The organism is Streptococcus hongkongensis, assembly GCF_053206145.1.
The window spans coordinates 1-57671 of sequence record NZ_JBRUGD010000011.1; the positions used below are offsets into that span (position 1 = coordinate 1).

Below are 57671 nucleotides of genomic sequence, written 5' to 3' on the forward strand. Positions count from 1 at the left end.
TTTTTAGGATAAAGGTGTAAGATAATTCTAGTAATCAAAAGTAAGCACCCTTAGCTCAACTGGATAGAGTACCTGACTACGAATCAGGCGGTTAGAGGTTCGACTCCTCTAGGGTGCATCTTTTTATATGAATGAGTCTGGGAGAAATATTCTCAGACTCTATTTTTTTATAGATTTATATAGTAGCGCAGTTGTTGAGTGGGCTCTAATACCTTGAAAATCAACTGTTACAGTCCTACTCAACTTTGCAGTGGTGGGATGATAAAATCAAATTTCTGTGAAAATTCCGATTTTTGTCCCACTCTCATTTTTTGTTTTGAGTAGTGATTACTATCTATTGATACTAATATATTTTTGGTTTTGTTTAGATATCAAAGTTCGTTTCTACAAAAAAACATGTCTTCAATTGGACATGTTTCGTTATAATTAGTTTATTATTCAAAAAATGCATGGTAAAGAGCTTTTATTGCTTTTTTTTCATCTTTAGTATTGACAACAAACATTACAGAGAACTCACTTGAACCTTGTGAAATCATAGCTAAGTTAATTTTACTTTCAGATAAGGCTTTAGTCGCAGTTGCAGTTACACCAACATGACTTTTCATTTGCTCACCAACAATCATAATGATAGATAACTCTTTAGTGATTGAAACTTCGTCAACTTCTAATTTATGAACAAGGTAGTTGATAATTTCTTGTTCTTTGATAGGTGTTAATTCTCTTTCTCTAATGACAATTGATAGATCATCAATACCAGTAGGCATGTGTTCCCATCTTATGTTTAAGTCTTCAAGGATTTGAAGGACTTTGCGACCAAAACCGACTTCTCTATTCATCAAATATTTTGTCATATTAATGGAAACAAATTTATCATCTCCAGAAATACCGACAACAGGTGAGTGTTCAGCTTTGTGTTCTAAAACGATTTGGGTACCTGGGTGTTCTGGGTTATTTGTATTTTTGATGACGAGTGGTATTTTTCCTCTGTATACTGGAATCAATGCTTCATCATGTAAGACTGAAAATCCAGCGTAAGCCAATTCTCGCATTTCTTTAAAAGTTAATGCTTTGATTGATTTTGGGTTGTCAATTATACCTGGGTGAGCTGCAAATATACCATTGACATCTGTAAAGTTTTCATAGAGATAAGCACCGACACCAGCAGCTATTAATGAGCCGGTAATGTCTGATCCACCTCTAGAAAAAGTACAGATATTGTTTTCTTCAGTGACACCAAAAAATCCTGGAATGACAAGAACACCTTCAAATTCAGTGAGTGCTTCAATTTTATTATAACTTGAAGGTAATATTCTGGCATTTTGAGGTTCGTCTGATACTATAAGTCCTGCTTTTTTGGGATGTATATATCTTGCTTTAATCCCATTACTTCTGAAAAATGCAGCAATAAGTTTTGCATTATTGTTTTCACCAGCAGCTAAAAAGGTATCGTAGAGATAAGGGTTGTTTTCAATCGGTAAGTTGGCTAAATTGTTTATTGATTCTTGAATATCTTCAGCAATTTTTGATTCTAACTCTAAGTCTTGACAAATTGTATTAAAACGGTCAAATATCCATTCTTGATGTTTACTTAGATCATCATTAGTAACGTAGGCATCATGGTAAGCTATCAAGGCATCTGTGATTTTTGTATCATCAGCATCACGTTTACCGGGTGCTGAAACGATGACAAATTTTCTATCATTATCAGATTTTACAATGTTCAATACTTTTTTAAGTTGTTGAGCAGAGGCTAATGAACTACCGCCGAATTTAGTAACTTTCATATCTTTATCCTTTTTTTATATTAGGAATAATTATAACAAAATACTAGGTTCTTGTCAGTAAGTTTGGTAAATATGTTCAATTGCTTTCCTTGCAATTCTGTATGGGGACAGGTTTTAAAAAAATAGAAGTTACATTTGCTTGAAAGATGATAGAATAGAGCCATGACGAGATATAAAGCTATTATTTCTTATGATGGAACAAATTTTTCTGGCTTCCAAAGGCAAAGCCAGATGCGTTCTGTACAAGAAGAAATTGAAAAAACATTTTGTAAATTATACAAAGGACATGAAATAAAAATTCATGGAGCTGGTAGAACGGATTCTGGAGTCCATGCTTATGGACAGGTCATTCATTTTGATTTACCTATAGAACGCGACGTAGAAAAACTAAGGTTTGCATTTGATACACAAACCCCAGATGATATTGATTTTATTAAAGTTGAAAAAGTATCAGATGACTATCATTGTAGGTATTTAAATCATCAAAAAACATATGAATTTTTAGTTGATATTGGCCGACCAAAAAATCCCATGATGCGAAACTATGCAACGCATTTTCCTTATCCAATAGAAATTGGCAGAATTGAAGAAGCTATCAAAGACTTGGTAGGAACTCATGATTTTACAGGTTTTACTGCAGCTGGAACTTCTATTGAAAATAAGGTTAGAACTATCTATGAAGCCAAACTCTCATTTGATGCACAAAGAAATTTTATTGTTTTTACTTTCACTGGAAATGGTTTTTTATACAAACAAGTAAGAAATATGGTTGGGACTTTATTAAAAATTGGCAATAACAGGATGCCAATAGACCAAGTTCAACATATTTTGGAAAAAAAGGATCGTCAATTGGCTGGTCCGACTGCTGCAGGTAATGGCTTATACTTAAAGGAGATTAGATATGAGGACTAATCTACTTGCAATTGCTGGCAATGATATTTTAAGTGGGGGGGGCTTACAAATTGACATTCTCACTAGCCATCAATTAGGTGCTTTCCCATTTCTGGCTCCTACGTGTTTGACAACAATTAGTGAGGAAAAATTTAACATTTATCCCACTGAACTCACAATCTTTAAGGAGCAACTCAGCTCATTAAATGATGTTCCTTTTTCTGCTATTAAAATTGGGCTTTTGCCAACACCAGAAATTGTGAAAGCTACTGCTGATTTTATAAAGGGAAAAGAAGCAACCAAAATTGTCTTGGATCCTGTTCTAGTTTTTAAGGAGAATCAAGATGAAACAGTTGTGGAAATGGCAGAGCAACTTAAAGCGATGTTTAGCTTAGTTGATATTATTACGCCTAATTTAAAAGAAGCAGAGTTGTTATCAGGAGTAACCATTACAGACGAGAAATCAATGATAATGGCATCGAATCACTTGTTAGAATTAGGGGCTAATTGTGTCGTGATAAAAGGAGGCAATCGATTAGTTAGTGATCGAGCCCTAGATTTATATCGGGATAAAAATAAGTGGTTTATTTTAGAAAAACCGATTATCAATAAAAATAATAATGGTGCGGGATGTACCTTTGCAACAGCTATTGCTACTTATTTATCAAAAGGTATTGAAAAAGAAAAAGCTGTTGAACTGTCTAAAGATTTTGTTTATCGAGCCATTAACAATTCAAATGAATACGGAGTAAGTATCACATGAAAAAATTATCTACAAAAGAAATGACATTATTATCAATTTTAACTGCATTAACAATTATCCTAGGGAAGTTTGTTAGTATTGGGACTCCAACAGGCTTTTTAACTTTGTTAGATGCAGGGATTTATTTTACAGCCTTTTATTTGGGTGCTAAGGAGGGAATGATTGTTGGAGGGATATCTGGATTCCTCATTGATTTGATTTCTGGCTACCCCAATTGGATGTTGTTTAGTTTACTTGCTCATGGTTCTCAAGGCTATTTTGCAGGATTGCAAGGCAAGAAGAAAGTACTTGGTTTAATTCTTGCATCGGTTTCTATGGTTGGTATATACTTTCTTGTTGCCATTCCGATGTATGGACTTGGAGCTGCCTTAGGTGGCGTATTGGGGAATGTTGGACAGAACTTCTTAGGAATGGTTGTTGGTTATATCATCTTTATCGTATTTTCAAAGATACAAGCAAAATAAGTATTATTTAGGGGAATTAAGATGGAACTGGATCAATTAGAAAAAGAAACGAAATCAATTGTATTAGATATCGTAGAACGAAGTGCTATCAAAAAGGGTCAAGTCTTTGTACTTGGTCTTTCCTCAAGTGAAGTACTTGGTGGACGAATCGGAAAAAATTCCAGTTTAGAAATTGGTGAGTGTATTGTAAGAGTTATTTTGGATGTTTTGAGTTCAAGAGGGATATATCTGGCTGTTCAAGGCTGTGAGCATGTGAATCGAGCACTTGTTGTGGAAGAAGCTGTGGCTGAAGAAAAACAATATGAAATTGTTAATGTCATTCCAACTTTACATGCAGGTGGAAGTGGGCAATTGGCAGCTTTTAAATGGATGTCCTTACCAGTTGAGGTGGAAGAAGTAGTGGCTCATGCAGGTCTTGATATTGGGGATACATTTATTGGAATGCATGTAAAAAGGGTACAAGTGCCATTAATTCCAATTCAACGTGAATTAGGTGGGGCTCACGTCACAGCACTTGCAAGCCGTCCTAAATTAATAGGCGGTGCAAGAGCTGAATATAAGACAGACAAGATTCGTAAAAATTGATATCTAAAAAAGGTAATTTGAAATGGAATTACCTTTTTTAACTTATTTTTGAAAGCCTGGATAAGATTGTGAAGTTGGCAGCGAAATGCCTTTAGCTAATAATGCTTCTTGGTAAAGTTTGTAGAAGGTTGAATAAATCATAAATTGTTGCCCATTTTCAGTAAAAATTGCCACCCGGTAGATAAATTGTCCATTTGCATTGATTTGAGGACCTAAAATATTTGGTTGGTTAATGATTTGTGGGTAATTTTTAACTTCAGAGTTATTGACAGCTGTTATGATTTGATTAACTTCTTCTAGATTACTTGTAGAATATAAGGGAATTTCAATTAATGCTCTCATATTTCCACGCGACTTGTTACTAACTACAACGATACTGCGATTAGGTACAAAATGTAGTGTGCCATCAAAGCCTCTAATTTGAGTTGTTCTAATCCCTACACTTGCTATTGTTCCTTCCACGGTTGCAATAGATACAGAGTCACCAACTTCAAATTGATTTTCAAAAAGAATGAAAAAGCCATTTACGACATCCGATAAAAAGCCTTGAGCTCCTAAACCGATTGCTACTCCGGCAATTCCAGCACCTGCTAGAAGACTAGACACGGGGATATCTAATAAACTTAAGACCCAATAAATAAGCAAAAAATAGAGGGCGTAATTTAAAAGATTATGCATCAGTTTAGACAGTGTCCTCTTACGTGCTTCACTTTGTCTTGGGAATGAGAATGATTTATTAGCAACTTTCTCAAACAAGCGATTAGCAATTTCTTTAAAAATGAAAAAGAAAACCAGTAATAAAATGAGTGAGATTGTCTTAGTTAATAAAGTAAAGAGTAACTCTTCAAGGTGAAGGTGTTCAATATATTTGAGAATAAGTGTCATTAGAAATCCTTTCTGTCCTTGTTAGTTTATCAAAAAATCATAAAAAAAAAAACTAAGGGGGAAAATATTTAAGAATGCGTAAAAGTATCTCTTCTTCCTGCACAAAAAACTTTAAAATAGAGGTAATTTGTGATAGAATGAACTGTATCTAAATTATTTTAAGGAGAAATGACTTAATGTCTACATCATTTGAAAACAAAGCTACTAACCGTGGCGTTATTACATTTACAATTGGTCAAGATCAAATCAAACCAGCTCTTGATCAAGCATTTAATAAAATTAAAAAAGATTTAAATGTACCAGGTTTCCGTAAAGGTCATATGCCTCGTCCACTATTCAACCAAAAATTTGGTGAAGAAGTACTTTACGAAGATGCATTAAACATAGTTTTACCATCAGCTTACGAAGCAGCTGTAGCTGAATTAGGACTTGAAGTTGTTGCTCAACCAAAAATTGATGTTGTTTCAATGGAAAAAGGTCAAGATTGGACAATTAATGCTGAAGTTGTAACAAAACCAGAAGTTAAACTTGGTGATTACAAAGATTTAGCTGTAGCAGTTGAAGCTTCAAAAGAAGTGACTGACGAAGAAGTTGACGAAAAAATCGAACGTGAACGTAAAAACCTTGCTGAGCTTGTTGTTAAAGAAGATGTAGCTGCAGAAGGGGACACTGTTGTGATTGACTTCCTTGGTTCAGTTGACGGTGTTGAATTTGACGGCGGAAAAGGTGATAACTTCTCACTTGAACTTGGTTCAGGTCAATTTATCCCAGGATTTGAAGAGCAATTAGTTGGTGTTAAAGCCGGTGAAACTGTTGATGTGAATGTTACGTTCCCAGAAGAATACCAAGCAGAAGATTTAGCTGGTAAAGATGCTAAATTCGTAACAACTGTTCACGAAGTTAAAGCTAAAGAAGTTCCAGAATTAGATGATGAATTAGCTAAAGACATTGATGAAGAAGTTGAAACACTTGCCGAATTAAAAGCTAAATATCGTAAAGAACTTGAAGCAGCTAAAGAAATTGCTTATGATGATGCTGTTGAAGGTGCAGCAATTGAATTAGCAGTTGAAAACGCTGAAATTGTTGAATTACCAGAAGAAATGATTCATGACGAAGTACACCGTGCAATGAACGAATTTATGGGTAACATGCAACGTCAAGGTATCTCACCTGAAATGTACTACCAATTAACAGGTACATCTGAAGATGATTTACATAAACAATATGAAGCAGAAGCTGATAAACGTGTTAAAACTAACCTTGTTATTGAAGCAATTGCTAAAGCAGAAGGTTTTGAAGCAAGCGACGAAGAAATCGAAAAAGAAATTACTGATCTTGCAGCTGAGTACAACATGCCAGTTGAGCAAGTTCGTTCACTTCTTTCAGCTGATATGTTAAAACATGATATTGCAATGAAAAAAGCAGTTGAAGTTATTACAGATTCAGCTAAAGTAAAATAATTAGTATTAGATTGTATAGCAATCAATTGACAATTGGACTGAAATTTATTTCAGTCCTTTTTCATTGGAGGATAAGAAGATGATTTCAGCGATTGTTTTTGATATGGATGGTGTCATTGTCGATACGGAGTATTTGGACTTTCAATTACAAAGTGATTACATTTTATCCATTTCTAATAACCCTACCCCCCTGACTAAAGAAGATTTTTCCTCACTAGTTGGGCGTTCAGGAGTTGATTTGCACAGAAGGATTAATCAGCTAGCTTGTACAACTCTAGGGCCAGAAGACTTTAACGCAATCTTTCAACAAATTGATCGCCAAAAATATCACCCAGAGACAATTTCTCCAATTTTTAGAAAAGAAATGGTTCAGATATTAGATTGGGCAAAATCTCAGGGGATCAAACTAGCGGTAGCATCATCTAGCCCATTGACGGCCATTCTGACGGTACTAGATACCTGTAAGATTCGACACTATTTCGATATGGTCACTTCAGGAGAGTCGTTTAAAGAGAGTAAACCAAATCCTGAGATTTATTTACACACCTTGCGTAGCCTATCTGTAAATGCAAATGAAGCTCTTGCGATTGAAGATTCTCCTTCTGGAATTGCTGCCGCTAAGGCAGCTGGCATGAGGGTCTTAGCTTATAAGGAAGAGCGGATGCTGATTGACCAGTCTGGAGCAGACGTCATTTTGGATGGTATGTCAGAAATTTATAGTTGGTTAAAAAAAGAGGCTAAGAAAGCATAGATTAACTGACAAAAGCTTTGACGAATGGCGAAAATTAGCGTAAAATGGTAAGGAATGATAAAATAAGGAGAACTGCCTTGAAATTAGACGTATTTGCGGGACAAGAAAAAAGCGAACTCTCAATGATTGAAGTTGCACGTGCCATCTTAGAAGAGCGTGGTCGCGATAATGAAATGTATTTTAGTGATCTTGTAAATGATATCCAAACTTACTTAGAAAAATCTGATGCTGATATCCGTGAAGCTTTACCATTTTTCTACACAGACTTAAATATTGATGGATCTTTTATTCCATTAGGTGAAAACAAATGGGGACTTCGCTCATGGTATGCTATCGATGAAATTGATGAAGAAATTATCACCCTAGAAGATGAAGAAGATGGTGCACCAAAACGTAAGAAAAAACGCGTTAATGCCTTTATGGATGGTGATGAAGATGCTATCGACTATAGTGATGATGATCCTGAAGATGAAGACTTCGAAGAAGAATCAGATGATGTTGAATATGATGAAGAGGATCCAGATGATGAAAAATCAGAAGTGGAATCTTATGATTCAGAATTAAACGAAATTATTCCTGAAGAAGATATTGAAGAAGTAGAAATTAACGAAGAGGATGAAGAAGACGAAGACGAAGAATAAGTCTTGAAAACAAAATCTTACCTTTTTATAAGAAAATCTATTTGACAAACGATATGATATAGTTTATATTATTATTCGGGCACCTCTTTATGAGGTCGGTTAAAGCTCCCTAATTATTAGGGGGCTATTTTTATTTTTCAAAAGTCAATTGTTCTTATTGATAAAGAGTATAAGTGCCATAGTACCCAAGAAGACTGATAGCAGAGCTGTCGCGAAAAAAGGAGTTTTTTTATTATGACAAAGTACATTTTTGTTACAGGTGGAGTTGTATCATCCATTGGTAAAGGTATCGTTGCAGCTAGTTTAGGCCGATTACTAAAAAATCGTGGGTTAAAGGTGACCATTCAAAAATTTGACCCATACATTAATATTGATCCAGGGACAATGAGTCCTTACCAGCATGGTGAGGTCTATGTAACAGATGATGGTGCAGAAACCGATTTGGACCTTGGTCACTATGAACGGTTCATTGATATTAATTTAAATAAATATTCAAATGTTACGACTGGTAAAATTTATAGTGAAGTGCTTCGTAAAGAGCGTAAAGGTGAGTATTTAGGCGCTACTGTTCAGGTTATTCCTCACATTACAGATGCGCTCAAGGATAAAATTAAACGTGCAGCTCGCACAACTGATTCTGATGTTATTATTACTGAGGTTGGTGGTACGGTAGGTGATATTGAAAGTCTGCCTTTCTTAGAAGCTTTACGCCAAATGAAGGCTGATGTTGGTTCAGATAATGTTATGTATATCCACACCACATTGTTACCCTATTTAAAAGCTGCTGGTGAGATGAAAACAAAACCTACTCAACATTCAGTTAAGGAATTACGTGGTTTAGGTATTCAGCCGAATATGTTGGTTATTCGAACTGAACAACCTGTGGAACAAGGTATTAAAAATAAATTGGCACAATTTTGTGATGTTGAGCCAGAAGCAGTTATTGAATCAATGGATGTTGAACATTTATATCAAATTCCATTAAACATGCAAGCTCAAGGTATGGATCAGATTGTCTGTGATCACTTGAAACTTGATTTACCTCAAGCAGATATGACTGAGTGGACGCAAATGGTTGATAGAGTAATGACTCTTAAGAAAACCACTAAAATTGCTCTTGTTGGGAAATACGTTGAGTTACCGGATGCTTATTTATCAGTTGTTGAAGCCTTGAAACATTCAGGTTATGTTAATGATACATCAATTGATTTAGACTGGGTAAATGCCAATGATTTAACTGCAGAAAATGCTCAGGAATTACTTGGGCAAGCTGATGGTATTATTGTACCAGGAGGATTCGGTCACCGTGGTACTGAAGGTAAGATTGAAGCGATACGTTTTGCTCGTGAAAATGATGTGCCTATGTTAGGCATCTGTCTTGGTATGCAGTTAACTTGTGTGGAATTTGCTCGTAATGTGTTACATATGGAGGGAGCTAATTCAGCTGAATTAAATCCTGATACTGATTTCCCAATTATTGATATTATGCGTGATCAAATTGATGTTGAGGATATGGGTGGCACACTTCGTTTAGGCCTTTATCCATGTAAATTAAAAGCAGGCTCACACGCAGCAACTGCATATAATAACCAAGAGGTTATACAACGTCGTCACCGTCACCGTTATGAATTTAATACAAAATTCCGTAAAGAGTTTGAAGCAGCTGGATTTGTCTTCTCTGGGGTTTCTCCTGATAATCGTTTAATGGAAATTGTGGAGTTACCAGACAAGAAATTCTTTGTCGCTGCTCAATACCACCCAGAATATCAAAGTCGTCCAAATAAAGCAGAGGAGCTTTACACTGCTTTTATTACGGCTGCGGTTAAAAATCATCTCTAAGGCTTTGCTGATGAGATAAAGAAGGACATTTGTCCAAGTGTTTAGCAACATGTTATAATGAACTAACGAGGTTATGATATGCTATCACTATTTTTACCACTCCTTGAGCGAGTTGGACTAATTATATTGTTGGCTAATCTATTAATGATTAGCCCTTTTTATAAGAAAATGATGTATGAACGAGACAAGCCTCAGGTTCGCTGGGTTTTGATAGTCACTTTCAGCATCTTTGCTATTATCAGTAATTTCACTGGTGTCTTGGTCTCTTCATCTGCTAATAGTGGCGTTGGTGGATTTGTAGCTTTGCCTGCACATAACTCGATTGCGAATACCAGAACCCTAACAATCGGTATGTCTGGCTTAGTAGGTGGCCCATTTGTCGGGATTTTTGTTGGCCTAATCTCAGGTACAGTTCGACTCCTGCAAGGTGGGACAGCCCCTCATACTTATTTCATCTCATCTTTGCTTATAGGTCTTTTTTCTGGCATAGTTGGTCGGCAATCCTTGAAGAAAAAATCTTATCCAGGTATCTGGCAAGGTAGTTTGTGCGGAGCCTTGATGGAAGTGGTGCAGATGTTATGTATCTTTATCTTCCATCCAGATAAAGCACAAGCACTGGCCTTGATTCAGACAATTGCCTTGCCTATGTTAGTGGTTAATGCCTTAGGAACGGGGATATTCCTCTCAATCATCTTAGGAACCCTCAAGCAAGAAGAAAGCATGAAAGCTATCCAAACCCATGATGTTTTGAAACTCGCCAACACTACCCTCCCTTTTTTCCGTCAAGGGTTGACTTTGGAATCGGCAGAGCAGGCAGCTAAAGTTATCATGAAATACATGCGCGTGTCAGCTGTTAGTATTACTAATCGACAGTCAATTTTAGCCCATGTTGGATTGGCTAGTGACCATCATATTCCCACAAAGAAGATTATCACTGATCTCTCTAAAGAAGTGATAGAAACTGGGAAAATCCATATTGTTCGCAGTAAGAATGAAATTGGTTGTCATTACCCTGACTGCCCCTTAGCGGCAGCCATTGTTGTCCCCCTATATGTAAAAGGCAAAGTGGCTGGGACATTTAAATTATACTTTTCAGACCCAGATGACTTAACTTATGTTGAGGAACAATTAGCAAATGGGTTAGGAGATATTTTCTCCTCTCAATTAGAATTAGGTCAAATGGCTTTGGAACAAGGCTTGCTTAAGGATGCTGAAATCAAGTCATTACAGGCGCAAGTTAATCCTCATTTTCTCTTTAATGCCATTAATACCATTTCAGCCTTGATGCGGATTGATAGTGAAAAGGCTCGTTATTTATTGCTTCAATTAGGGCAATATTTCAGATCAAATATTAATTCAACACGTAAAAATGTTATTACAGTTGAAGAAGAACTAAATCATTTGAATGCTTATTTAACAATTGAACAAGCTCGCTTTCCAAATCGTTATCAGGTTGACATTAATATGCCCGATTCTTTGAAGAAAGCAAGTATACCGCCGTTTATTATTCAAATCTTAGTTGAAAATGCCTTGAAACATGCCTTCCCAGGACGGAAATCCGATAATAGGGTTTGGGTTAATTTGTCACAAATAGCAGATAATATTTTGGAACTCGAAGTTAAAGATAATGGTGAAGGGATTGCTAAGGAATTATTAGGCAAGCTTGGTCGGGAGATTGTCCCTTCAAATCGTGGGACAGGCTCAGCACTTGAAAATCTAAATCGTCGTTTAATTAGTCTTTTTGGGACTAGTGCCCATTTACAAATTGATTCAAGTCAAGAGGGAGCTTCTTTTAAAGTGTTTATCCCTCTTAAACTAATAGAAGAGGAGCAAGAATGAAGGTAGCAATAATTGATGATGAGCCTTTGGCGCGTATGGAACTTGCTTATCTTTTAGAGCAAACCAACCAAGTAGCTGATATTTATCAAGGGGAATCTATTGAAGAAGCTTTTCAAATTCTTTTAACCCATCAACCGGATCTCTTGTTTTTAGATATTCACTTGACGGATGAAAGTGGTATTGATTTAGCCAGAAAATTAACAAAGGTTCCCAATCCTCCATTAATTATTTTTGCGACAGCTTATGATAATCATGCTTTAGAGGCGTTCGAAGTCAATGCCTTAGACTATATTTTGAAGCCCTTCGAAGAAGAGCGTGTCCGCAAAGCGATTGATAAGGCCAAAGATGCTTTAATGGCTAAGGAGATTAAGGTTAACGGGGTTAGTCAAGAAAAGAATGTGTCGCGTTTGACGGTTGAAACAGATGAGCGCATTTATTTGGTGGATTTTGAGGATATCTATTACTGTGAGGTTCAGGGTAAGGAAACTACGATTTATACATGTAAAGGAACTTATACCAGTCATACGACACTTGCTGCTATCGAACGGTCCTTAAACGTGGAGCAATTTATTAAGGTACATCGGAGTTATATCATTAATGTGACTGCAATTAAGGAAATTCAGCCTTGGTTTAATCAGACTTATCAAGTTACGATGGAAAATGGTGGTAAGGTTCCGGTCAGTCGCTCATACATTAAAACGTTTAAACAGCAAGTGGGACTTTAATTTAGTATTTCAAGACCTCCTGACTGTATTTCATACCAAATAGAAAGCGTTTTACTCCAAAAAGGACCCAAGGGTTCTTTTTTTTTCTATAATTAAACCATAAAACAAGTCAAAAAAATAAAAAGGGAGTTGCTAAAATGAAAAAAACATACTCAACTATGTATCAAAGTGTATTAATTGGAACTATCGTCTTAATCTCAAAATTAATTGAGTCTTCCTTACCTTTTGTAATGCCAGCTTCAGTGATTGGTTTAGTTCTTATGTTTTTAGCCTTAACCTTTAAAATCATCAAGTTAGAACAAGTTGAAAAAATAGGTGATGGTTTAGTTAATAACATTGGTTTATTCTTTGTTCCAGCTGGTGTATCAGTAATTAATTCCTTGGGCCTATTACAAAAACATTTTGTAGCAGATATTTTTCTTATCTTTGCTTCAACTTTAATATTACTCGTTTCAACAGGTTGGATGACACAATTGGTCATGCAGCTAGAGCCTGATAAACTATTTAACTCTGGTCATGCCTATCTAAAACAAAATAACCAGTCAACAGATGCCAATTCAATGGCGAGTCAAAAAGCCTACGCTAAATAAGAAGGAGTTCAATCATGTTAGATATCATTAATTTGTTTAAAAATACCCCAATATTTGGTGTCTTGTTATCAGTTGGAACTTTCTTTTTAGGTCAAATTTTATTTAAAAAATCAAAAGGCTTCTTCTTATTTGCCCCTTTGTTCGTTGCCATGGTTTTAGGAATTGCTACCTTGAAAGCCACTGGCATTACTTTTGAGCAATATAATAAAGGGGGACAAATTATCAGTTTTTTCCTTGAACCAGCAACCATCTGCTTTGCGATTCCTTTATATAAGAAACGTGAGGTATTAAAAAAATATTGGTTACAAATTCTAGGTGGATTGTCATTGGGTAGTGTAGTTGCAGTGTATGGTATTTACTTCATATCTAGTCTTCTTCAATTAGGTAAAGTGGTTACTGCTTCAATGTTACCTCAGGCTGCTACAACAGCTATTGCTATGCCAACATCTGTGGCGCTTGGTGGCTCAGGTGAGTTAACTTCTCTGGCATGTATTCTGAATGCTGTCATTATCTATGCGCTTGCTAAGCCATTGATTAAACTGTTCAAAATTAATGATCCGATTGCGCGTGGTCTGGCTCTAGGTACAGCAGGGCACTCACTTGGTGTTTCGGCAGCTAAAGATTTTGGTCAAGTTGAAGAATCAATGGGATCAATAGCCCTAGTTATTGTTGGTGTTATTGTTTCAGTGGTTATTCCACTGCTAAGTTCAGTCCTTCTCTAAAACTAAAAAGAAAGAAATAAATCTTTCTTTTTTTGTGTTTTTAGTGTAAACTAATGACTATGAAATTAATTAGATTATCAAAGTATTTTGCAGTATTAATTATATTTGCATTCCTAATTTCCGTTGCAGCTAGTTTTTATTTTTTCCATGTTGCACAAGTCCGAGAAGAAAAAACATTTATTAACAATAGACCAAGATCTAGTGCTAATCCATTGCATCATTCCGAGAAAGCTTTTGATCAGTTAAACGTCAAAAAACGTTGGATGACTAATCGAGGGAAAAAACAAGTTGCCTTTTATTTGCCAGCAGCAAAGAAGACAAATAAAACGGTTATTGTAGTTCATGGGTTTACAACAAATAAAGAAAATATGAAGCCTTATGCTATGCTATTTCATGATTTAGGTTATAATGTCTTAGTTCCAGATAATGAATCTCATGGAGAAAGCCAAGGGGAGTTGATTGGTTATGGTTGGAATGACCGTAAAAATGTTATTGCTTGGTCTGAGAGCCTTATAAAGGAAAATCAAGAGAGTCAAATAACTTTATTTGGCTTATCAATGGGCGCTGCGACAGTGATGATGGCGAGTGGAGACCCATTACCATCACAAATTCATCAGATTATTGAGGATTGTGGTTATTCTAGTGTTTGGGAAGAATTGAAATTTCAAGCTAAAGAAATGTACGGTTTACCAGCCTTTCCACTGCTTTATGAAGTTTCAGCTTTATCTAAATTGAGAGCAGGCTTCACTTATGGAGAAGCTAGTGCTGTTAAACAATTACAGAAAAACAAATTACCAATTCTTTTTATTCATGGGTCAAAAGATGATTTTGTTCCAACACGTATGGTTTATGATCTCTATAAGGCTACAAAGGGACCTAAAGATCTCTTAATTATCAAAGGAGCTAAGCATGCTCGAGCCTATGAAACAGATATGGTCAAATATAAAGAAAAGGTCAGCAATTTTTTGAAAGAAAATGAGTAAAGACTGTTGACACATAAACTCATAGTTGATATAATTATTGATGTTGCTAATGAGTAGCGGGAATGGCGGAATTGGCAGACGCGCAGGACTAAGGATCCTGTGACCGCTTTAGGTCGTGAGGGTTCAAGTCCCTCTTTCCGCATGATAATGAGAGCCTGAGGGTTCTCATTTTTTATTTACAGATAAGATCTCCTAAATGTGAAAAACATAACATAAAGAAAACGCTTTACATTGGTTAACTAGTAGAAATTTTTTGATATTTGTGCTAAAATTAACTTTGTAAACGGGTAAAAAACCCGAAAAATAAGAGGAGGCCTAACAAATGGCAATCGTTTCAGCAGAAAAATTTGTACAAGCAGCTCGTGAAAACGGCTACGCTGTTGGTGGATTTAACACAAACAACTTAGAATGGACTCAAGCTATCTTGCGTGCAGCAGAAGCTAAAAAAGCTCCAGTTCTTATCCAAACATCAATGGGTGCTGCGAAATACATGGGTGGTTACAAAGTATGTCAATCACTTATTTCTAACCTTGTAGAATCAATGGGAATTACTGTACCTGTAGCTATTCACCTTGACCATGGTCACTATGAAGATGCTTTAGAATGTATCGAAGTTGGTTACTCTTCAATCATGTTTGACGGTTCTCACCTTCCAGTTGAAGAAAACCTTGCTAAAACTAAAGAAGTTGTTGCATTAGCACATGCTAAAGGTGTTTCTGTTGAAGCTGAAGTTGGTACTATCGGTGGTGAAGAAGATGGTATCATCGGTAAAGGTGAACTTGCACCAATCGAAGATGCTATCGCTATGGTTGAAACTGGAATTGATTTCCTTGCAGCTGGAATCGGTAACATCCACGGTCCATACCCAGAAAACTGGGAAGGTCTTGCTCTTGACCACTTAGAAAAATTAGCAGCAGCTGTACCAGGATTCCCAATCGTATTACACGGTGGATCAGGTATTCCTGATGATCAAATTCGTGCAGCTATCAAACTTGGTGTTGCTAAAATCAACGTTAACACTGAAAGTCAGATTGCATTTACTGAAGCTACTCGTGAATTTGCTCGTAACTACGAAGCAAATGAAGCTGAATACGATGCTAAAAAATTATTTGACCCACGTAAATTCTTGGCTCCAGGTATGAAAGCCGTTCAAGGTGCTGTTGAAGAACGTATCGATGTATTTGGTTCTGCAAACAAAGCATAATTAAATCAAACAATAATACAAAAAAGTCTATCCGAAAGGATAGGCTTTTTCGTTATCTCAACTAGGCCCTAGTAGTTGAGATAATATGAGATAGTATAAGAAGAGGTAAAACTGTTATAGTGATAACTTAACTAAATGCCTAGGTTTAGTGTGAATTAACAAATAGTTCAAACTGACTAATAGGCAAATAATGTTTGTTACAAACTAATAACTTATCCTGTTTAAAAATATTTTCTTGAATCAAAATGAACTGTTCGTCTTCAGATAGAATATATTTAGTAGCTGAAAAATTGCCTGCCCGAGTGTAATCGAAAAGGCTTTGTGAGTGATCAGCAATGTCTTCTTGATAAATACGGTTTTCAAGAAAGTCTTCAAGTTGTTCAGAATTATGCAATGAAATACCCAGGTTTGAAATGACCTCAATTGGAACAAACGATAATGAATAGGCTTTGGGGCCATCTTCTGTGTGATACCAGCGATCAGCAATAACGACGACTGGGGTCGCTTGTTTAAGTGAGGCAACTATTGCATCTGCTGGAACTTCAACTCGGAATTCTAATTCGACTTCTTTAATTTCCACAGTTAGACAAGTCTTGACAGGGTGTTGTCTAATTTCGTAACCGGTTTTAGACATATTATCTGGAATTTCTCGAATAAAGTTCCCTTTTCCGCGTTTGTTGATGACGAGATGGTCTTCTTGCAAAAGAGCTAATGACTTACGAAGCGTTGCACGACTAACATTTAGCTGCTCAGCAAATTCAGGCTCAGAGGGTAGTTGCGTACCTGGGGGATAAGTTCCGTTTTGTATCATTTTAAAGATTTTATTGTAAACTTGTACATGCTTCAGCTTTTTTAATTTGCTGTTTAATTCATTCTTTGGCATGGTATCCTCCTGTATATTAGTAAGTTTAATGCAAAAAATTAGAAAATGCAAGTTTAAATAATAAACGCTTTCTTTTTTTGATAAAAGCGTTTACAAAGATCAACTTGTATGTTATTATACAAGTGTAGAAAAAATAGACAAGACAATAAGGAGGTCTTTAAGATGCAAAATTATTCAGGTGAAGTCGGATTACAATACCATTTACAAATTCGTCCAGGGGATGTGGGTCGTTATGTCATTATGCCAGGTGATCCTAAACGTTGTGCTAAAATTGCAGAGCACTTTGACAACCCCGTTCTTGTGGCAGATAGTCGTGAATATGTGACATATACTGGTACTTTAAACGGTGAGAAAGTTAGTGTAACGTCAACTGGGATTGGTGGACCATCAGCGTCTATCGCTATGGAAGAATTAAAACTTTGTGGTGCAGATACTTTTATCCGTGTTGGAACATGTGGAGGTATTGATTTAGACGTCAAAGGTGGCGATATTGTTATTGCAACTGGAGCTATTCGTATGGAAGGTACAAGTAAAGAATATGCACCAATTGAATTCCCAGCTGTTGCGGATCTTGAAGTAACAAATGCTCTTGTTGGAGCAGCTAAAAAACTTGGTTTTACCAGTCATGCAGGTGTTGTTCAATGTAAAGATGCTTTTTATGGACAACATGAACCAGAACGTATGCCAGTGAGCTATGAACTATTAAATAAATGGGAAGCATGGAAACGTCTAGGCACAAAAGCTTCTGAGATGGAATCTGCAGCGCTTTTTGTAGCGGCAAGTCATTTAGGTGTTCGTTGTGGCTCAGATTTTCTTGTTGTGGGTAACCAAGAACGTAATAACTTAGGTATGGATAATCCAATGGCACACGACACAGAATCAGCTATCCAGGTTGCTGTTGAAGCAATCCGTACACTTATTGAAAATGACAAACTACAATAAGTTATAGCTTGGGAGGCATCATGCAATTTATTTATAGTATTATTGGTATTTTACTGGTCTTAGGAATTGTCTATATAATTTCTTTCAACCGTCGTAGCGTTTCTCTTAAACTGATTGGGAAAGCACTTCTTGTACAGTTTATTATTGCACTGATCTTGGTGCGTATCCCTTTGGGAGAAAAGGTAGTCAGTATCGTCTCTGATGGCGTGACTAAAGTTATTAACTGTGGTCAAGCAGGTTTGAATTTTGTTTTTGGTTCCTTAGCTGACAGTGCTGCTAAAACAGGTTTTATCTTTGCAATACAAACACTTGGAAATATCGTGTTTTTATCTGCCTTAGTGAGTTTACTCTATTATTTAGGGATTCTTGGATTTGTTGTTAAGTGGATTGGTAAGGGTGTTGGTAAATTAATGAAATCTTCAGAAATTGAAAGTTTCGTTGCAGTTGCCAACATGTTCCTTGGTCAGACAGATAGTCCAATTTTAGTTAGCAAATATTTGGGACGAATGACTGATAGTGAAATTATGGTTGTTCTAGTTTCAGGAATGGGAAGCATGTCTGTTTCTATTCTTGGTGGGTACATTGCATTGGGAATACCAATGGAGTATCTACTGATAGCATCAACCATGGTTCCTATTGGAAGTATTTTGGTTGCAAAGATTTTACTTCCTCAGACAGAACCTATCCAAAAAATTGATGAAATTAAAATGGATAACAAAGGAAATAATGCCAATGTGATTGATGCTATTGCAGAAGGTGCTGGTACAGGAGCACAAATGGCCTTCTCAATTGGGGCTAGTTTGATTGCCTTTGTCGGCTTAGTTTCTTTGGTTAACCTTATTTTGAGTGGCTTTGGTATTCGTTTAGAACAAATTTTCTCATATGTATTTGCACCATTTGGTTTCTTGATGGGATTTGATACTAAGAGCATCTTGCTCGAAGGAAATCTACTTGGAAGTAAATTGATCTTAAATGAGTTTGTTTCTTTCCAACAATTGGGACAAGTCATCAAATCATTGGATCACAGAACAGCCTTGGTAGCAACGATTTCACTATGTGGATTTGCCAATCTCTCAAGTTTGGGAATTTGTGTATCAGGTATTGCTGTACTTTGTCCAGAAAAACGTAGTACATTAGCTCGTCTTGTTTTTAGAGCAATGATTGGCGGTATTGCGTTAGCATGCTTAGTGCCTTTATTGTAGGCATTGTTACCTTGTTCTAAAGATAAAGAAAAGAAAGAAGAAATAAAAAATGGAAATTAAGGATATTTTAAAAACAGTAGACCATACCTTGCTAGCAACAACTGCGAAGTGGGATGATATTAAAACTATTTTGGATGATGCGATGACTTATGAAACAGCTTCAGCATGTATTCCTGCCTCTTATGTTAAGAAAGCCTCTGACTATGTGGGTGATAAATTAGCTATTTGTACGGTTATTGGTTTTCCAAATGGTTATAGCAGCACAGAAACAAAGGTATTTGAATGCCAAGATGCCATTGCTAATGGTGCAGATGAAATAGACATGGTTATCAATTTAACAGATGTAAAAAATGGTAATTTTGATGCTATTGAAGAGGAAATCCGTCGCATTAAAGAAGCTTGTCAAAACCATATCTTGAAGGTTATTGTTGAAACTTGCCAATTAACGCAAGAAGAACTCATAGAACTCTGTGGTGTTGTGACACGCGCAGGCGCTGATTTTATTAAAACGTCAACAGGATTTTCAACAGCAGGAGCTACTTTTGAAGATGTTGAAATCATGGCGAAGCATGTTGGGAAAGATGTAAAAATCAAGGCTGCTGGTGGTATTTCATCACTTGATGATGCTGAGAAATTTATTGCATTAGGTGCATCACGTCTTGGTACAAGTCGTATTATTAAACTCATCAAAAACCAAGATGTTCAAGAAGGAACTTATTAAGTTATAACAGTAAAAATAGGAGGTATCCAGTTTGTGGCTTCCTATTTTCCATTTAGAAAGGATAAATTATGTCTAAGTTTAATCGTATTCACCTAGTTGTACTGGATTCTGTAGGAATCGGTGCTGCGCCAGACGCTGATAAGTTTTTTAATGCTGGTGTTGCAGATACAGACTCTGATACGCTAGGTCATATTTCAGAACAAGTTGGTTTAACTGTTCCAAATATGGCGAAAATCGGTTTAGGTAATATTCCTCGTGGAACAGCCCTAAAAACTGTTGCCAAAGAAGCAAATCCAAGTGGCTATGTGACAAAATTGGAAGAGGTTTCTCTTGGTAAAGATACCATGACTGGTCACTGGGAAATTATGGGTCTTAATATTACAGAGCCCTTTGATACTTTCTGGGATGGGTTTCCTGAAGAGATTTTGACCAAAATTGAGGAATTCTCAGGTCGTAAGATTATTCGTGAAGCTAATAAACCTTATTCAGGAACGGCTGTTATTGCTGACTTTGGTCCTCGCCAAATGGAAACAGGGGAGTTAATTGTTTATACTTCTGCAGACCCTGTTTTACAGATTGCGGCTCACGAAGACATTATTCCATTGGAAGAATTGTACCGTATCTGTGAGTATGCACGTTCAATTACTTTAGAGCGTCCAGCTCTCCTTGGGCGAATTATTGCCAGACCATATGTGGGTACGCCAGGGAACTTCAGGCGTACTGCCAATCGTCATGACTACGCTGTCTCTCCATTCCAAGACACAGTTCTTAATAAGCTAGCTGATGCTGGTGTGCCAACCTATGCCGTCGGAAAAATTAACGACATCTTTAACGGTTCTGGAATCACAAATGATATGGGGCACAACAAGTCAAATAGCCACGGTGTGGATACATTGCTGAAAACAATGCAATTGCCTGAGTTTACAAAAGGTTTCTCATTTACCAATTTGGTTGATTTTGATGCCAATTTTGGTCATCGTCGCGATACGGAAGGTTACCGTAATTGCTTGCATGAATTTGATGACCGTCTACCTGAAATCATTGCTAATATGAAAGAGGATGACCTTCTCTTGATTACGGCTGATCATGGTAATGACCCAACTTATGTGGGAACTGACCATACACGTGAGTACATTCCGTTATTAGCTTATTCAGCTTCATTTACTGGAAATGGTGTGATTCCACAAGGTCATTTTGCGGATATCTCAGCGACAGTGGCTGATAACTTTGGTGTTGAAACTGCCATGATTGGCAAATCATTCTTGGCTGAATTAGTATAATTAACTTAAAGAATAAAAATTAAAAAAGGTCTACCTTAATGCATTGAGGTAGACCTTTTTTGTAATAGTAATAACTCTCGGTAATGCTCTTAAGCAATTTCTGGACACTGTTTGTCATTAAAAGTTTCTTTTTCTTATAGTTCTATAACTTATTGATAATTCCCTAAAAACACAGAAAGCGCTATCATTAAGTAGAAAGGAAGGAAACAAATTATGAAAATTAGTGAATTAAACTTTACTGACATTGTTTCATCATACGGAGAAAATTTTCCAATGTATCAAGTATTGGATGAAAAAGGTCAAGTTGTTGATGAGTCTGCTATTTCTGAATTATCAGATGAAGAATTAGTGACATTAATGGAAACTATCACATGGGGTAGAGCTATGGATGAACGTGTTATCTTACTTAACCGTCAAGGTGCGCTTAGTAACTATGCGCCTGGTGGAGGACAAGAAGCTAGCCAATACGGTTCAGTATTAGCACTTGAAAAAGGTGATGTTTTTGCACCAACTTATCGTGATGTATTCACTGGTGTTCATTTTGGGATGAAATTGTCTCAAGCCTTCTTATGGTACAAAGGTCACTTCAAAGCGAATCAATATCCTGAGGACTTAAATATGTACTCACCAAACGTTATCGTTGGGGGCACTGCTATTCAAGCTCTAGGAAATGGAATTGGAAAACGCATGAAAGGTGAAGCTAATGTGGCTTTAGCACTTTGTGGTGATTCATCTACTTCTCAAGGTGACTTCTACGAAGCTCTTAACTTTGCTGGTGTTTTCAAGGCACAATTAATTACTGTTGTTCAAAATAACGGTTATGGTATTTCGGTTCCAACTTCTCGTCAAACAAAAGCATCTACTTTAGCTCAAAAAGCCGTTGCTGCAGGTATCCCAGCTATCCGTGTTGATGGTATGGACCCAGTTGCGGTTTACTACACTGTTAAAAAAGCGCGTGACTATGCAATCGAAAATGGACCAGTTCTAATTGAAAACATGACTTACCGTTTCGGACCACACACAATGTCAGATGATCCTAAACGTTACCGTGAAGATGCTGAAGTTGAAGAATGGCGTAAAAAAGATCCACTTATCAGACTTGGTCATTACCTAACTGAAAAAGGCTTATGGGATCAAGAAAAAACTGATGCAATCTATGAAGAAGTTAAAGATCAAGCTAAAGAAGCTTTAGCTGAAATGGCTAAGACTGAACCACAAAAAATTACTGATTTCTTAGACTTTATGTACGAGGAAGACCCACAAAATATTAGAGAGCAAAAAACTATCTATGCTGCAAAGGAGGAAAACTAATATGCCAGTTCTTACATTAGCACAAGCCGTTAGTGATGGCTTAAAAGAAGCAATGCAAAAGTATGACAATACACTTATCTTTGGAGAAGATGTCGGTAAAAACGGTGGTGTTTTCCGTATTACTGCAGGCTTGCAAGAAGAATTTGGTGAAGACCGCGTATTTGATACACCACTTGCTGAATCAGGAATTATCCATATGTCAGTAGGACTTGCTCAAGAAGGCTTTATGCCACTTCCTGAAATCCAATTCTCTGGCTTTATCGTTGAAGCAATGGATGCATTAATTGCTCAATTACCTCGTCAACGTTACCGTTCAGGTGGAACTCGCGAAGCACAAGTTACAATTCGTGCGCCTTACGGTGGAGGTGTTCACACTCCAGAATTGCACTCAGATAGCTTAGAAGGGATGTTCGCACAAATTCCAGGTCTTCGAGTGGTAATCCCATCTTCAGCTTATGATGCAAAAGGCTTACTTCTTGCTTCTATTGAATCGAAAGACCCTGTATTCTTCTTGGAACACCTTCGCCTTTACCGTACAGTAAAAGACGAGGTTCCAGAAGGATACTACACAGTTCCACTTGATAAAGCAAATGTAGTCCGTGAAGGGTCAGATGTAACTCTCATTGGTTACGGTCTCATGGTGCCATTAGCAGTACAAGCAGCCCAAGCATTAGCAGAAAAAGGCATCAGCGCAGAAGTTATTGACTTAAGAACAATTTCACCAGTTGACTACGAAACAATCCAAGCCTCTGTGAGCAAAACTCACCGTGCAGTTGTTCTTCAAGAAGCACAACGTCAAGCAGGTACTGCAGGTCAAATTATGTCTGAAATTGCAGAACGTAACTTTATGGATCTTGATGCTCCAGTTGCGCGTGTCACTGCTCCAGACACTGTCTTCCCATTCGGTATGGCAGAAGAATTGTGGATGCCAAATGTTGACGATATTGTGGCAAAAGCAACAGAAGTTGTAGAATTCTAGGAGGGAAATTATGTATCAATATATACTACCAGATGCAGGTGAAGGGACACACGAAAGTGCAATTATGTCCTGGTCAGCTGAAGTTGGCGATAAAGTAAAAGAAGATGATGTTCTCTTAGAAATTGAAAGTGATAAAGCAGTTGTTGAATTGCCGTGTCCAGTAAATGGTTACTTAGCTAAAATTTATGTTGAAGCAGGAGATATCGGAATTGTAGGACAACCTATTGCAGATATTGCTGAAACTGAAGAAGAATTGAAAGCTGTTTTAAACGGCGGTGGTCCTGATGCAACTGTTGCAGAAACAAAAGTGGAAAGTCCAGCACCGGTTGCTGAACTTGCACAAACTAACTTAGACCAAGAAAAAACAACTGAAAGCTCAGAATCAAGTTCTGCCCCAGTGGTTAACCAGGGAGATGTTCGTCATCTTGCAGTTCCCCGTGTCCGTAAATATGCGCGTTCAAAAAATATTGATTTATCACAAGTTCAAGGAACTGGTAATCATGGACGCATTACAATTGAAGATGTGGATAACTTTATAGCTAATGGTGGCAATAAAGCTAGCCAATCAACTGAAACTCAAACAGCACAAGTTGAAACTCTTGCAACAGAAGAAACTAAAACAGAAGCTCCAAAAGCTAAAGCAAGTCAAGAAGAGTTTGCTGAAGTGATTGAAAAAATGCCTTCTATGCGTCGTACAATCGCTGACGCTTTATCTAAGAGTAGCACTCAAGTAGCTCAAGTAACTGTCTTTGACCAAGTTGAAGTTGATGCTCTAGTTACACATCGTAATAAGATGAAAGTTATTGCTGCGCAAAAAGATATTAAATTAACATTTACACCATATTTGGTGAAAGCTTTAGTAGCGATGTTGAAACGTTTCCCAGACTTAAATGTATCCCTTGATATGGATAAAAATGAAATCCATAGACATCAATACTTTAATATTGGTGTAGCTACGGATACACCTCGTGGTTTGATGGTTCCAATGATTCGTAATGCGGAACGTAAGAGTTTATTTGACATTGCAAATGAAATTTCTGAAATCTCAACTAAAGCACGCGATGGTAAAATCGGAGCTGCTGATATGGGCAAAGGTTCAATTTCAGTAACAAACGTTGGTGCGGCAGCAACAGCAGGTGTTTGGTCAACTCCAATCATTAACTTGCCAGAAGTAGCAATTCTCAATGTTGGTCGTATTGACAAGGTATTCCTTCCAGATGAAGAAGGTAATCCAGTTCTTAAAAACGTTATGAAGATTTCATTTGCATTTGATCACCGTGCAGTTGACGGTGTTTATGCACAACAAGCAATTAATCTCCTTAAGAGCTACTTGAACGATCCAGATTTATTATTAGCAGAGGGGTAAGAAGATGGTAGTTGGTGGATTTACAAATGAAGTCGATACAATTGTCATCGGCTCAGGACCAGGTGGCTATGTGGCGGCAATTCGTGCTTCCCAACTTGGTCAAAAAGTTGTTATTGTTGAAAAAGAAGCAATTGGCGGAACATGTTTGAATGTAGGTTGCATTCCTTCAAAAGCATTGATACATGTCGGTCATGAGTTTGCTAAAACAAAAGAATCAACTCCTTATGGATTGACTCTTTCAGGTGAATTAGATTTTGCCCAAGCGCAAACTTGGAAAAACCAAGAAGTTGTCGGCAAATTAACTGGTGGAATTGAAACGTTATTAAAGAAAAATAAAGTTGAAATTGTCAAAGGTGAAGCACACTTTATCTCTTCAGATACCTTACATGTTACACCCGAGGATAGTTTAGGTGAAGGCTATCGTTTCAAAAATGCGATTTTGGCATTAGGTAGCCGTCCAATTGAATTAAAAGCCTTTAAATTTAATGAAGACATTTTAGATTCAACTGGTCTCTTAGGTTTGCAAGAAGTACCAAAAGAATTAGCAATCATTGGTGGTGGCTATATTGGTATGGAATTGGCAATGGCTTATGCTAATCTAGGAAGTCATGTAACAATCCTTGAAGGAACTGACCGTATTTTAAATGGCTTTGAACCAGACTTGGTTAAACCAGTCTTAGCGCAAGCTGAGAAGCTAGGCATGACAATCTTAACAACTGCAAAAGCATCTCGTTATGAAAAAACAGAGGATGGGCTAAGTCTCTTTTACCAAACTGGTGAAAAAGAAGAGAGTATTCGAGCAGATAAGATTGCAGTAATGGTTGGACGTCGTCCAAACACAGATGAAATTAGTATTGAATTAGCTGGTGTTGACCTTGATGACCGTGGCTTGATTATTGTAAATGAACAAATGCAATCAAATCAATCACATATCTATGCTATCGGTGATATCACAGCAGGCCCTGCCTTAGCCCATAAAGCTTCATATGAAGGTAAAATTGCAGCAGAAGCAATTGCAAAAGTGCCAGGCGTTGCAGCAGATTATTTGGTTATTCCGACTGTTGCCTATGTTCAACCTGAAATTGCAACTGTTGGATTAACAAAAGAAAAAGCAAAAGAAGAAGGAATAGACCCTAAAGTTGCAACATTCCGTTTTGCAAGTAATGGTCGTTCACTTTCAATGGGAAATTCAGATGGTTTTGTTCGTCTGATTTCTGACAAGTCTGATAATCGTATTATTGGTGCTCAATTAGTTGGGCCACAAGTAAGTGAATTAATCGGCGAAATGACATTGGCAATTGAAAATCTTTTAACAGCAGAAGATATTGCCCTTACTATACATAACCACCCAAGCTTATCTGAAACAATTATGGATGCAAGTGAAAGTTTACTTGGGCAGGCTATACACCAATAGAGGTAGACATATGGAAAACAAATTAACAGCAAAAGAATTTGCTATGAATGTCTTGAACGGTATTGCAACAGGAGCTGTTGTAGTACTTATTCCAGGAGCACTTTTATCAGAACTCTTTAAAGCTCTGGCACCACATTTTCCTGCTTTAACACCCTACATTTGGATATTTGGTATGTCTAATGCATTAATGGGCCTAGTTTGTGGAACAATGGTTGGTGTAAACTTTAAGTTTACACCGATTCAAGCGGCCTCACTTGGTCTAGCTACTGAATTTGCAGCTGGAGCCGTTTCCTTTAATAAAGGTGCCATTGTTATGGCAGGAACAGGTGACATTATCAATATGATGATTACTGCAGCTATTGGTGCAGCTCTTATCCTTTGGGTTGGTAATGGTCTGAAAGCCTACACCATCTTAGTCATCCCACCGCTACTTTTAGTGGTTGTTGGTATCTTTGGTAGAGTCATTCTTCCTTATGTTGCTAAAATTACGCAATTAATTGGTATGGGTACCGCTCAATTGTTACACTTGCAACCAATTATCATGTGTGTTTTATTAGCTATTGTCTTTGGTGTCTTGATTGTTTCCCCAATTACAACTGTTGGGATTGCCTTAGCTATTTCACTATCAGGTGTTGGTTCAGGAGCTGCAAACTTAGGCATTTGTGCAACTGGTTTTGCCTTTGCCATCTTAGGTTGGTCAGTTAACTCACATGGAACAAGTTTAGCTCACTTTATTGGTTCACCAAAAATTTCAATGCCAGTAGTTGTGAAAAACCCTAGAACATTGTTACCAATTATTTCATCAGCAGCATGTTGCGGATTGATGGCACAGTTATTCAATATCCAAGGAACTCCAATGAGTGCAGGTTTTGGCTTTAGTGGTTTAGTAGGTCCAATCAATCACTTGAACTTGGTTGCTGGTGGTTGGTCACCTGTTAATATTCTGATCGCAATATTAGTCTTTGCAGGGGCACCGATTGCCTTTGGCTTCTTATTCAAACATATTTTTATGACTGTTCTCCATGTTGTTAAACCTGAAGACTACAAGTTGAATATTTAAACATTGTTGAGGAGTGCAGGCATTAAAGGGGAGACCTGAGTGCATGTATTCCTTTTTGATATTAAGGAGAAAAGAAATGTCACTATTAATAGGTAAATTACTAGAAGCGCGCCCTGAGATCAAATCTGTTGAAAAACCAATTAATTTAATTGCAATTAAAGCGGCAGATGATGAAGTTTTGGCTTGTGTGGAAAAAGCAGTTGCAGAAAAACGTGTTAAAGCTGTTTTGATTGATGACAAAAGTAAATTAGCAGAAAAATTAGCCTCTTACAGAATTGACTCAGACTGGTATGAGATTGTCGATATTGCTGACGATCAAGCTGCTGCAGCAAAAGCTGTTGAGCTAGTTCGTGAAGGCAAAGGAGATGCTATCTTAAAAGGGCATATCTCAACTGGAAAAGTATTAAAAGAAATTGTCAACAAAGAAACAGGTATTAGAAAAGCAGATACCCTGTCACATGTGGCTGTCTTATCAGTTCCGAAGTTAAACAAACTGATTGCAGTAACTGACGGCGGCTTAATTTTACAACCAGACCTTGAAAGTGCTAAAGTTGTGATTTCAAATGCAGTTGAAGTTATGTCTTCATTAGGAATTGACCAAGTCAAAGTTAGCTTGTTATCAGCTGCTGAAAATCTTATTCCAAAATTACCATCATCCGTTATGGAAGATGAATTGGCTAAATTTTATGCGGATCAGAAAGATTTCGTAGTTGAGGGTCCTCTTTCAATTGATTTATCTTTGTCATCAGAAAGTGCTAAAGAAAAAGAATACCCTGGTAATATCCAAGGTGATGCAGATATTTTATTTGCTCCAGATATTGTGACTGGTAATGTAACATCAAAATCACTAACCTTATTTGGAGGAGCTGAGATGGCAGGGTTAATTATGGGAGGACAAGTTCCTGTAATTATTACTTCTAGAAGCTCAAGTTTTGAAGAAAAATATGCGTCACTGTTACTTGCCCAAATTATCATGACTGAGAAGAAATAAGGAGAAGGTAATGAAAACAGTTATTACAGTAAACCCAGGTGCAACTTCTACAAAAGTTGCTCTCTTCCATGATCAGGAAATGATCTGGAAAGATGAAGTGATTTATCAAGCTAACGATTTGAGTCAATTTGAAAAAGTTTACGATCAGTTTGACCTACGTCTCAGTGACATTAAGGCTATTATGGCAAAGCATCATGTAGAATATATTGATTTAGCTGTAGGTCGTGGTGGACTTATTGGTCCAGTTAAACCAGGTGCTATATTGGCCAATGATGACGTGATTCATCATTTAGAATTTCGTCCTGTCTTAGAGCACCCTTCTAATTTAGGAGCTAAATTAGCGAAAGCTTTAATGGCTGATTATGGTGATGGCAAAGATGCCTTTATCTATGATCCCGTAACTGTTGATTCAATGGCTGAGGTTTCTCGCTTAACAGGGATAAAAGGAATTGAAAGAACCTCTACTGGTCATCATTTGAATATGCGTGCTGTGGCAAGAAAAGCTGCAGAAGATTTAGGCAAATCTTATGATGACGTTAACTTAGTTATTGCTCATATTGGTGGTGGTTCTAGTGCTTCTGGACATCAGCATGGTCAGGTTGTTGACTTTATTTCTGACGATGAAATTATGTTTTCAGCTGAGCGTTCAGGTGGGATGCCTTTGAAAGCTATTTTGCCATTAATCAAAGAAATGGGAATCCCAGAATTCAATAAATTGGCAAGAAAAAAAGCTGGCCTCCAATCACATTGTGAGACAGCTGATTTACGCGACGTTCAAGCTCGAATTGAAGCTGGTGATGCCTATGCTAAACTTGTTTTTGATGCCCTAGCATTAGGAATTGCCAAGACACTTGCAGCTTTAGCAGTTAGCATTGAAGGACCAATTGATAGGGTCATCTTGACTGGTGGCATGGCTTATTCAAATGAACTTTGTAAAGAAGTTGCTAAACGCACTGGCTTTATTGGTCAATTCAAGGCTTACCCAGGTGAATTTGAGCTTGAAGCTCTTGCACTCGGGGGATTACGTGTTATTAATAATGAAGAAGACTATCAAGTTCTAACCTTTGAAGACTAAACTTACAGTTTAATAGCTTGGATAAATTTTTGAATGGCATCTGAATTTTTATCCAGTTTTTTACGATATGCTAGACCTTGCTTGTACAAATTACGACTATCCATTAGAGGAATCCAAACTAATTCTTCCATGGAACTGTACTCTTCTAATTCCTTTGGCAAGATTGTTATTGCATCTAGTCGATCTAAACTGCGTAGCAATATTTCAAAATCATCATGCACTAAAATAATGTGATCGCTCGTTTTTAATTCTTGGCTGCGTTCTTTGGTATAAACGCCTAAGGCGAAATTGTCGCTAAGACTAGCGATATTATAAGGAGCTAAATCTGTGAAAACAACATTTTTTTTACACGCTAAAGGATGACCTTTTGGAACAACAACACACCCAGAATAACTCGATTCTGTGATATCTAGAAAATCAATAATAATATCCGGTTCAACTTGTGGTAAGGACAAAATGCCAATGTCAATTTTTTCTTTCACGAGTAAATGTTGCAATTTCATAGAACCATCTTGAACAATCTGAAGGTTAATTGAAGGATTTTGTCGGATAAAGCGCGAAATTTGGTCCATATACTGTAACATGGTCAAAAAAGTAACTCCAATGGTCAAATTTTGCTTTCTGTTTTCGACATGCTCTTGGAGGTCAAAAACCAATTGGTTGAAGTCTTTAAGAATAGGCTCACCACGTTCTTGAAGCATCTTCCCTGTTTCAGTAAGATTGAGTCGGTGGTTTTGATAAACGAAGAGCGGTGCGTTCAACTCGTCTTCCATTTTTGAAATAGCCTGTTTTAGTGCCGGCTGAGAAACAAAGAGGGACTTAGAGGCATGTGAATAATTCTGTGCTTTAGCAATAGTTAAGAAATAGGAAAGTTGTCTGATATCCATAAGCAGTCTTTCTAGAATAAATCCACACAAAGATGATAGTGTGGGAGGAGCGTGATAAAATGAATAAGGAAAAATTAGCTAAATTATTTAGCAATTTTGCTCAAAAAAATCAGTTACCTAAAGCAATAGTTGCCATTGAATCAAAAGATGGGAAAGAAAAAATCCATTTATCTCACGGACCGATTCAAGATAATTCACCTTTTTTAATGGCTAGTGTTACAAAATTATGGGTAACGACATTAATTTTGCAACTTATTGATCAAGAAAAATTATCATATAACTCTATTGTAACCGATTTCGTGCCAAAAGAAAAGCTTGTTGGTATTCATAGCATGTTGCCATCTGGGCAAGAAACAGGTTTGACAATTAAAGATTTATTATTTCAACGTAGTGGGCTTGGTAATATTTTTTATGAACAACCTGTTGTATTAAGAAATCAGATTGCAAATGGAGATTTCTCTTATACTTGGCAAGAAATGATTGACTGGGTAAAACAAACACCAGCTCATTTTCTACCAGGAAGTCAAGCAGCCTATTATGCAGATATTAATTTTACATTATTAGGAGTGATTATTGAGACTATTTACCATCAGGATTTAGATGCTTGTATTGAAGAGTTGATTATGCAACCACTGGACTTAACGCATTCTTTCTTGACCAGTAGTGAATTTGCGGCAATCCCTCCATTATACACAGGGAAAAGATATATTGAACGACCGAAAGTCATTTCGAGTGGTCAGGGAGCCGGAGGTGGTGTATCAACTACTGCTGACTTAATGGTCTTTATACGAGCTTTCTTTGAGGGAAGATTGTTTCAGGAGAGTCATTGGGATAAGTTAATGAATTATTATCCCCTTCAATCTGACTATGCGCCTGTTAAATATGGTGGTGGGCATATGATGATTGCGATGGGAAATAATGATGATCGTCCTAAATTTTACGGGCATTCGGGTATTTCTGGTGCCTTTGCTTTCTACTGTCCTCAGTTAAGCATTTATCTAACAGGAACAACTGATAATGTTGGTAAGTCAGAATTATGTATTCAGCTAATGTATTTATTGCTATCTGAAATTGAAAAAGAAGTGAAAATGGGGAAATAACAAATGACTGATTTGGAAATACAAGAATTACAAGAGCGTTTTTTCAAAACAGGTTATTTAGTTGGTAGAGTTAGTCAAAGGGATATTTTATTCAAATACACCGTTCCAATTGATGTCGAAAGAAAAGAATCGCTAACCGTTTCGCACGCGCATAATCCCTTGTTAAAAATGGCAGTTTTAAACCCTTCAGGTGTTGCCTATACTTATCAGTTTATTGATGGCATAGAAGATAATATCACTGAAATTACTTATGATGGCACTTTAGACAACCTTTATGATCGCATTTGTCATCATTTAGGTACTCAATAAATTGTCTCAGAAAAAGCCTTGCCAAACATATAAGCATATGATAGAATAGTTTAGTATGTGGTGCTAGCACATCCGTTAACATATTCTACGTAGGAGGAAACAAACAAAATGGCTAAAGTATGTTATTTTACAGGTCGTAAAACTGTATCTGGTAACAATCGTTCACACGCTATGAACCAAACTAAACGTACTGTTAAACCAAATCTTCAAAAAGTTACTGTTCTTATTGATGGTAAACCAAAGAAAGTTTGGGTTTCAGCTCGTGCACTTAAATCTGGTAAAGTAGAACGCGTTTAATAGAAATAAGCCTTAGGGCTTTTTTTCTTATTTTTTTAAAAAATTAATGAGGACTTCACGTATCCTTTTGCCTATATTTTTTTACAATGTTGTTAGTTTATGATAAAATGGGTTGATAAAAACTTTTTGAGGTAGTAAATATGACTGTAAAAATTAATACAACTGATGGTCTCATAGAACTATCCGATGACGTTATTGCAACTGTCGTTGGTGGTTCAGCAACCGAAATTTTTGGGGTTGTTGGCATGGCTAGTAAGAGTGCTCTTAAGGACAATTTTCAATCATTACTTGGTAAAGAAAACTACGCAAAAGGTGTTGTAGTTAAATCAACAGAAGAGGGTATCGCTGTTGATGTCTACACTGTAATGAGTTATGGTGTGAAGATTAGTGAAGTATCAAAGAATATCCAAGAGCGTGTAAAATTTAACTTAGAAAGTCAATTAGGACTTTCTGCTGATATGGTAAATGTTTACGTGCAAAATATCAAGGTTGTGGGAGAAAATTAGTGTCTAAAATTACAACAAGCTTATTCCAAGAAATGGTTCAAGCTGCAGCAACTCGCTTAGGAAATCAAGCGGAATATGTCAATTCTTTAAATGTCTTTCCTGTTCCCGATGGTGATACAGGTACGAACATGGGCATGACTATGGATAATGGAGCTAAAGAGGTAGCTGATAAGCCGGCTTCAACTGTTGGTGAAGTAGGACAAATTTTGTCGAAAGGCTTACTAATGGGTGCTCGAGGGAATTCTGGTGTTATTACCTCTCAACTCTTTCGTGGTTTCGGCCAAAGCATTAAAGATAAAGAAGAGTTAGATGGTAAAGATTTAGCATTGGCTTTCCAATCAGGTGTAGAGGTTGCCTATAAAGCAGTGATGAAACCGGTTGAGGGAACTATTTTAACTGTTTCACGCGGAGCAGCTACTGCAGCATTGAAAAAATCCGAAGAAACTGATGATGCGGTTGAAATAATGGCAGCAGCATTAAAAGGAGCAAAACGTGCCTTAGCTAAGACACCAGATATGCTTCCTGTTCTTAAAGAAGTAGGTGTTGTCGACTCAGGTGGTCAAGGTTTAGTTTATATTTATGAAGGCTTTATGTCAGCAATGAATGGTGACTATGTGGCTTCAGAAGAGTACGTTGCAACTCCTGCAAATATGTCTGAGATGATTAATGCGGAGCACCATAAGGCTGTCATTGGACATGTTGCTACCGAAGATATTACTTATGGTTATTGTACTGAAATCATGGTTGCTCTTAAACAAGGACCAACTTATATAAAAGAATTTAACTATGAAGAGTTCCAAGGTTACTTAAGTCAATTGGGTGACTCACTTTTAGTTGTTAATGATGATGAAATTGTTAAAGTTCACGTCCATACAGAAGATCCAGGACTTGTTATGCAAGAAGGATTGAAGTACGGCGCACTTGTAAAAATCAAAGTTGACAATATGCGTAGCCAACACGACGCACAAGTTGTTAAATCAAGTAACGAAACTAAAAAAGCTGAAGCAAAAGAGATGGCGATTATCTCAGTTGTTGCTGGTGATGGTTTAGCTGAAATATTTAAGGGTCAAGGTGTGGACTATATTATCTCTGGTGGACAAACGATGAATCCATCAACGGAAGATATTGTAAAAGCTATTGAGGCAGTAAATGCCAAACAAGTCATTATCCTACCAAATAACAAAAATATCTTTATGGCGGCGCAATCAGCTGCAGAAGTTGTTGATATTCCAGCTGCTGTAGTAGAAACACGCACAGTCCCTCAAGGCTTCACTAGTTTATTAGCTTTTGATCCGAGTCAATCATTAGATGACAATGTTGCTGCTATGACAACAAGTCTTTCAGAGGTTGTTTCAGGAAGTTTAACTTTAGCTGTTAGAGATACAAGTATTGATGGCTTAGAAATCCATGAAAATGATTACCTAGGAATGGTTGATGGTAAGATTGTCGTTTCTGTATCTGATATAGAAGAAGCAATGAAAGCTACTTTTGAACAGATGATTAATGAAGATAGTGAAATTGTAACTATTTTTATTGGCGAAGAAGGTGATCAAACTTTAGCAGAAGAATTAGCAGCATACTTAGAAAACAAGTATGAAGGTATTGAAGTTGAAATCCACCAAGGAGATCAACCAGTTTATCCTTATTTAATGAGTGTAGAGTAAATCATAGTAAAAGAGTAAAATAGACATTTTACTCTTTTTTTAGAGAAAAAAATTAAAAAATATGTTGACAATGAGATGGAAATGATTATAATTGTATCATAACAATAAGTCAACTTGACTTGTTTAACAATAGTCCAGATAGATCTGGCAGAGGAGGAGATTTTTATGGTGTTGTCTTTAATTTTCTTTGTCGTATTGGTAATCATCATCTTATCAATTATTGGCAGTACATTATACGTTGTAAAGCAACAAACCGTTGCGATTATTGAGCGTTTTGGGAAATATCAAAAAACGTCGACTAGTGGGATTCACATCCGCTTACCATTTGGTATTGATAAAATAGCTGCGCGTGTTCAATTACGTCTCTTGCAAACAGAAATTATTGTTGAAACAAAAACCAAGGATAATGTTTTTGTGACATTGAATATTGCAACACAATACCGTGTAAATGAGCAAAATGTTACGGATGCTTATTATAAATTGATGAAACCTGAAGCTCAAATCAAATCATATATTGAAGATGCCTTACGGTCATCTGTTCCTAAATTAACATTAGATGAATTATTTGAGAAAAAAGATGAGATTGCATTGGAAGTGCAACATCAAGTGGCAGAAGAAATGTCAACATATGGTTATATCATTGTGAAGACATTGATAACAAAGGTTGAACCTGATGCAGAAGTTAAGCAATCTATGAATGAAATAAATGCAGCACAGCGTAAACGTGTTGCAGCTCAAGAACTTGCTGAAGCAGATAAGATTAAAATTGTGACTGCAGCATCAGCAGAAGCTGAAAAAGATCGTCTCCATGGTGTTGGTATTGCACAACAACGTAAAGCGATTGTTGATGGATTAGCTGAATCAATCCAAGAACTAAAAGAAGCAAATATTAGCTTGAATGAAGAGCAAATCATGTCAATTCTCTTGACTAACCAATATTTAGATACGTTAAACACATTTGCGGCAAAAGGAAATCAAACACTCTTTTTACCAAATACACCAAATGGTGTAGATGATATTCGTACTCAAGTTTTATCAGCTCTTAAAACCAAATAAAAAAACAAGTAAGACGGAGGGATTTGTCTTACTTGTTTTTTTGTCTGACTTTAGATTGGACTATTTTTTTCCAGATCTCTTATGCTCATGAATAATTTTTAGAGCACGTTTTTTTGTTTTTATATTTGGACTTTTTAGTCTGCGGTAAGCTGACGATAAGTCAGTTTTTTCTGCCATTGAAACCTCCTGTAAATAGATTATTAACGTTAATAGAGATAGTATAACACAATATACTTAACTGGTAAAGCATATTGTGAATAAAAAGAGAATCGTAATGATTCTCTTATTTTAAGAAACGTTGTAAAAATTCTTTTGTCCGCTCTTGTTGAGGGGTTTCAAAGATTTGTTGTGGGCTACCTTCCTCGGCAATCACACCTTTGTCCATAAAGATAACACGATTTGATACATCTCTTGCAAAATCCATTTCGTGGGTTACGATGATCATCGTAAGACCAGATTTAGCCAAATCTTGCATTGTTTTTAAAACTTCGCCGACCATTTCAGGGTCAAGAGCTGATGTTGGTTCATCAAATAGCATAGCTTCAGGATTAACTGAGAGGGCACGCGCGATAGCAACACGTTGTTTTTGTCCGCCAGATAATTGTCTAGGTTTGGCTTTCCAGTATTGTTCTGTTAATCCAACTGCATTGAGGTTTTCTTTTGCAATTTGTTCAGCTTCATTGCGATTGCGTTTTAGAACAGTTGTTTGAGCGACAATAGCATTTTCGAGAACATTTAGATTTTCGAATAAGTTGAAAGATTGAAAAACCATTCCTAATTTTTCGCGGTAGTGCGTCAGGTTATAGTCGTTTTCTAAAACATTCTTGCCGTGAAAAAGAACTTGGCCAGCAGAAGGTTCTTCTAATAGATTAATGGAACGTAAGAGTGTTGATTTACCTGAACCAGATGAACCTATAATAGAGATAACTTCTCCTTTGTTTACTGTTAGGGAAATATCTTTGAGGACTTCGTTTTTACCGTAAGATTTCTTTAAATGTTTAATTTCAATAATAGCTTCTGACATCTTAGGCCTCCTCTACTTGTAATTGATTTGCAGCTGTTGTATAGGTATCTTCATCTAAACGACCTTCAATATAGCGTAGAATACGAGTTACCGTAAAGGTGAGGATAAAGTAAATAACTGCAATAACAGAGAATGTTTGGAAGTACTGGTAGTTCTGAGTAGCAACGGTATTACCAGAGAAGTATAGTTCTACAACAGAAATAACATTCAATACAGATGTATCTTTGATATTGATAACAAATTCATTACCTGTGGCAGGTAATATGTTTCGCATAACCTGAGGGATAACAATTTTTCGCATTGTTTGTCCATGGGTGAAGCCTAAAGCAGTAGCGGCTTCAAATTGCCCCTTATCAACAGATAAGATACCACCACGGACAATTTCTGTCATATAAGCACCAGTGTTGATGGAAACAATGAAAATAGCTGCCAGCGTGCGATCAAGTGATACTCCAAAGGCTTGTGCTGTTCCATAGTAGATGACCATTGATTGAACAATCATCGGTGTTCCACGGAACACTTCAATATAGACATTTAAAAAGATTGAGAAGATTTTTTGGAGAATGGCTAGCGCCTTGTTTTTTGCTTTAGGAGCTGTACGGTAGATACCAATTAATAGACCAATAATTAAACCAACAACAGTACCAATAGTTGAAATCAATAAGGTTAAGCCTGTTCCGCGAAGGAATTGTTTCCAATTCTTCTCAACGATAGCCCACATTTGTTTAAAGAAATTTGGTTTGGTATTGTCTGCTGATTTTTTTTCTTTAGGTTGTAAGGCAACCATCTTGTCCATTAGGTCAATACGATCTTTTTCATCTAAGTTTGATAGAACAGTATTAACATCATTAATGCGAGAATCGTCCTTTCGCATGCCGACGGCAATCGCAGCATCTGATTCTGACACGGTAAAGCCGTTACCTTTTTTCAAGGAAACCATTTTAAAAGAAGCGTTAGCATTTTCAGCAGTCATTGCCTCAGGGCGTTCTGAGATGTAACCATCAATAACACCAGATGATAAGGCTTGCCTCATTTGTGAAAAATCACCCATTGGTGTTTGAGCTTTTACACCGCTAATTTGAGGGATTAAATTGACATGCCAAACGCCTTGTTGCGCAGTAATTTTTGCTCCTGCAAAGTCTGCTAGAGAACTTGCTTTAGCGAATTTACTGCTTGCTTTAACGACTAAGACGGGCTCACTAGTATAGTAGCTATCTGAAAAAGCAATTTCTTTTTTTCGTTCTTCTGTCGGGCTCATCCCTGCAGCAATCATGTCGATTTTACCAGATGTTAAAGCTGGGATCAGACCTGTCCAAGATGTTTTAACAACTAATAATTTTTTATGCATTTGCTTTGCGACTTTTTGAGCAACTTGGACATCATAGCCGTTAGCGAATTGATTAGTTCCTTCAATTGGTGCAGCACCATTTGCATTTGTGTCTTGTGTCCAGTTGAACGGCGCATAGGCTGCCTCCATCCCGACACGTAAATATTGATCTGCTTGTGCATTCCCAATTCCTCCAATCAAAAGGAAGAATGTAAACAAGCAACCGTAAAGTAGCTTTTTCATAAAAAGACTCCTGTCTTATAAATTGTAATATCCATTATTTTACAGTAATTAGTTGCTTATTTCAATCTAAAAAAACAGGAAATGGAAAATTATACAGAAAACGAAGTTTTTTTGAGTAAAAATTAGTAGGAGCTTTCTGAAATAGCTTATATTTTATAAAAAGATGTGGTAAAATAATGTCAGAAAGTAGGATATGCCGTGAAAAAAATGCTAGTTGTTCTATGCCTCGTCTTTTCATTTCTTTCTAGTTCTGTAAGTGCAAATGATGTTCGTTATCGTATACCGTCATATAATGGTGCCCTAACTATTAACGAGGACAATTCTGCCCAATTTAGGGAAGAGGTTACTTTTATTTTTCGTTCCGATTTTGGTGGCCAATATATTGGTTTAGGGACTGCAGGTAGAGTTCCGCAAGGATTCGTCATTGATAATAACCCCAAGATACAGGTTTTTAAGAATGGAAAGCCGATACAGTTTTCAAAAAAAATTGTTGAATTCGGAGATGGATTAAATGTCAAAGTATTGAATTCAGGACATGAAAATGATCAGATAAAGATTGTCATTGTTTGGCAACTTCACCAGATGTTATACAAATATAACGATGTTGCCATTTTAAATTGGGTTCCAATTTCTAATTGGGATCAGCCGATTCAGAAAGTATCGTTTACAGTTAAAACGCAGAAAGATAGTCAGTTTAAGCAACTGAATGTTCATCGTGGACATTTTGATCGTGATAAGATTACTCAAAAAAATAATCAGTTTCAATTTACTTCATATAATGTGAAAAATATTTTAGCTTTACATGGGGCGTGGGATGCATCTGTTGTTGATGCACCTGTTAGTCATCAAAATTATAAGGATAATTTTCTAAAAATAGAAGAGAAGATAAAGCGTGATAGTCAAAATGTAAGAAATTTTTTTAACTATCAGTTAATTGTTATTGTCACAGCTTTATTAGCCTTGTCACTTCTTATCCGTTATTTGGTCAAGCGATCGATCAGTCGATTTAAAACAGACGATGATAATCGGTTCAATGGACTTCCAGGGTATCTCAGTCCCTTAATGGTAGCAGATAGTATTTATAATTTAGATTTAAATAAGCTAAGTCCTTTAAATCGATCATCATTTAAAGATGATATTACCTTTGAAAATGTATTACAGGCAACATTGCTTGACTTAGTAGATAGACAAGTTCTATCTCTAACAAATACCCCATCAGGTCCAGTTGTCACGATTATTTCGCAAGATGATTTACAAGATTATGAAGAGCTATTTTTGCAAATGGCATTTGGTACAGCTACGACATTAAAGGTTAAAGATATATTTAATCGTTATTTCTTTGATGTTAATCTTTCACTGAGTCTAAAGGATAAATATGTGGGTAAAGAGCTTGAAAACCAAGTTAGAAGCCGAGGTAATAGACATATTCAATTGTTAAAGAAGACTTTGAACGAAATGACTCTAGCTATCAAAAGAGAGTCAGGACCTCTTCTTAAGGAACATTATAGAGATATGTCTAGACTAGAATCAGTTGGTTTAGTGGTGAGTAAGATTTTTATTTATTTTGGAATAATAATCCAGCTAGCAAGTGTTTACTATTTATTAAATCTCGCCCAGTTTAAGTTGTCTATACTATATTTAGCAATTATTGTTATTTTCTTTCTTTTGGCTTATCAATTCAACAAAAAAGATAGACACTATAAGTTACAAGGTGTCCTCACTGAGAAGGGTAAGCTTGATAGAGAAGCATGGGATGCCTTCAGAAGAATGCTAAAAAATATTAATCATTTTGAACAAGCTGATATTGAAAGTATTATTGTTTGGAATCGTGTTCTTGTCTATGCTAATCTTTTTGGTTATGCTAAAAATGTTGAAGCATTTTTAGATTTGCATGACATTACTCTTCAAGACAATGTGTTTAATCAAAACTATCAGTTGATTTCTCCATACTCTGTTGAACTAATTCAAAATATTGGCGCCTCAGTTGTTACTGCTACACACGCTAGCCATTTCAATGTTTCAAATGGAACTGCTAGAAGCAGTGGTTTTTCAGGCGAATCTTTCTAAAATAGTAGAACGATTTTAAGCTAAACCTAAAAAATTTTGATACAATGTATAATAGTAAAATGTCAAGGAGCATATATGTTATTTGTTGAGTTATTAAAGGCCATTTTTTTTGGCGTTATCGAAGGTGTTACGGAATGGTTACCAATTTCTAGTACAGGCCACCTAATTTTGGTTGAAGAGTTTGTTAAACTTAACCAAAGTGCGGCTTTTACGGAAATGTTTAACGTTGTTATTCAATTGGGAGCAATCTTAGCTGTTATCGTGATATACTTTAAACGTCTTAATCCGTTTCAACCAGGAAAAACTGATAATGAGATTCGGTTAACATGGCAATTGTGGGCCAAAGTACTGATTGCTATATTACCTGTTGTGGTCATCGGTCTTCTGTTTGATAATTGGTTCAATACCCATTTCCATAACTTTATCTCAGTTGCCTTAATGTTAATTGTTTACGGGGTTGCCTTTATTTGGGTAGAAAAACGACATAAAAATGTTGAACCTCAGGTAACAAGTTTAGCTAAAATGTCTTATAAAACGGCTTTGTTTATTGGTCTTTTTCAAGTTTTAAGTATTGTTCCAGGAACTAGTCGCTCTGGAGCAACGATCCTTGGGGGCATTATTTTAGGAACAAGTCGTACAGTTGCTACAGAATTTACTTTCTTTTTAGGAATCCCTGTTATGTTTGGGGCAAGTTTGTTAAAAGTATTAAAATTTTTCTTAAAAGGTAATGTTTTAGGTTTTGGGTCACTTTTAATTTTGATAGTAGCTAGTTTAACAGCCTTCCTTGTTAGTTTAGTAGCCATTAAATTTTTGACGGATTATGTCAAAAAACATGACTTTACATTATTTGGTAAATACCGTATTGGATTGGGTATCTTACTAGTCATCTATTTTGTTTTCACATTAATATTTTAATTAAAACTAGCTAATAGCTGGTTTTTTCTTTAGTTCAGGATGAAAAATTGCTTAATGGTGGTAATTCTTGTATAATAGAATGACTACGCGTGCGAGGTATGAATTATGGAAATGAAACAAATCAGCGAAACGACGCTAAAAATTACAATCAGTATGGATGACTTAGAAGAAAGAGGAATGGAGTTAAAAGATTTTTTGATTCCTCAAGAAAAAACTGAAGAATTTTTCTATGCTGTCATGGATGAGTTGGATCTTCCTGAAAACTTTAAGGACAGTGGTATGCTTAGTTTCCGAGTGACACCTCGGAAAGATAGATTAGATGTTTTTGTCACGAAATCAGAATTAAATAAAGACATTAACTTTGAAGATTTAGCTGAGTTGGGTGATATTTCCCAAATGACACCAGAAGATTTTTTCAAAACCATTGAAAAAAATATGATGGAAAAAGGGGATGTTGATGCTCATCAAAAATTAGAAAAGCTTGAAGAGATGATTGAAGATGCGAAAACCCTGGAGCAAGCCAATGATTCCAATGAGGATGACTTTGACGAATCGTTAGACTATGTTCATTTTGTCTTGAACTTTGCTACAATTGAGGATGCTATTCATTTTGCTAACACCATTGATTTTCCAATTGAAGCATCAGAACTTTATAAGGAAAATAATAGTTACCACATGACTGTTTTATTGGATATTCAAAACCAACCATCTTATTATGCTAACATTTGTTATGCACGACTGATTGAACATGCCAATCCTGGTATCAGAACAAGAGCTTACTTGCAAGAACATGCTGTTCAATTAATTGAAGATGCTGCTATTGAAGAATTAAAAAAAATTGAGATGGTGTAATAACGTATGTTCCCTTTTACCTTTAATCATGTCCTCGTTTTAATTGGTGCGCTTTTAATTTCCCTGATTTTGACACCGATTGTACGATTACTAGCTTTCAAAATTGGTGCGGTTGACAACCCAAATGCTAGACGGATTAATAAAGTTCCCATGCCAAGTAGTGGCGGAATAGCAATTTTCGTTTCATTTATGGTTGCAACTTTAGTTTTTATGCCTAAAGTGACACCTGATTTAATAAAAGAACAGGCTAGTTATTTTTCTTATATTCTTCCTGTTGTTATGGGTGCCTTCATGATTACAGTGACAGGTCTAATTGATGATATTTTTGATATTTCCCCACGCTTAAAAATGTTAGGTATTATTTTTGGCGCTTCTATTATTTGGGCCTTTACGACCTTTCGATTTGATTCCTTTAAAATCCCGTTTGGAGGTCCCTTATTAGAATTTGGTCCTATCGTTACCTATATTCTAACGGTCTTATGGATTGCTTCGATTACAAATGCGATCAATTTGATAGATGGGTTGGATGGGTTGGTTTCTGGCGTATCAATCATTAGCTTGTTGACCATGGCAGTAGTTTCCTTTTTCTTCCTGCCACAGACAGATTTTTACTTGACACTGACAATCCTAATACTGGTGGCGGCAATCGTTGGCTTTTTCCCTTATAATTACTATCCTGCTATCATCTACTTGGGAGATACGGGTGCCTTATTCATTGGTTTCATGATTGGTGTTCTTTCACTACAGGGTTTAAAGAATGCTACAGCTGTTGTGGTAGTGACACCAGTGATTATCTTAGGTGTCCCAATTATGGATACCGCGGTAGCGATTATCCGAAGGAGTCTATCTGGTAAAAAGTTCTATGAACCGGATAAAATGCATTTACACCATCGACTTTTATCTATGGGTTTTACCCATCGCGGTGCTGTTTTAGTTGTTTATGGCATAGCCATGTTGTTTTCACTGGTTTCTTTGCTACTGAATGTCTCTAGTAGAATTGGTGGCGTCCTGTTAATGTTTGGTCTTTTATTTGGACTGGAAGTGTTGATTGAGGGGTTGGAAATTTGGGGAGAGAAAAGGACACCACTTTTTAAGCTTTTGAAATTTATCGGAAATAGTGACTACAGGCAAAAGATAATGGATAAATGGAAAGAAAAACACTGATTTTATAAGCGATAGAAAAGCCTTCCAAGGCTTTTTTTGTTATAATAAAAGTAATGGTTTAAAAAGATTAGAACCCTTAAATTTTCAGAAAAGGATTCTATAGAATAGATGAGGTAAATAATGTCTACTTTAGAAATTAAAAATTTGCACGTTTCAATCGAGAATAAAGAGATTCTTAAAGGTGTGAATTTGACATTAAAAACAGGTGAAATTGCAGCAATTATGGGACCAAATGGAACAGGGAAATCGACCTTGTCTGCAGCTATCATGGGTAATCCTAATTTTGAAGTTACTGAGGGAGAGATTCTCTTAGATGGTCAGAATATTTTAGAACTTGAAGTTGATGAACGAGCACGCTTAGGTTTGTTTTTGGCCATGCAATACCCATCAGAAATTCCAGGGATTACCAATGCCGAATTTATTCGTGCAGCAATGAATGCAGGTAAAGTAGATGAGGATAAAATTTCAGTTCGAAACTTTATTACAAAGTTAGACCAGAAAATGGAACTGCTTGGAATGAAAGAAGAAATGGCAGAGCGCTACCTCAATGAAGGTTTCTCTGGTGGTGAAAAGAAACGTAATGAAATTTTACAATTACTAATGCTAGAACCTAAATTTGCCTTATTAGACGAGATTGACTCAGGACTTGACATTGATGCTTTAAAAGTTGTTTCAAAAGGTGTTAATGAAATGCGTGATAAAGAGTTTGGTGCAATGATTATCACTCATTACCAACGTCTCTTGAATTACATCACACCAGATCGCGTTCACGTGATGATGGAAGGGCGCATTGTCTTATCTGGTGGACCTGAATTAGCAGAGCGTCTTGAAAAAGAAGGTTATAAGACAATTGCCGGTGAGTTAGGTATTGATTACAAAGAAGAAGTATGATGATGTTTTTTAGTTTTGTGAGTGTCTGTGCATTAGAAAAGAACGGACAAAAAGACAATCAATAAGAAACCGTAGAAAAGGAAACATCATTATGACATTAGAAACAATTAAAGCATTTTCACAGTCAAAAGCTGAGCCTCAATGGTTGCAAGAGCTACGCTTAGCTGCTTTTAATAAAATGGAAGACTTACCTCTCCCAACCATTGAGCGAGTTAAATTTCACAGATGGAACTTGGGTGATGGAACTATTTCTGAAAATACAGAAATAACTGCAGTCCCAGATTTCATGGTAATGGGAGATAATCCTAAATTGGTTCAAGTGGGGACACAAACTGTCTTGGAACAAGTTCCCTATGCATTGGCTGAAAAAGGACTGGTCTTCACAGATTTTTACTCGGCTTTGGAAGAAATTCCAGATGTTATTGAGGAACATTTTGGTTCAGCTGTCAGTTTCGATCAAGATAAGCTCTCTGCTTACCATACAGCTTACTTTAACAGTGCGGCTGTACTCTATGTGCCAGATTTCATGGAAATCGCGGAGCCAATTGAAGGTGTATTCTTACAGGACAGCGATAGCGATGTCCCATTTAACAAGCACATCTTGATTATAGCAGGGAAAGAAAGCAAGTTTTCTTATCTTGAGCAACTTGAAAGCATCGGTAGACAAACTGCTAAAGCGACAGCTAATATTACCGTCGAAGTCATTGCAAAAGCGGGTAGTCAGGTTAAATTCTCAGCTATCGATAGACTTGGTGCAGATGTCACAACTTACATCAGTCGCCGAGGAAAATTAGAGGCCAACGCCACAATCAATTGGTCGCTCAGTGTCATGAATGACGGCAATGTAATTGCAGACTTTGACAGTGATTTGCTAGGTGAAGGCAGTCACGCTGACTTGAAAGTTGTTGCCCTTTCTGCAGGACGACAAGTTCAAGGGATTGATACCCGTGTTACCAATTATGGTCGTAATTCTGTGGGACACATTCTTCAACATGGGGTAATCCTAGACCGTGGAACCTTGACCTTTAATGGGATTGGCCATATTATTAAGGGGGCTAAGGGAGCAGATGCGCAACAAGAAAGTCGTGTTTTGATGCTCTCAGATAAAGCAAGAAGTGATGCCAATCCAATCTTGCTAATTGATGAAAATGAGGTAACTGCCGGACATGCAGCCTCTATTGGTCAGGTTGATCCAGAGGACATGTACTACTTAATGAGTCGTGGTTTGGATCAAGATACTGCTGAAAAGTTAGTTATCCGTGGTTTCTTAGGAGCAGTTATTACTGAAATACCAGTTAAAGAAGTCAGAGAACGAATTATTACCGTATTAGATGATAAATTATAAACTAAATAATAGTGTCAGAGAAAAGGAGTATCAATGTTAGACCCAATTCAAGTAAAAAAAGAATTTCCTATCTTAAATCAGGTCGTCAACGATGAAGCCCTTGTTTATCTGGACAGTGCTGCAACCAGTCAAAAACCAATACAGGTATTGGAAAAAGTGCAAGCTTATTATTTAGAAGACAATGCCAATGTTCATCGGGGTGTTCATACCTTGGCTGAGCGTGCAACGCGGTCATATGAAGCTAGTCGCGAAAAAGTTACTCGTTTCATCAATGCCAAGTCGACCAAAGAAGTTCTTTTTACAAGAGGGACAACAACTAGTCTAAACTGGGTTGCACAGTTTGCTAAATCAACTCTACAAGCCGGTGACCAAGTTTTGATTTCTGTCATGGAGCATCATTCAAATATCATTCCATGGCAACAAGCCTGTCAGGCAACAGGTGCAGAATTGGTTTATGTCTACTTAAGAGATGGTCAATTGGATATGGATGACCTTAAAAGCAAGTTGACTGAGAAGACTAAATTTGTGTCTTTGGCACATGCTTCAAATGTACTTGGAACAGTTAATCCTATAAAAGAGATTACTCAATTGGCCCATGCAGTTGGGGCTTACATGGTGGTGGACGGGGCTCAATCAGTGCCTCATATGGCAATTGATGTTCAAGAACTTGATTGTGATTTCTTAGCCTTTTCTGGCCATAAAATGCTTGGCCCAACAGGGATTGGTGTGCTTTATGGAAAAGAAGCTCTCTTAAATCAAATGGATCCCATTGAGTTTGGGGGAGAGATGATTGATTTTGTCTCAGAGCAAGAAGCTTCCTGGAAAGACTTACCTTGGAAATTTGAAGCCGGCACACCAAATATAGCTGATGCTATTGGGCTTGGCGCTGCTGTTGATTATCTCGACACAATTGGTATGGATGCAATAGCTAAGCATGAAGCAGAGCTTGTTGCATATGTTATGCCAAAACTTGCTGCCATTGACGGTTTAACCATCTATGGACCAGCTAATCCAGCAGAACACACAGGCGTGATTGCTTTTAATATAGATGGCTTACACCCACATGATGTTGCAACCGCCTTAGACTATGAAGGTGTAGCAGTTAGAGCTGGTCATCATTGTGCGCAACCATTGTTAAGCTACTTACGCGTTTCATCAACGATTAGAGCAAGTTTTTATATCTATAATACAAAAGAAGATTGTGACAAGTTAGTTGAAGCAATCATAAAAACAAAGGAGTTCTTTAATGGCACTCTCTAAGCTAAATAGTTTATATATGGCAGTCGTTGCCGATCACTCAAAAAATCCTCATCACCGAGGAACATTGGAAGGTGTAGAAGCAGTCTTGCTAAACAATCCAACCTGTGGTGATGTGATTAGTTTAACTGTCGATTTTGATGGTGAAGTGATTAAGGACATTGCCTTCGCGGGGGATGGCTGTACCATTTCAACTGCGTCATCAAGTATGATGACAGATGCTGTAATTGGTAAAACTAAGGACCAGGCCTTGGAGTTAGCTCAGCTATTCTCCCAAATGGTCCAAGGACAAGAAGATCCTAAGCAAGCATTGCTAGGAGAAGCTGAGTTGTTAGCAGGTGTCTCTAAATTCCCGCAACGCATCAAGTGCTCAACCTTGGCTTGGCATGCACTTGAAAAAGCAATCGAGCGTAGTCGCCAAAACTAAAAGCCACAATTAGAAAAAGGAAAATATATATGTCTGAAATCAATGAAAAAGTAGAACCCCAAGCAATTGATTTGGGAGACTATCAATTTGGCTTTCACGATGATGTCGAACCGATTTATTCTACCGGAAAAGGATTGAATGAGGCCGTTGTCAGAGAATTATCAAAAGCTAAAGATGAACCAGAATGGATGCTAGATTTTCGTCTTAAATCGTTAGAGACCTTTAATAAAATGCCCATGCAAACATGGGGAGCTGATTTATCTGACATTAATTTTGATGATATCATTTATTATCAAAAAGCGTCAGACAGACCTGCTCGTTCATGGGATGATGTTCCAGAAAAAATCAAGGATACCTTTGAAAAAATTGGAATTCCACAGGCTGAACGTGCCTACTTAGCGGGAGCATCAGCTCAATATGAATCAGAAGTGGTTTACCATAACATGAAGGAAGAGTATGATAAACTTGGCATTGTCTTTACAGATACAGATACAGCCTTAAAAGAATACCCGGACCTGTTCAAACAATACTTTGCAAAATTAGTACCTCCAACTGATAATAAATTAGCAGCCTTAAACTCAGCTGTTTGGTCAGGTGGGACCTTTATCTATGTACCAAAAGGTGTTAAGGTGGATATTCCACTTCAAACTTACTTCCGAATTAACAATGAAAACACTGGTCAGTTTGAACGGACTTTAATTATTGTTGATGAAGGAGCAAGTGTGCATTATGTTGAAGGCTGTACAGCACCAACTTATTCAAGCAATAGCTTGCATGCTGCAATTGTTGAAATATTTGCTCTAGATGGTGCTTATATGCGTTACACAACTATTCAAAACTGGTCTGATAATGTTTATAACTTAGTCACAAAACGGGCCAAGGCTCAAAAAGATGCAACAGTCGAGTGGATTGATGGGAACTTAGGTGCAAAAACGACTATGAAATACCCATCAGTTTACCTGGATGGACCAGGAGCGCGTGGCACCATGTTATCAATAGCCTTTGCTAACGCAGGCCAACACCAAGATACCGGTGCCAAAATGATTCATAATGCACCACATACCTCGTCTTCAATTGTTTCTAAGTCAATCGCCAAAGGCGGTGGTAAAGTTGATTACAGAGGTCAAGTTACTTTTAATAAGAATTCCAAGAAATCGGTGTCCCATATTGAATGTGATACGATACTAATGGATGATATATCAAAATCAGATACTATCCCATTTAATGAAATTCATAATTCACAAGTCGCCCTAGAACACGAAGCTAAAGTCTCGAAAATCTCAGAAGAACAACTCTACTACCTGATGAGCCGAGGCTTGTCAGAAAGCGAAGCCACAGAAATGATTGTCATGGGCTTTGTCGAACCATTCACCAAAGAATTACCAATGGAATACGCAGTGGAGCTGAATAGATTGATCTCGTATGAAATGGAGGGTTCCGTAGGCTAGAAAAGGGAGCAAATTAACAGCAAATAAGCTGTTGATTGCCCCTTTTCGCCTACGGAATCGGTGGATAAGGGAAAAACAGTTTCCCTCAATCGTAAGGTTAGAAAATTGAGTAATGGAGTAGTCAAAAAGTTACTCCATACAGTTTCATCGGAATAAGGAAAACAGAAGAGAACGAAGCTATGCTCTTCTGTTTTCTTATTTTCGAGTAGATGATTTGTACTGGGTTTGGTCAATGAACACATAAAGTTACTATGAAGGCGTCTTCATCTGGTGTTTTGATTAAAAAGTCAAACGCAAAAAAGCTCTTTGTGGTACAATAGAGACGTATATGAAAAAAGTTCAATTAATGTAGAATTGGGGTAATTGAATGACAGCCAAAAGGCAAATTGTAAAATCGGCTTTGCCAAAAAAAGTCGCTTTTACAGCTATTATTAGTTTTATCTACCTATTAGGTAGACATATCCCACTACCACTTGTCAATTTGGGAGAATTTGGCGTTGGTGGACATGGGAGACAGCTCATCGATGTAGCCAGCTTGATAACTGGTGGTGATTTTTCGCAATTATCACTTTTTAGTCTAGGATTGGGACCATGGATGTCCACCATGATTATTTGGGGATTTTTAAGTACTAGTAAAAAATTAAATATTAAGAAAATGTCTACGAGGGTTTCAGACCGTTGGAAAAAAATACTAATGCTAGCAATTAGTATTGTCCAAGCATTAGGGATTTTAAGTTTCATGACCTTTCAAGATAAGGTCCTTCCATTTAGTAGAACAACATTTGTCATGTTAGTCACCCTTGTGATTATTTCTGGCTGTTATGTGATCATGTGGATCGCTAATTTAAATATCAAATATGGGATTGGCAGTTCCAGTATGTTAATTTTAGTTGGTTTGTTATCGAGCTTACCAGCTAGATTGACTCAGTCAATACATGCAGATCTTTTCTTTATGAATCATTTGTTAGGTTATGGAACAATTTTTGTATTTTGTTTTATTTCACTGGTGGTGACTGTTTTCTTGGAAAGAGCAGAATATCGTATTCCATTGGAGCGAGTTATGATTCATAATGATTTTGCTCATAAATCTTACATTCCTATCAAGCTAAATGTTGCAGGAGGGATGTCTATTATGTATGGAATGACTTTGCTAGTTCTTCCACAGTATTTATTTTCAGGATTAACGATGATTTTTCCGAAAAACGATTTATTGCGTTTTTTAATCATCAATTTTCAAATTGGAAGACCATTTGGATTAGGTATCTATTTAGTAATCCTATTTCTGTTAACTGTCGGCTTTGCCTTGGTCAATATTAAACCGGATCAGCTGACCGAAAACTTACAGGAAATGGGTGACTATATTCATGGCATTCGTCCTGGACAAGACACGTTTCGATTTTTAAATGAAAAGGTCAAGCAAATTGGTATTTTAGGTGGGTTATATACAGTGGTAGTGATTGGTATTCCACTGGTTATTGGTTACATTTTTAAATTAAATCAAACCATTTCAAGTTTACCGGGGATGACATTAATTATTGCAACTTTGCTATTTTCGATTTTTGATCAAATCAATATGCTCAAATTAAACAAACAGTACGAAGATATTTTATAAATGAGAGAGTATAAATTATGTACCATTTTATTCCAGCCTGGTACCCGACAGATCGCGTTTGGTACGATGATACAAAGGAATGGGGCTTTGTAAATCATAGGCTACAATTTGACGATACCGTCAACCAAGTTAAAGTGTTTTTTGATAATCAACAAGATGTTAATGTGTTAGTTTTAAATTACTCACCAAATCTCAGGTCCTTTTTGCATCAAAAAGGGCTATTTGAAGTACCTTCATGGTCTTTATTTGATGTACTTCAAAATACGCAAGGTGCCCAGCAAGTTATGCTAAATTGGCGTGAATTCAAGTGGCCAGATAATGCTGAATTCATTTACTCACCTTTCACAGTGACCGTTATTATCAAAGGTACTGTCCATGCACGGATTCATTTTGCGGATGGGGGCTATCTTTACAAAATAGTCTTTTTCGAAGATGATGCACTAACGCAAAAATGCAATTATATTTTTGATGATCGTGGTTTTTTATCCTCTATTCTTTATTTTAAAAATGGCCAAGCAGACCATCAAGACTACTTAGATAAAAGAGGACAATGGCGTTTTAGAGAATTTCAAGATGGCAGAGCAGACAGAATTATCGTCAATCAGCAAACTGTTGATTTACTGAGCAAACCTACTTATAGTGATTGGCGTGACGTCATTGAAGAGGTTCTTGCAGAAAAATTAAGTCAATTGCCTGCTGAGGATTATTTGGTTTTAGCTGCTCATTCACAACATAATGACTTATTTGCGGAAACGTCTCAAAAAGTTATTTATTCTTTCTTCCAAGATCGTTTTCCCTTAGAAGGAGATGTTGCTGGCTTTAAAGACATTGTCACAGATGCTGATTTACTAATCTCGGATAATCATAAAAATACGAAACTCTTGGAGCAATTAATGCAGAAGCAATCACAACAAAAGCCAATTATTCAGGTGTCACCATTTGATACCCGTTTTGAGCTGGGGCTTAGTGTGCGGCGCAAAGAATTAGATATTTATTTCTTTGCAGATGGGCTATCAGATAGTGAGTTGCAAACGAGTTTGAAGACAATCTTTAAAATGATGCAGGCTAATGAATGGATTAGTCTCATTTTAGGGACTTATGAAAATAATCCCGTGCGAACGCAAGTGCTTAACCAGCTTCTTGACGATCTTATTGAGCACTATATTCCTGAAGTAGATGTAGATCCTGAGGAACAATTGCCGACTAAAGAAGAAAAAAAAGTCCAACCTAGAGCTAGATTAGAGATCATTAAGGATGAAAATGATTTAATTTATTTGTTGACAACCACCCGTTTGCTGATTGATTTGAATCGAGAACCTGATTTATACCATCAGATTGCAGCAATTAGTTCAGGCCTTCCACAAATCAACAGTTCTGTTTCTGATTATGTGATTCATAAGGAGAACGGCTATATTGTCACAGGTAGTGATGAACTAGAAAAAGCCATCAATTATTTCTTCACAGGGCTTAAAAATTGGAATAAATCCTTGGTGTATTCGATTGAACGAATTGCAGAATTTACTGGTCCAGCTTTGATTGAAAAGTGGACGAAGGCATTAGAAGGGCAAGGTAATTATGGCCAAAAAGAAAATTAAAGTTCTCCAAATTGGTCAAAATAACTGGAGTGATAGTTGCCAGATACCTGATAATATGGTCTGGAACCACGCTGATTTTAATCATTATCAAGAGCATTTCTTTAATAAAAAAGGAAAACCAGTTAAACCGTTTGGATTGCTCATTTTTACGGATCATCACTTCCCAAAAGAAGATATGATGGATTTATTACCTTTTGCAACCTCATATTCCGTTTTTTATGATGAAAAACTAGCAGAAAAAAGTAAAGAGAACCCTCTCTTTAGGTACCGAAAAGCTGAAGCCTTGAATATGGATCAGCCTCAGGAAGTGATCAACCACTTAGCGCTAAGTCATTTTCCTGGACAAGCTGGGGCAAGTGAGAACATGTCTCACGTTGATGTCTTCGAATCATTTTCGGGGGACGTGTCATATGAAGGCAATTCATATATCACCCTTCAAGGTCAGTTTGGAGATGATTTCACATCACTTTTGACATGGCGTTATAACATTGTTCATGAAAAAAACCAGCCTTTAGAAATGTGGTTTGAGTTTATTAAAGATGCGAGTATTGAACTACAATTAAAAGTTTATAGTTTAGTGGGTGGTTCTTCTGAGATCAGTCGTGTTCGTTCTTTTTCAGGACAAGATTTGGAAAAACAACTCATCATTGACGATGGCGATAGTACAACTTATTTGTCAGTTGTTCTGTTGGCTAAGGGACAAGGGCAATTAAAAATTGGCGCTCTTCATCAGCGATGGACTAGACTTGGTGCAGGTGCATTTATTGCTGGCGGACAACGATTAGTGGATGATAAGCGGCAGGAATTGATTGCTTATTTTAGTCCTGGTGACATGAAACCACCTTTGAATGTTTATTTTTCTGGTTACCGATCAGCCGAAGGGTTTGAAGGGTATTGGATGATGGCAAATATGAATGCACCATTTATTTTAATTGGTGATCCTCGGATTGAGGGTGGGTCCTTTTATATGGGCTCGGACCAATTAGAAAATCAAGTCACTGAGTTTATTAAAGATAAGTTGACGGAATTGCAGTTTACTAAAGAGCAGTTGATTTTATCTGGCTTATCAATGGGAACATTTGGTGCTTCCTACTATGCTAGTAAATTACAACCTCACGCAGTAATCATTGGTAAGCCCTTGTTTTCTTTAGGGAATATTGCTTTAAATGGTTACCGTGTTCGACCTGATGAATTTGGGACAGCATTTGATATGGTAAAATTATTAACTGGCGGCTTGGACCAAAAGCATATTGACATGATTAATAACAAGTTTTGGGATTCTTTTGATCAAGCTGACCTAAGTGGTACCTTATTTGCTATTGCTTATATGAAAAATGATGACTATGATTCAACAGCCTACTATGATCTTCTTGACCATATCAAAGGAAAACCAGTTAAGGTTATTTCAAAAGGAGTTGAAGGGCGACATAATGATAACAGTGGCTCAATCAACCAATGGTTCCTCAACCAGTACGCTCGCATAATGAGTTTAGATTTTGGAAGGAGACCAAGATGATACCTTTAGCTATTCAAGGGCATATTATACCTTGGGGACAATTGCAAAGCGGTAGTTATTTATATGGGGTTGATATTAGGCGTTTGGCAGGCAATCGCATTTCCTATAAACAAGACTACCTACCTGTTGGGACAATTATTCATTCATGGCATTCAATGACAAACTATCAAGGCGATCGTGATATTCCTCAGTTACCACGTTTAAGACGAAATCAAGAGTACACTTTATGCCTGCTGTTAGAATCCAAAGGGACAAATGCTCCTTACGTAAGGCTTAGTTTTTATAACCGTCGCAAAGAGTTGTTGAATCAACAAATTATAAAAGGAATTAGTGGGAAATTTACTTATCCAGCTAGGGCATATTCTTATAAAATTGAATTAATTAATGTGTCATGTACAGCATTCATTTTTAATAATTTACTGATTCTTGAAGATAACCAGTCAATGGCAAATGAGTTGCCTTACTACAGTCAATTGATTGAAGAAGAAACGACTAGTGATGAATTAGCCATTCTATTCCTAGAAAGTGATCGTGGCGTGGGACTAACACTTTCAGAAAAATTCTTATCAACCTATAAGTCGGTACTCGTTTTTGCCAATTTATCGATTGATCCAGCAGCCTATATGACGGATGACTTTATTAGCTATCAAAAAACGAAACTAGAGTCTATTCTTGAAACCCATCCCAGTCAATCAATCAACTGGATAGGATATGGGAAGCGATCAAATCAAGCTGCTTGTTTTTTCCATGATTACTATCAAAAAGGTCAGCTTTTCATTAACAGACAAGTAGACTTCGATTCCTTAAGAGAAGATAGTCAGCGACAAGACCTGTCAGAGTTACAAGCCTTTCTAAACAAGTCTAAAAAATATGCTGAGATTGTTCCTTATCAAAAGGCCAGTGATTCTGATTTACCAGATTTCTTTTCCCAACTAATAGATCAGTCATTTACCTTAGAAAAGTTGGTTGAGCATGAAAAATAAAAGGAGCTACCATAAGTGAGCTTAACTGAAAAATTATCAATTAATCAAATCCGATTACGTTCTATTCAGCAGGATTTGAAAAAAGTCAATGCCTTGGCAGATACCATGGCTAAATTGACTGATAAAGCTTTAAAAGAAAAAACACAAGAATTTAAAGACCGCCTTCGCAATGGCGAAACAGTTAATAGTCTCTTACCAGAAGCATTTGCGGTAGTGAGAGAAGCAGATAGAAGAGTCTTAGGGATGTTTCCTTATGATGTCCAAGTCATGGGTGGTATTGCTTTACATTATGGCAATATTGCAGAGATGAAGACTGGTGAAGGTAAGACACTTACGGCAACAATGCCTACCTATCTTAATGCCCTTTCAGGTAAGGGGGCAATGGTTATAACGACAAATGCTTATTTGTCACGTCGTGATGGACTTGAAATGGGTGAAGTCTACTCATGGTTGGGGTTAAGTGTTGCAATCGGTGTACCGGAAAACCCTTTGAAAAAATTGACGGTTCAAGAAAAACGAGATATTTATTACAGTGACATTATTTATACCACTCACTATACATTAGGATTTGATTATTTAATGCAAAACTTGGCTGATGCAGCTGATAAGCAATTTTTGAGAGACTTTCATTATGCTATAGTGGATGAAGTGGATTCTGTTTTGCTTGATAGTGCTCAAACGCCCTTGATTATTTCTGGGGCACCTAGAGTACAGTCTAATTACTACACGATTGCCAATACATTTATTACCACTCTAGAAGAAGGTGATGATTATCAATTTGATGATGATAAAAGTAATGTCTGGTTAACTAATAAAGGAATCAATGAGGCTGAACGTTTCTTTGGGATTGCTAGTCTTTTTGACAGTAAACATACAGAGATTGTGCGACACTTAGTCCTTGCCTTAAAGGCACATTGTCTATATAAAAAAGAAGAAGAGTATGTGATTGAAGATGATGAGGTCATTTTGCTAGATGCCATTAGTGGGCGCGTGTTAGAAGGAACGAAGCTTCAGGCTGGTCAACATCAGGCGATTGAGGCTAAAGAGGAGGTTAAAAGGACTCCAGAAACCAGAGCGATGGCCTCTATTACGTATCAAAATTTATTTAAGTTATTTGAGAAATTGAGTGGTATGACAGGTACAGGAAAGGTTGCAGATGATGAATTTATTGCGACCTATAATATGCCAGTAATTACGATTCCAACCAATCGTCCTGTTCAACGGATTGATTACCCAGATAAGATTTATACTAGTTTACCTGAAAAAATTGTGGCCTCAATGGACTACATAAAGAAAATCCATGACACCAAGCAACCAATTCTATTGGTAACGGCAACAGTTGAAATGTCAGAAATTTATTCACATCTCCTATTAAAAGAAGGGATTGCACATAGTGTTTTAAATGCCTATAATACAGCTAAGGAAGCTGAAATGATTGCTGAAGCTGGACAACTTGGTAATGTCACTGTCGTAACAGCCATAGCTGGTCGTGGTACAGATATCAAGTTGGGTGAAGGTGTTGAAGCCTTAGGTGGATTGGCTGTTATCGGCACAGAGCGGATGTCTAGTAAACGGATTGATTTACAAATGCGTGGTCGTTCAGGTCGTCAGGGAGATCCTGGAATGAGTCAGTTTTTTGTCTCTTTAGAGGATGCCTTATTGATTAAATGGGGACCAACTTGGTTGATGGATTACCTGAAAAAGCAATTACCTAAAATGGATATGACTAATCCAAAGCAGTTGCAATCAAAACGATATGTGAGAATGCTTGAGAATGCTCAGGAAGCCAGCGATTCTTCTGGGCGTGAGGCCAGACAAAATGCAGTTGAGTTGGATGAAAGCATTCAAGTGCAGCGCGAACTTGTTTATAGTATGCGTAACAAGCTCATTGGTCAAGAAAAACTCGAAGAAGTTAACCTTTTAGAGATTTTGGATCACGTTACATCAGCGTTTTTGAAAAATCATCCGAAATTGGACGAAGAAACCTTGTCACGTTTTATCTATGATAATCTGACCTATCATTTTGACGGCTTTGGAAATCTTGATTTAACTAATCATGCAGCGGTTAAGGATAAATTGAGTCAGATATTCTTAAAAGAGATGAACGATAAAGCGGCTCAATTTATTCAAAAACAAGATTATATTAATTTCCAAAGGATGGCCATCTTGAAAGCCATTGACCAAGCTTGGATTGAACAAGTTGACTATTTACAACAATTCCGTGTCCTTGTAAGTAGTCGCCATTCTGCGCAGCGAAATACAACTTATGAATTTCATAAGGAGGCTTTAGAGTCATATAAATACCTTCGTGAAAACATCAAAGATAGTATCATCAGAAACTTATCTTTAAGTATGCTTGCTTACAATGAAAAAGGTGAATTGGTTGCCTATTTTGCTTAACATTATAGTTCTATTAGGAGAGTAAATATGACACTATATAATATTAATATGGGAATTGGCTGGGCAAGCAGTGGTGTTGAATATGCACAGCTCTACCGTGCCAGACTTCTCAGACAAATTGAGGTTGAAGGTAAATTTATTTTTACTGATTTAATTCTCAATGAAAATGTTCAACATTTGACGAAGGCTATTGGCTTCAAAGATAGTGAAGTTATCTGGATGTACCACTACTTAACAGATGTTAAGTTGGCTCCGACCTCATACACCATTTCTGAACTTGAAGCTAGTATTCCATATGAGATTGACAGACGCGAAAAAGTTGGGAAAATCCTTCGTTTGTTTTATGATCAGGGACAAAAGTTTGTGACTTGTTATTTAACATCAGAGGATCAAGAATTTGTGGATCGCGCTGAATTTGTTTCAGATGGCTATCTTATTCGAAAAGATTATTTTAATTATACAAGGTATTGTGCAGAGTTCTTCTCACCTAAAGATAATAAGGCGCACATGCATTTACGTCGTTTCTTTAATGAAGATGGGTCGACTGCTTTTGATGAAATTATAACTGAAGATGAGAGTATCTTCCGATTTAAAGATCAGATTTTTTATTCTAGACGTGGTTTGTTATCTTACTTTTTACAACAGTTCAATTTTGGTGCTGATGATATCATCATTCTGGATCGTTCCAGTGAGATTGGTCAATCTGTCATGGAAGAAAAAGGACAGGCAAAATTAGGAACAGTTGTGCATGCAGAGCATTATAGTATGAATGCTGTAACCGATCATCATATCTTATGGAATAATTATTATGAGTATGAATTTACTCACACAGAGGATGTTGATTTCTTTATCTGTTCGACACAAGCACAAACAGATACACTGGTCGGCCAATTTAAAAAGTATCAAAATGCAGAGCCTAAAGTTGTCACTATTCCTGTAGGGTCTTTGGATAAATTAAAATATCCAGAATCATCTAGAAAACCATTTTCACTCTTGACCGCATCACGTCTTGCAAGTGAAAAACACATTGACTGGCTAGTTTTAGCTGTTATCGAAGCGAAAAAGGTTCTTCCGGAATTATCCTTTGACATTTATGGAAAAGGTGGTCAAGAAGAAAAATTACAACAATTAATTTCGGAAAATAGTGCTCAAGAGTATATTCATTTGAAAGGGCATGCTGATCTAACAGAAATCTACAAAAACTACGAAGCTTATATTGCAGGGTCAACTAGTGAAGGATTTGGTTTAACACTGATGGAAGCTGTTGGTTCAGGGTTACCAATTATTGGCTTCGATGTTCCGTATGGTAATGTTACATTTGTCGAAAGTGGTCAAAATGGTCTACTGATTCCACGTCAGGAATCAGATCAAGTGGAACAAATTGTAGATGCATTTGCGCAAGCCATTATTAGCATGTATCAGAACTACAACTTACA

52 protein-coding genes, 2 tRNA genes and 1 pseudogene (1 of these 55 running past the window's edge) are annotated in these 57671 nt (G+C 36.9%); 48 read left to right on the forward strand and 7 right to left on the reverse strand.

The features are described 5' to 3' along the window. Positions 1 to 44 precede the first annotated feature (44 nt). Positions 45 to 118, forward strand: a tRNA-Arg gene (locus ACVRZD_RS07550). A 316-nt stretch (positions 119 to 434) separates the two neighbouring features. Here the strand turns inward: ACVRZD_RS07550 and ACVRZD_RS07555 are convergent. Next, positions 435 to 1784 carry an aspartate kinase gene (locus ACVRZD_RS07555; RefSeq protein WP_037627435.1) on the reverse strand — a complete coding sequence of 450 codons (1350 nt, stop codon included), beginning with the start codon at positions 1782 to 1784 and terminating at the stop codon, positions 435 to 437. Between the two features lie 162 nt (positions 1785 to 1946). On the opposite strand from ACVRZD_RS07555, the gene truA reads away from it, so the two are divergent. The 4 genes from truA to ACVRZD_RS07575 are packed head-to-tail and all read left to right on the forward strand — an operon-like array spanning position 1947 to position 4487. After that, positions 1947 to 2696 carry a tRNA pseudouridine(38-40) synthase TruA gene (gene truA / locus ACVRZD_RS07560; protein ID WP_037627433.1) on the forward strand — a complete coding sequence of 250 codons (750 nt, stop codon included), beginning with the start codon at positions 1947 to 1949 and terminating at the stop codon, positions 2694 to 2696. Further along, positions 2686 to 3438, forward strand: coding sequence for a bifunctional hydroxymethylpyrimidine kinase/phosphomethylpyrimidine kinase (locus ACVRZD_RS07565; protein ID WP_447450402.1), 753 nt, complete (start codon positions 2686 to 2688; stop codon positions 3436 to 3438). The genes truA and ACVRZD_RS07565 overlap by 11 nt, the downstream gene beginning before the upstream one ends. After that, complete coding sequence (locus ACVRZD_RS07570) at positions 3435 to 3902, forward strand: ECF transporter S component (protein ID WP_037627431.1); 468 nt, start codon at positions 3435 to 3437, stop codon at positions 3900 to 3902. Before ACVRZD_RS07565 ends, ACVRZD_RS07570 begins: the two co-directional genes overlap by 4 nt. A gap of 21 nt (positions 3903 to 3923) precedes the next feature. Further along, positions 3924 to 4487, forward strand: a complete 564-nt coding sequence (locus ACVRZD_RS07575; RefSeq protein WP_037627429.1) for a TIGR01440 family protein — start codon at positions 3924 to 3926, stop codon at positions 4485 to 4487. 42 nt (positions 4488 to 4529) lie between these two features. On the opposite strand, the gene ACVRZD_RS07580 is transcribed toward ACVRZD_RS07575, so the two are convergent. Beyond that, the gene (locus ACVRZD_RS07580; RefSeq protein WP_037627427.1) at positions 4530 to 5372 is read right to left on the reverse strand and encodes a mechanosensitive ion channel family protein; all 843 of its coding nucleotides are present in this window, start codon (positions 5370 to 5372) and stop codon (positions 4530 to 4532) included. A gap of 176 nt (positions 5373 to 5548) precedes the next feature. On the opposite strand from ACVRZD_RS07580, the gene tig reads away from it, so the two are divergent. From tig to ACVRZD_RS07635, 11 genes are all read left to right on the forward strand, one after another. Continuing rightward, on the forward strand, positions 5549 to 6832 hold the full coding sequence (tig, locus tag ACVRZD_RS07585) for a trigger factor (protein WP_037627425.1): 1284 nt from the start codon (positions 5549 to 5551) through the stop codon (positions 6830 to 6832). 79 nt (positions 6833 to 6911) lie between these two features. Beyond that, entirely contained in the window at positions 6912 to 7583 is a 672-nt protein-coding gene (locus ACVRZD_RS07590; RefSeq protein WP_447450403.1) for an HAD family hydrolase, read from the forward strand. A gap of 77 nt (positions 7584 to 7660) precedes the next feature. Further along, positions 7661 to 8224: a DNA-directed RNA polymerase subunit delta gene (rpoE, locus tag ACVRZD_RS07595; protein WP_037627423.1), complete on the forward strand. Its 564-nt coding sequence runs from the start codon at positions 7661 to 7663 to the stop codon at positions 8222 to 8224. Between the two features lie 234 nt (positions 8225 to 8458). Next, complete coding sequence (gene pyrG, locus ACVRZD_RS07600; protein WP_037627422.1) at positions 8459 to 10063, forward strand: CTP synthase; 1605 nt, start codon at positions 8459 to 8461, stop codon at positions 10061 to 10063. Positions 10064 to 10141: 78 nt separating this feature from the next. Continuing rightward, the gene (locus tag ACVRZD_RS07605) at positions 10142 to 11902 is read left to right on the forward strand and encodes a LytS/YhcK type 5TM receptor domain-containing protein (RefSeq protein ID WP_447450404.1); all 1761 of its coding nucleotides are present in this window, start codon (positions 10142 to 10144) and stop codon (positions 11900 to 11902) included. Then, positions 11899 to 12627, forward strand: a complete 729-nt coding sequence (locus tag ACVRZD_RS07610; RefSeq protein WP_037627420.1) for a LytR/AlgR family response regulator transcription factor — start codon at positions 11899 to 11901, stop codon at positions 12625 to 12627. Before ACVRZD_RS07605 ends, ACVRZD_RS07610 begins: the two co-directional genes overlap by 4 nt. A 137-nt stretch (positions 12628 to 12764) precedes the next feature. Beyond that, positions 12765 to 13217 (forward strand): antiholin-like murein hydrolase modulator LrgA, encoded by a 453-nt coding sequence (lrgA, locus tag ACVRZD_RS07615; RefSeq protein WP_037627417.1) that lies wholly within the window; start codon positions 12765 to 12767, stop codon positions 13215 to 13217. Positions 13218 to 13231: 14 nt separating this feature from the next. After that, on the forward strand, positions 13232 to 13939 hold the full coding sequence (gene lrgB, locus ACVRZD_RS07620) for an antiholin-like protein LrgB (protein ID WP_037627415.1): 708 nt from the start codon (positions 13232 to 13234) through the stop codon (positions 13937 to 13939). Between the two features lie 59 nt (positions 13940 to 13998). Beyond that, on the forward strand, positions 13999 to 14922 hold the full coding sequence (locus ACVRZD_RS07625; RefSeq protein WP_037627437.1) for an alpha/beta hydrolase: 924 nt from the start codon (positions 13999 to 14001) through the stop codon (positions 14920 to 14922). Positions 14923 to 14978: 56 nt separating this feature from the next. Then, a tRNA-Leu gene (locus tag ACVRZD_RS07630) sits at positions 14979 to 15064 on the forward strand. A gap of 180 nt (positions 15065 to 15244) precedes the next feature. Then, the gene (locus tag ACVRZD_RS07635) at positions 15245 to 16126 is read left to right on the forward strand and encodes a class II fructose-bisphosphate aldolase (RefSeq protein ID WP_037627413.1); all 882 of its coding nucleotides are present in this window, start codon (positions 15245 to 15247) and stop codon (positions 16124 to 16126) included. Between the two features lie 145 nt (positions 16127 to 16271). Here ACVRZD_RS07635 and ACVRZD_RS07640 read toward each other — a convergent pair whose 3' ends face one another. Further along, complete coding sequence (locus ACVRZD_RS07640) at positions 16272 to 17009, reverse strand: GntR family transcriptional regulator (protein WP_037627411.1); 738 nt, start codon at positions 17007 to 17009, stop codon at positions 16272 to 16274. A gap of 162 nt (positions 17010 to 17171) precedes the next feature. On the opposite strand from ACVRZD_RS07640, the gene udp reads away from it, so the two are divergent. The 11 genes and pseudogenes from udp (at position 17172) to buk (ending at position 29350) form a co-directional block, all read left to right on the forward strand. Next, complete coding sequence (udp, locus tag ACVRZD_RS07645) at positions 17172 to 17951, forward strand: uridine phosphorylase (protein ID WP_037627409.1); 780 nt, start codon at positions 17172 to 17174, stop codon at positions 17949 to 17951. A gap of 20 nt (positions 17952 to 17971) precedes the next feature. Next, a pseudogene (locus ACVRZD_RS07650) lies at positions 17972 to 19173 on the forward strand (NupC/NupG family nucleoside CNT transporter). A 29-nt stretch (positions 19174 to 19202) separates the two neighbouring features. Then, positions 19203 to 19874 (forward strand): deoxyribose-phosphate aldolase, encoded by a 672-nt coding sequence (deoC, locus tag ACVRZD_RS07655; protein ID WP_037627407.1) that lies wholly within the window; start codon positions 19203 to 19205, stop codon positions 19872 to 19874. A gap of 68 nt (positions 19875 to 19942) precedes the next feature. Further along, the gene (locus ACVRZD_RS07660) at positions 19943 to 21154 is read left to right on the forward strand and encodes a phosphopentomutase (protein WP_447450405.1); all 1212 of its coding nucleotides are present in this window, start codon (positions 19943 to 19945) and stop codon (positions 21152 to 21154) included. Between the two features lie 213 nt (positions 21155 to 21367). Next, entirely contained in the window at positions 21368 to 22465 is a 1098-nt protein-coding gene (gene pdhA / locus ACVRZD_RS07665) for a pyruvate dehydrogenase (acetyl-transferring) E1 component subunit alpha (RefSeq protein ID WP_037626853.1), read from the forward strand. A gap of 1 nt (position 22466) precedes the next feature. Next, positions 22467 to 23444 carry an alpha-ketoacid dehydrogenase subunit beta gene (locus ACVRZD_RS07670; RefSeq protein WP_447450406.1) on the forward strand — a complete coding sequence of 326 codons (978 nt, stop codon included), beginning with the start codon at positions 22467 to 22469 and terminating at the stop codon, positions 23442 to 23444. Between the two features lie 10 nt (positions 23445 to 23454). Beyond that, positions 23455 to 24810, forward strand: a complete 1356-nt coding sequence (locus ACVRZD_RS07675) for a dihydrolipoamide acetyltransferase family protein (protein WP_037626849.1) — start codon at positions 23455 to 23457, stop codon at positions 24808 to 24810. A 4-nt stretch (positions 24811 to 24814) separates the two neighbouring features. Beyond that, positions 24815 to 26224 carry a dihydrolipoyl dehydrogenase gene (gene lpdA, locus ACVRZD_RS07680; RefSeq protein WP_037626846.1) on the forward strand — a complete coding sequence of 470 codons (1410 nt, stop codon included), beginning with the start codon at positions 24815 to 24817 and terminating at the stop codon, positions 26222 to 26224. A gap of 10 nt (positions 26225 to 26234) precedes the next feature. After that, a complete protein-coding gene (locus tag ACVRZD_RS07685; protein ID WP_037626844.1) occupies positions 26235 to 27284 on the forward strand; it encodes a PTS sugar transporter subunit IIC in 1050 nt (349 codons plus the stop codon). A 76-nt stretch (positions 27285 to 27360) separates the two neighbouring features. Continuing rightward, on the forward strand, positions 27361 to 28275 hold the full coding sequence (locus ACVRZD_RS07690) for a phosphate acyltransferase (protein ID WP_037626842.1): 915 nt from the start codon (positions 27361 to 27363) through the stop codon (positions 28273 to 28275). Positions 28276 to 28285: 10 nt separating this feature from the next. Next, positions 28286 to 29350 carry a butyrate kinase gene (buk, locus tag ACVRZD_RS07695; protein WP_037626841.1) on the forward strand — a complete coding sequence of 355 codons (1065 nt, stop codon included), beginning with the start codon at positions 28286 to 28288 and terminating at the stop codon, positions 29348 to 29350. 2 nt (positions 29351 to 29352) lie between these two features. Here buk and ACVRZD_RS07700 read toward each other — a convergent pair whose 3' ends face one another. Then, on the reverse strand, positions 29353 to 30237 hold the full coding sequence (locus ACVRZD_RS07700) for a LysR family transcriptional regulator (RefSeq protein ID WP_037626839.1): 885 nt from the start codon (positions 30235 to 30237) through the stop codon (positions 29353 to 29355). Between the two features lie 59 nt (positions 30238 to 30296). Here ACVRZD_RS07700 and ACVRZD_RS07705 point away from each other — a divergent pair, with 59 nt between their 5' ends. The 6 genes from ACVRZD_RS07705 (at position 30297) to ACVRZD_RS07730 (ending at position 35169) form a co-directional block, all read left to right on the forward strand. Further along, the gene (locus ACVRZD_RS07705; protein WP_447450407.1) at positions 30297 to 31337 is read left to right on the forward strand and encodes a serine hydrolase domain-containing protein; all 1041 of its coding nucleotides are present in this window, start codon (positions 30297 to 30299) and stop codon (positions 31335 to 31337) included. A gap of 3 nt (positions 31338 to 31340) precedes the next feature. After that, a complete protein-coding gene (locus ACVRZD_RS07710; protein WP_037626835.1) occupies positions 31341 to 31646 on the forward strand; it encodes a hypothetical protein in 306 nt (101 codons plus the stop codon). Positions 31647 to 31754: 108 nt separating this feature from the next. Next, a complete protein-coding gene (rpmB, locus tag ACVRZD_RS07715) occupies positions 31755 to 31943 on the forward strand; it encodes a 50S ribosomal protein L28 (protein WP_001140949.1) in 189 nt (62 codons plus the stop codon). Positions 31944 to 32083: 140 nt separating this feature from the next. Continuing rightward, positions 32084 to 32449: an Asp23/Gls24 family envelope stress response protein gene (locus ACVRZD_RS07720; protein ID WP_037626834.1), complete on the forward strand. Its 366-nt coding sequence runs from the start codon at positions 32084 to 32086 to the stop codon at positions 32447 to 32449. After that, positions 32449 to 34113, forward strand: a complete 1665-nt coding sequence (fakA, locus tag ACVRZD_RS07725; protein ID WP_037626832.1) for a fatty acid kinase ATP-binding subunit FakA — start codon at positions 32449 to 32451, stop codon at positions 34111 to 34113. The genes ACVRZD_RS07720 and fakA overlap by 1 nt, the downstream gene beginning before the upstream one ends. A 165-nt stretch (positions 34114 to 34278) precedes the next feature. Then, the gene (locus tag ACVRZD_RS07730) at positions 34279 to 35169 is read left to right on the forward strand and encodes an SPFH domain-containing protein (RefSeq protein WP_037626829.1); all 891 of its coding nucleotides are present in this window, start codon (positions 34279 to 34281) and stop codon (positions 35167 to 35169) included. A gap of 60 nt (positions 35170 to 35229) precedes the next feature. Here the strand turns inward: ACVRZD_RS07730 and ACVRZD_RS07735 are convergent, their stop codons facing one another. The 3 genes from ACVRZD_RS07735 to ACVRZD_RS07745 form a co-directional block, all read right to left on the reverse strand. Then, positions 35230 to 35346 (reverse strand): putative metal homeostasis protein, encoded by a 117-nt coding sequence (locus tag ACVRZD_RS07735; protein WP_165994830.1) that lies wholly within the window; start codon positions 35344 to 35346, stop codon positions 35230 to 35232. A gap of 106 nt (positions 35347 to 35452) precedes the next feature. Continuing rightward, complete coding sequence (locus ACVRZD_RS07740) at positions 35453 to 36193, reverse strand: amino acid ABC transporter ATP-binding protein (RefSeq protein WP_037626827.1); 741 nt, start codon at positions 36191 to 36193, stop codon at positions 35453 to 35455. A gap of 1 nt (position 36194) precedes the next feature. Then, a complete protein-coding gene (locus ACVRZD_RS07745; protein ID WP_037626825.1) occupies positions 36195 to 37763 on the reverse strand; it encodes an ABC transporter substrate-binding protein/permease in 1569 nt (522 codons plus the stop codon). Between the two features lie 207 nt (positions 37764 to 37970). Here ACVRZD_RS07745 and ACVRZD_RS07750 point away from each other — a divergent pair, with 207 nt between their 5' ends. The 15 genes from ACVRZD_RS07750 to gtfA form a co-directional block, all read left to right on the forward strand. Further along, positions 37971 to 39830 carry a DUF2207 family protein gene (locus ACVRZD_RS07750; RefSeq protein ID WP_447450417.1) on the forward strand — a complete coding sequence of 620 codons (1860 nt, stop codon included), beginning with the start codon at positions 37971 to 37973 and terminating at the stop codon, positions 39828 to 39830. Positions 39831 to 39905: 75 nt separating this feature from the next. Then, complete coding sequence (locus ACVRZD_RS07755; protein ID WP_037626823.1) at positions 39906 to 40745, forward strand: undecaprenyl-diphosphate phosphatase; 840 nt, start codon at positions 39906 to 39908, stop codon at positions 40743 to 40745. 105 nt (positions 40746 to 40850) lie between these two features. After that, complete coding sequence (gene mecA, locus ACVRZD_RS07760; protein ID WP_037626821.1) at positions 40851 to 41597, forward strand: adaptor protein MecA; 747 nt, start codon at positions 40851 to 40853, stop codon at positions 41595 to 41597. A gap of 6 nt (positions 41598 to 41603) precedes the next feature. After that, complete coding sequence (locus ACVRZD_RS07765) at positions 41604 to 42761, forward strand: glycosyltransferase family 4 protein (RefSeq protein WP_447450408.1); 1158 nt, start codon at positions 41604 to 41606, stop codon at positions 42759 to 42761. A gap of 120 nt (positions 42762 to 42881) precedes the next feature. Beyond that, positions 42882 to 43652 carry a Fe-S cluster assembly ATPase SufC gene (gene sufC / locus ACVRZD_RS07770; protein WP_037626817.1) on the forward strand — a complete coding sequence of 257 codons (771 nt, stop codon included), beginning with the start codon at positions 42882 to 42884 and terminating at the stop codon, positions 43650 to 43652. Between the two features lie 91 nt (positions 43653 to 43743). Continuing rightward, positions 43744 to 44997: a Fe-S cluster assembly protein SufD gene (gene sufD, locus ACVRZD_RS07775; protein ID WP_037626815.1), complete on the forward strand. Its 1254-nt coding sequence runs from the start codon at positions 43744 to 43746 to the stop codon at positions 44995 to 44997. A 33-nt stretch (positions 44998 to 45030) separates the two neighbouring features. Beyond that, positions 45031 to 46257, forward strand: a complete 1227-nt coding sequence (locus tag ACVRZD_RS07780; protein ID WP_447450409.1) for a cysteine desulfurase — start codon at positions 45031 to 45033, stop codon at positions 46255 to 46257. Beyond that, on the forward strand, positions 46244 to 46681 hold the full coding sequence (sufU, locus tag ACVRZD_RS07785) for a Fe-S cluster assembly sulfur transfer protein SufU (RefSeq protein ID WP_037626814.1): 438 nt from the start codon (positions 46244 to 46246) through the stop codon (positions 46679 to 46681). The genes ACVRZD_RS07780 and sufU overlap by 14 nt, the downstream gene beginning before the upstream one ends. A 29-nt stretch (positions 46682 to 46710) precedes the next feature. Next, positions 46711 to 48129: a Fe-S cluster assembly protein SufB gene (gene sufB / locus ACVRZD_RS07790; protein ID WP_447450410.1), complete on the forward strand. Its 1419-nt coding sequence runs from the start codon at positions 46711 to 46713 to the stop codon at positions 48127 to 48129. A 367-nt stretch (positions 48130 to 48496) separates the two neighbouring features. Continuing rightward, entirely contained in the window at positions 48497 to 49741 is a 1245-nt protein-coding gene (gene secY2, locus ACVRZD_RS07795) for an accessory Sec system protein translocase subunit SecY2 (protein ID WP_447450411.1), read from the forward strand. Positions 49742 to 49758: 17 nt separating this feature from the next. Continuing rightward, positions 49759 to 51336 (forward strand): accessory Sec system protein Asp1, encoded by a 1578-nt coding sequence (gene asp1, locus ACVRZD_RS07800; RefSeq protein WP_037626812.1) that lies wholly within the window; start codon positions 49759 to 49761, stop codon positions 51334 to 51336. Then, positions 51317 to 52852: an accessory Sec system protein Asp2 gene (gene asp2 / locus ACVRZD_RS07805; RefSeq protein ID WP_037626809.1), complete on the forward strand. Its 1536-nt coding sequence runs from the start codon at positions 51317 to 51319 to the stop codon at positions 52850 to 52852. The genes asp1 and asp2 overlap by 20 nt, the downstream gene beginning before the upstream one ends. Then, positions 52849 to 53835: an accessory Sec system protein Asp3 gene (gene asp3 / locus ACVRZD_RS07810; RefSeq protein WP_052128154.1), complete on the forward strand. Its 987-nt coding sequence runs from the start codon at positions 52849 to 52851 to the stop codon at positions 53833 to 53835. The genes asp2 and asp3 overlap by 4 nt, the downstream gene beginning before the upstream one ends. A 15-nt stretch (positions 53836 to 53850) precedes the next feature. Beyond that, positions 53851 to 56235, forward strand: coding sequence for an accessory Sec system translocase SecA2 (gene secA2 / locus ACVRZD_RS07815; RefSeq protein WP_447450412.1), 2385 nt, complete (start codon positions 53851 to 53853; stop codon positions 56233 to 56235). Between the two features lie 27 nt (positions 56236 to 56262). Further along, positions 56263 to 57671, forward strand: the 5' portion of a protein-coding gene (gene gtfA / locus ACVRZD_RS07820; RefSeq protein WP_037626807.1) for an accessory Sec system glycosyltransferase GtfA. It continues 100 nt past the right edge of the window; 1409 of the gene's 1509 nt are visible here — the first part of the coding sequence; the start codon lies at positions 56263 to 56265; the stop codon falls past the right edge of the window.

Excerpts from the sequence above, each read along its gene's own strand:
- ACVRZD_RS07555 (WP_037627435.1), bottom strand. The coding sequence starts at position 1,784 with ATGAAAGTTACTAAATTCGGCGGTAGTTCATTAGCCTCTGCTCAACAA.
- truA (WP_037627433.1), top strand. The coding sequence starts at position 1,947 with ATGACGAGATATAAAGCTATTATTTCTTATGATGGAACAAATTTTTCT.
- ACVRZD_RS07565 (WP_447450402.1), top strand. The coding sequence starts at position 2,686 with ATGAGGACTAATCTACTTGCAATTGCTGGCAATGATATTTTAAGTGGG.
- ACVRZD_RS07570 (WP_037627431.1), top strand. The coding sequence starts at position 3,435 with ATGAAAAAATTATCTACAAAAGAAATGACATTATTATCAATTTTAACT.
- ACVRZD_RS07575 (WP_037627429.1), top strand. The coding sequence starts at position 3,924 with ATGGAACTGGATCAATTAGAAAAAGAAACGAAATCAATTGTATTAGAT.
- ACVRZD_RS07580 (WP_037627427.1), bottom strand. The coding sequence starts at position 5,372 with ATGACACTTATTCTCAAATATATTGAACACCTTCACCTTGAAGAGTTA.
- tig (WP_037627425.1), top strand. The coding sequence starts at position 5,549 with ATGTCTACATCATTTGAAAACAAAGCTACTAACCGTGGCGTTATTACA.
- ACVRZD_RS07590 (WP_447450403.1), top strand. The coding sequence starts at position 6,912 with ATGATTTCAGCGATTGTTTTTGATATGGATGGTGTCATTGTCGATACG.
- pyrG (WP_037627422.1), top strand. The coding sequence starts at position 8,459 with ATGACAAAGTACATTTTTGTTACAGGTGGAGTTGTATCATCCATTGGT.
- ACVRZD_RS07605 (WP_447450404.1), top strand. The coding sequence starts at position 10,142 with ATGCTATCACTATTTTTACCACTCCTTGAGCGAGTTGGACTAATTATA.
- ACVRZD_RS07610 (WP_037627420.1), top strand. The coding sequence starts at position 11,899 with ATGAAGGTAGCAATAATTGATGATGAGCCTTTGGCGCGTATGGAACTT.
- lrgA (WP_037627417.1), top strand. The coding sequence starts at position 12,765 with ATGAAAAAAACATACTCAACTATGTATCAAAGTGTATTAATTGGAACT.
- lrgB (WP_037627415.1), top strand. The coding sequence starts at position 13,232 with ATGTTAGATATCATTAATTTGTTTAAAAATACCCCAATATTTGGTGTC.
- ACVRZD_RS07625 (WP_037627437.1), top strand. The coding sequence starts at position 13,999 with ATGAAATTAATTAGATTATCAAAGTATTTTGCAGTATTAATTATATTT.
- ACVRZD_RS07635 (WP_037627413.1), top strand. The coding sequence starts at position 15,245 with ATGGCAATCGTTTCAGCAGAAAAATTTGTACAAGCAGCTCGTGAAAAC.
- ACVRZD_RS07640 (WP_037627411.1), bottom strand. The coding sequence starts at position 17,009 with ATGCCAAAGAATGAATTAAACAGCAAATTAAAAAAGCTGAAGCATGTA.
- udp (WP_037627409.1), top strand. The coding sequence starts at position 17,172 with ATGCAAAATTATTCAGGTGAAGTCGGATTACAATACCATTTACAAATT.
- deoC (WP_037627407.1), top strand. The coding sequence starts at position 19,203 with ATGGAAATTAAGGATATTTTAAAAACAGTAGACCATACCTTGCTAGCA.
- ACVRZD_RS07660 (WP_447450405.1), top strand. The coding sequence starts at position 19,943 with ATGTCTAAGTTTAATCGTATTCACCTAGTTGTACTGGATTCTGTAGGA.
- pdhA (WP_037626853.1), top strand. The coding sequence starts at position 21,368 with ATGAAAATTAGTGAATTAAACTTTACTGACATTGTTTCATCATACGGA.
- ACVRZD_RS07670 (WP_447450406.1), top strand. The coding sequence starts at position 22,467 with ATGCCAGTTCTTACATTAGCACAAGCCGTTAGTGATGGCTTAAAAGAA.
- ACVRZD_RS07675 (WP_037626849.1), top strand. The coding sequence starts at position 23,455 with ATGTATCAATATATACTACCAGATGCAGGTGAAGGGACACACGAAAGT.
- lpdA (WP_037626846.1), top strand. The coding sequence starts at position 24,815 with ATGGTAGTTGGTGGATTTACAAATGAAGTCGATACAATTGTCATCGGC.
- ACVRZD_RS07685 (WP_037626844.1), top strand. The coding sequence starts at position 26,235 with ATGGAAAACAAATTAACAGCAAAAGAATTTGCTATGAATGTCTTGAAC.
- ACVRZD_RS07690 (WP_037626842.1), top strand. The coding sequence starts at position 27,361 with ATGTCACTATTAATAGGTAAATTACTAGAAGCGCGCCCTGAGATCAAA.
- buk (WP_037626841.1), top strand. The coding sequence starts at position 28,286 with ATGAAAACAGTTATTACAGTAAACCCAGGTGCAACTTCTACAAAAGTT.
- ACVRZD_RS07700 (WP_037626839.1), bottom strand. The coding sequence starts at position 30,237 with ATGGATATCAGACAACTTTCCTATTTCTTAACTATTGCTAAAGCACAG.
- ACVRZD_RS07705 (WP_447450407.1), top strand. The coding sequence starts at position 30,297 with ATGAATAAGGAAAAATTAGCTAAATTATTTAGCAATTTTGCTCAAAAA.
- ACVRZD_RS07710 (WP_037626835.1), top strand. The coding sequence starts at position 31,341 with ATGACTGATTTGGAAATACAAGAATTACAAGAGCGTTTTTTCAAAACA.
- rpmB (WP_001140949.1), top strand. The coding sequence starts at position 31,755 with ATGGCTAAAGTATGTTATTTTACAGGTCGTAAAACTGTATCTGGTAAC.
- ACVRZD_RS07720 (WP_037626834.1), top strand. The coding sequence starts at position 32,084 with ATGACTGTAAAAATTAATACAACTGATGGTCTCATAGAACTATCCGAT.
- ACVRZD_RS07730 (WP_037626829.1), top strand. The coding sequence starts at position 34,279 with ATGGTGTTGTCTTTAATTTTCTTTGTCGTATTGGTAATCATCATCTTA.
- ACVRZD_RS07735 (WP_165994830.1), bottom strand. The coding sequence starts at position 35,346 with ATGGCAGAAAAAACTGACTTATCGTCAGCTTACCGCAGACTAAAAAGT.
- ACVRZD_RS07740 (WP_037626827.1), bottom strand. The coding sequence starts at position 36,193 with ATGTCAGAAGCTATTATTGAAATTAAACATTTAAAGAAATCTTACGGT.
- ACVRZD_RS07745 (WP_037626825.1), bottom strand. The coding sequence starts at position 37,763 with ATGAAAAAGCTACTTTACGGTTGCTTGTTTACATTCTTCCTTTTGATT.
- ACVRZD_RS07750 (WP_447450417.1), top strand. The coding sequence starts at position 37,971 with ATGCTAGTTGTTCTATGCCTCGTCTTTTCATTTCTTTCTAGTTCTGTA.
- ACVRZD_RS07755 (WP_037626823.1), top strand. The coding sequence starts at position 39,906 with ATGTTATTTGTTGAGTTATTAAAGGCCATTTTTTTTGGCGTTATCGAA.
- mecA (WP_037626821.1), top strand. The coding sequence starts at position 40,851 with ATGGAAATGAAACAAATCAGCGAAACGACGCTAAAAATTACAATCAGT.
- ACVRZD_RS07765 (WP_447450408.1), top strand. The coding sequence starts at position 41,604 with ATGTTCCCTTTTACCTTTAATCATGTCCTCGTTTTAATTGGTGCGCTT.
- sufC (WP_037626817.1), top strand. The coding sequence starts at position 42,882 with ATGTCTACTTTAGAAATTAAAAATTTGCACGTTTCAATCGAGAATAAA.
- sufD (WP_037626815.1), top strand. The coding sequence starts at position 43,744 with ATGACATTAGAAACAATTAAAGCATTTTCACAGTCAAAAGCTGAGCCT.
- ACVRZD_RS07780 (WP_447450409.1), top strand. The coding sequence starts at position 45,031 with ATGTTAGACCCAATTCAAGTAAAAAAAGAATTTCCTATCTTAAATCAG.
- sufU (WP_037626814.1), top strand. The coding sequence starts at position 46,244 with ATGGCACTCTCTAAGCTAAATAGTTTATATATGGCAGTCGTTGCCGAT.
- sufB (WP_447450410.1), top strand. The coding sequence starts at position 46,711 with ATGTCTGAAATCAATGAAAAAGTAGAACCCCAAGCAATTGATTTGGGA.
- secY2 (WP_447450411.1), top strand. The coding sequence starts at position 48,497 with ATGACAGCCAAAAGGCAAATTGTAAAATCGGCTTTGCCAAAAAAAGTC.
- asp1 (WP_037626812.1), top strand. The coding sequence starts at position 49,759 with ATGTACCATTTTATTCCAGCCTGGTACCCGACAGATCGCGTTTGGTAC.
- asp2 (WP_037626809.1), top strand. The coding sequence starts at position 51,317 with ATGGCCAAAAAGAAAATTAAAGTTCTCCAAATTGGTCAAAATAACTGG.
- asp3 (WP_052128154.1), top strand. The coding sequence starts at position 52,849 with ATGATACCTTTAGCTATTCAAGGGCATATTATACCTTGGGGACAATTG.